The sequence below is a fragment of the Kribbella turkmenica genome (genome assembly GCF_004348725.1).
In the GTDB taxonomy this organism is placed as follows: domain Bacteria; phylum Actinomycetota; class Actinomycetes; order Propionibacteriales; family Kribbellaceae; genus Kribbella; species Kribbella turkmenica.
In genome coordinates this window covers 1-57,671 of sequence record NZ_SMKR01000009.1, presented here as the reverse complement: position 1 = coordinate 57,671, position 57,671 = coordinate 1, and the positions used below count along the sequence as shown (strand labels likewise).

The 57,671-nt window shown below is 70.6% G+C and carries 48 protein-coding genes (1 of these 48 running past the window's edge); 16 read left to right on the top strand and 32 right to left on the bottom strand.

Annotation, left to right across the window (positions count from 1 at the left end):
- Positions 1-6,894, bottom strand: the 5' portion of a protein-coding gene (locus E1218_RS03715; RefSeq protein ID WP_132316226.1) for a right-handed parallel beta-helix repeat-containing protein. Its footprint begins 2,346 nt before the window's first position; only the first 6,894 of its 9,240 coding nucleotides appear in the window; it begins with the start codon at positions 6,892-6,894; its stop codon lies off the left edge, out of view.
- Positions 6,895-7,194: 300 nt separating this feature from the next.
- On the opposite strand from E1218_RS03715, the gene E1218_RS03710 reads away from it, so the two are divergent.
- A complete protein-coding gene (locus tag E1218_RS03710) occupies positions 7,195-8,847 on the top strand; it encodes a bifunctional 3'-5' exonuclease/DNA polymerase (RefSeq protein ID WP_132316224.1) in 1,653 nt (550 codons plus the stop codon).
- Positions 8,848-8,981: 134 nt separating this feature from the next.
- Here E1218_RS03710 and E1218_RS36970 read toward each other — a convergent pair whose 3' ends face one another.
- From E1218_RS36970 to E1218_RS03690, 5 genes are read right to left on the bottom strand one after another with little or no spacing between them, the layout of a single operon-like run.
- Positions 8,982-9,383 (bottom strand): nuclear transport factor 2 family protein, encoded by a 402-nt coding sequence (locus E1218_RS36970; protein ID WP_233711983.1) that lies wholly within the window; start codon positions 9,381-9,383, stop codon positions 8,982-8,984.
- A complete protein-coding gene (locus tag E1218_RS36965; RefSeq protein ID WP_233711982.1) occupies positions 9,323-9,820 on the bottom strand; it encodes a sigma-70 family RNA polymerase sigma factor in 498 nt (165 codons plus the stop codon). Before E1218_RS36965 ends, E1218_RS36970 begins: the two co-directional genes overlap by 61 nt.
- The gene (locus E1218_RS03700) at positions 9,817-10,302 is read right to left on the bottom strand and encodes a hypothetical protein (RefSeq protein WP_233711981.1); all 486 of its coding nucleotides are present in this window, start codon (positions 10,300-10,302) and stop codon (positions 9,817-9,819) included. The genes E1218_RS36965 and E1218_RS03700 overlap by 4 nt, the downstream gene beginning before the upstream one ends.
- Positions 10,299-11,459: a sensor histidine kinase gene (locus E1218_RS03695; RefSeq protein WP_132316222.1), complete on the bottom strand. Its 1,161-nt coding sequence runs from the start codon at positions 11,457-11,459 to the stop codon at positions 10,299-10,301. The genes E1218_RS03700 and E1218_RS03695 overlap by 4 nt, the downstream gene beginning before the upstream one ends.
- Positions 11,456-12,154, bottom strand: coding sequence for a response regulator transcription factor (locus E1218_RS03690; RefSeq protein WP_132316220.1), 699 nt, complete (start codon positions 12,152-12,154; stop codon positions 11,456-11,458). Before E1218_RS03690 ends, E1218_RS03695 begins: the two co-directional genes overlap by 4 nt.
- Before the next feature lie 102 nt (positions 12,155-12,256).
- Between E1218_RS03690 and E1218_RS03685 the strand changes: the two genes are divergently transcribed.
- Both E1218_RS03685 and E1218_RS03680 read left to right on the top strand, forming a co-directional pair.
- Positions 12,257-13,105: an ATP-grasp domain-containing protein gene (locus tag E1218_RS03685; RefSeq protein WP_132316218.1), complete on the top strand. Its 849-nt coding sequence runs from the start codon at positions 12,257-12,259 to the stop codon at positions 13,103-13,105.
- Between the two features lie 21 nt (positions 13,106-13,126).
- Positions 13,127-14,056, top strand: coding sequence for a threonine ammonia-lyase (locus E1218_RS03680; RefSeq protein WP_132316216.1), 930 nt, complete (start codon positions 13,127-13,129; stop codon positions 14,054-14,056).
- A gap of 11 nt (positions 14,057-14,067) precedes the next feature.
- Here E1218_RS03680 and E1218_RS03675 read toward each other — a convergent pair whose 3' ends face one another.
- From E1218_RS03675 to E1218_RS03665, 3 genes are all read right to left on the bottom strand, one after another.
- A complete protein-coding gene (locus E1218_RS03675) occupies positions 14,068-15,519 on the bottom strand; it encodes a glycosyltransferase family 87 protein (protein ID WP_132316256.1) in 1,452 nt (483 codons plus the stop codon).
- Between the two features lie 124 nt (positions 15,520-15,643).
- The gene (locus E1218_RS03670) at positions 15,644-17,563 is read right to left on the bottom strand and encodes a glycosyltransferase family 4 protein (RefSeq protein WP_132316214.1); all 1,920 of its coding nucleotides are present in this window, start codon (positions 17,561-17,563) and stop codon (positions 15,644-15,646) included.
- A gap of 153 nt (positions 17,564-17,716) precedes the next feature.
- The gene (locus tag E1218_RS03665; RefSeq protein ID WP_202865752.1) at positions 17,717-18,226 is read right to left on the bottom strand and encodes a MarR family winged helix-turn-helix transcriptional regulator; all 510 of its coding nucleotides are present in this window, start codon (positions 18,224-18,226) and stop codon (positions 17,717-17,719) included.
- Positions 18,227-18,265: 39 nt separating this feature from the next.
- Here E1218_RS03665 and E1218_RS36530 point away from each other — a divergent pair, with 39 nt between their 5' ends.
- The 3 genes from E1218_RS36530 to E1218_RS03655 are packed head-to-tail and all read left to right on the top strand — an operon-like array spanning position 18,266 to position 21,155.
- Positions 18,266-18,907 carry a DMT family transporter gene (locus tag E1218_RS36530; RefSeq protein ID WP_202865751.1) on the top strand — a complete coding sequence of 214 codons (642 nt, stop codon included), beginning with the start codon at positions 18,266-18,268 and terminating at the stop codon, positions 18,905-18,907.
- Positions 18,796-19,158, top strand: a complete 363-nt coding sequence (locus E1218_RS36525) for an EamA family transporter (RefSeq protein WP_202865750.1) — start codon at positions 18,796-18,798, stop codon at positions 19,156-19,158. The genes E1218_RS36530 and E1218_RS36525 overlap by 112 nt, the downstream gene beginning before the upstream one ends.
- Positions 19,155-21,155 (top strand): glycoside hydrolase family 36 protein, encoded by a 2,001-nt coding sequence (locus E1218_RS03655; protein WP_132316212.1) that lies wholly within the window; start codon positions 19,155-19,157, stop codon positions 21,153-21,155. Before E1218_RS36525 ends, E1218_RS03655 begins: the two co-directional genes overlap by 4 nt.
- A gap of 45 nt (positions 21,156-21,200) precedes the next feature.
- On the opposite strand, the gene E1218_RS36960 is transcribed toward E1218_RS03655, so the two are convergent.
- Positions 21,201-21,482 (bottom strand): FAD-dependent oxidoreductase, encoded by a 282-nt coding sequence (locus tag E1218_RS36960; protein WP_233711980.1) that lies wholly within the window; start codon positions 21,480-21,482, stop codon positions 21,201-21,203.
- 146 nt (positions 21,483-21,628) lie between these two features.
- Between E1218_RS36960 and E1218_RS03645 the strand changes: the two genes are divergently transcribed.
- A complete protein-coding gene (locus E1218_RS03645) occupies positions 21,629-22,684 on the top strand; it encodes a LacI family DNA-binding transcriptional regulator (RefSeq protein WP_132316210.1) in 1,056 nt (351 codons plus the stop codon).
- Here E1218_RS03645 and E1218_RS03640 read toward each other — a convergent pair.
- The 4 genes from E1218_RS03640 to E1218_RS03625 are packed head-to-tail and all read right to left on the bottom strand — an operon-like array spanning position 22,616 to position 28,137.
- The gene (locus E1218_RS03640; protein WP_132316208.1) at positions 22,616-24,538 is read right to left on the bottom strand and encodes a beta-galactosidase; all 1,923 of its coding nucleotides are present in this window, start codon (positions 24,536-24,538) and stop codon (positions 22,616-22,618) included. The two genes, E1218_RS03645 and E1218_RS03640, sit on opposite strands and share 69 nt — an antisense overlap.
- Before the next feature lie 35 nt (positions 24,539-24,573).
- On the bottom strand, positions 24,574-25,485 hold the full coding sequence (locus E1218_RS03635; protein WP_132316206.1) for a carbohydrate ABC transporter permease: 912 nt from the start codon (positions 25,483-25,485) through the stop codon (positions 24,574-24,576).
- Positions 25,482-26,486, bottom strand: coding sequence for an ABC transporter permease (locus tag E1218_RS03630; RefSeq protein ID WP_233711979.1), 1,005 nt, complete (start codon positions 26,484-26,486; stop codon positions 25,482-25,484). Before E1218_RS03630 ends, E1218_RS03635 begins: the two co-directional genes overlap by 4 nt.
- Positions 26,470-28,137, bottom strand: a complete 1,668-nt coding sequence (locus tag E1218_RS03625) for a type 2 periplasmic-binding domain-containing protein (protein WP_132316204.1) — start codon at positions 28,135-28,137, stop codon at positions 26,470-26,472. Before E1218_RS03625 ends, E1218_RS03630 begins: the two co-directional genes overlap by 17 nt.
- Before the next feature lie 132 nt (positions 28,138-28,269).
- Here E1218_RS03625 and E1218_RS03620 point away from each other — a divergent pair, with 132 nt between their 5' ends.
- Complete coding sequence (locus tag E1218_RS03620; RefSeq protein ID WP_132316202.1) at positions 28,270-29,463, top strand: ROK family transcriptional regulator; 1,194 nt, start codon at positions 28,270-28,272, stop codon at positions 29,461-29,463.
- A 188-nt stretch (positions 29,464-29,651) separates the two neighbouring features.
- Positions 29,652-32,474, top strand: a complete 2,823-nt coding sequence (locus E1218_RS03615; RefSeq protein WP_132316200.1) for a glycoside hydrolase family 3 protein — start codon at positions 29,652-29,654, stop codon at positions 32,472-32,474.
- Here E1218_RS03615 and yicI read toward each other — a convergent pair.
- Positions 32,453-34,654 carry an alpha-xylosidase gene (gene yicI / locus E1218_RS03610; protein ID WP_132316198.1) on the bottom strand — a complete coding sequence of 734 codons (2,202 nt, stop codon included), beginning with the start codon at positions 34,652-34,654 and terminating at the stop codon, positions 32,453-32,455. The two genes, E1218_RS03615 and yicI, sit on opposite strands and share 22 nt — an antisense overlap.
- Before the next feature lie 105 nt (positions 34,655-34,759).
- Here yicI and E1218_RS03605 point away from each other — a divergent pair, with 105 nt between their 5' ends.
- Both E1218_RS03605 and E1218_RS03600 read left to right on the top strand, forming a co-directional pair.
- Positions 34,760-35,404, top strand: coding sequence for a LysE family translocator (locus E1218_RS03605; RefSeq protein WP_132316196.1), 645 nt, complete (start codon positions 34,760-34,762; stop codon positions 35,402-35,404).
- A gap of 70 nt (positions 35,405-35,474) precedes the next feature.
- Positions 35,475-35,663: a DUF1918 domain-containing protein gene (locus E1218_RS03600; protein WP_132316194.1), complete on the top strand. Its 189-nt coding sequence runs from the start codon at positions 35,475-35,477 to the stop codon at positions 35,661-35,663.
- A 103-nt stretch (positions 35,664-35,766) separates the two neighbouring features.
- Here E1218_RS03600 and E1218_RS03595 read toward each other — a convergent pair whose 3' ends face one another.
- The 5 genes from E1218_RS03595 to E1218_RS03575 all read right to left on the bottom strand — a co-directional run bounded on the left by E1218_RS03595 (position 35,767) and on the right by E1218_RS03575 (position 39,709).
- The gene (locus E1218_RS03595) at positions 35,767-36,426 is read right to left on the bottom strand and encodes a response regulator transcription factor (protein ID WP_132316192.1); all 660 of its coding nucleotides are present in this window, start codon (positions 36,424-36,426) and stop codon (positions 35,767-35,769) included.
- A complete protein-coding gene (locus E1218_RS03590; protein WP_233711978.1) occupies positions 36,423-37,868 on the bottom strand; it encodes a sensor histidine kinase in 1,446 nt (481 codons plus the stop codon). Before E1218_RS03590 ends, E1218_RS03595 begins: the two co-directional genes overlap by 4 nt.
- Positions 37,825-38,139, bottom strand: a complete 315-nt coding sequence (locus tag E1218_RS03585; protein ID WP_165949109.1) for a hypothetical protein — start codon at positions 38,137-38,139, stop codon at positions 37,825-37,827. Before E1218_RS03585 ends, E1218_RS03590 begins: the two co-directional genes overlap by 44 nt.
- Positions 38,140-38,209: 70 nt before the next feature.
- Positions 38,210-38,746 (bottom strand): superoxide dismutase family protein, encoded by a 537-nt coding sequence (locus E1218_RS03580; RefSeq protein WP_165949108.1) that lies wholly within the window; start codon positions 38,744-38,746, stop codon positions 38,210-38,212.
- Positions 38,747-38,803: 57 nt separating this feature from the next.
- Positions 38,804-39,709: a LysR family transcriptional regulator gene (locus tag E1218_RS03575; RefSeq protein WP_132316188.1), complete on the bottom strand. Its 906-nt coding sequence runs from the start codon at positions 39,707-39,709 to the stop codon at positions 38,804-38,806.
- Between the two features lie 59 nt (positions 39,710-39,768).
- Here E1218_RS03575 and E1218_RS03570 point away from each other — a divergent pair, with 59 nt between their 5' ends.
- Positions 39,769-40,674, top strand: coding sequence for a DMT family transporter (locus E1218_RS03570; protein WP_233711977.1), 906 nt, complete (start codon positions 39,769-39,771; stop codon positions 40,672-40,674).
- Positions 40,675-40,681: 7 nt separating this feature from the next.
- Here the strand turns inward: E1218_RS03570 and E1218_RS03565 are convergent, their stop codons facing one another.
- From E1218_RS03565 to E1218_RS03540, 6 genes are all read right to left on the bottom strand, one after another.
- Complete coding sequence (locus E1218_RS03565) at positions 40,682-42,124, bottom strand: ricin-type beta-trefoil lectin domain protein (protein ID WP_233711976.1); 1,443 nt, start codon at positions 42,122-42,124, stop codon at positions 40,682-40,684.
- Positions 42,125-42,268: 144 nt separating this feature from the next.
- Positions 42,269-43,210 (bottom strand): hypothetical protein, encoded by a 942-nt coding sequence (locus tag E1218_RS36520; protein WP_202865749.1) that lies wholly within the window; start codon positions 43,208-43,210, stop codon positions 42,269-42,271.
- 35 nt (positions 43,211-43,245) lie between these two features.
- A complete protein-coding gene (locus tag E1218_RS03555) occupies positions 43,246-43,497 on the bottom strand; it encodes a hypothetical protein (RefSeq protein WP_132316184.1) in 252 nt (83 codons plus the stop codon).
- A gap of 35 nt (positions 43,498-43,532) precedes the next feature.
- Positions 43,533-44,855: a hypothetical protein gene (locus tag E1218_RS03550; protein ID WP_132316182.1), complete on the bottom strand. Its 1,323-nt coding sequence runs from the start codon at positions 44,853-44,855 to the stop codon at positions 43,533-43,535.
- Positions 44,852-45,352 (bottom strand): hypothetical protein, encoded by a 501-nt coding sequence (locus E1218_RS35885; RefSeq protein ID WP_165949107.1) that lies wholly within the window; start codon positions 45,350-45,352, stop codon positions 44,852-44,854. The genes E1218_RS03550 and E1218_RS35885 overlap by 4 nt, the downstream gene beginning before the upstream one ends.
- Before the next feature lie 90 nt (positions 45,353-45,442).
- Complete coding sequence (locus E1218_RS03540) at positions 45,443-45,853, bottom strand: hypothetical protein (RefSeq protein ID WP_132316180.1); 411 nt, start codon at positions 45,851-45,853, stop codon at positions 45,443-45,445.
- Between the two features lie 55 nt (positions 45,854-45,908).
- Here E1218_RS03540 and E1218_RS03535 point away from each other — a divergent pair, with 55 nt between their 5' ends.
- On the top strand, positions 45,909-47,195 hold the full coding sequence (locus tag E1218_RS03535; protein WP_165949106.1) for an NTP transferase domain-containing protein: 1,287 nt from the start codon (positions 45,909-45,911) through the stop codon (positions 47,193-47,195).
- On the opposite strand, the gene E1218_RS03530 is transcribed toward E1218_RS03535, so the two are convergent.
- From E1218_RS03530 to E1218_RS03515, 4 genes are read right to left on the bottom strand one after another with little or no spacing between them, the layout of a single operon-like run.
- Complete coding sequence (locus E1218_RS03530) at positions 47,192-49,564, bottom strand: glycoside hydrolase family 65 protein (protein WP_132316176.1); 2,373 nt, start codon at positions 49,562-49,564, stop codon at positions 47,192-47,194. The genes E1218_RS03535 and E1218_RS03530 overlap by 4 nt on opposite strands.
- Positions 49,561-50,307: a beta-phosphoglucomutase family hydrolase gene (locus E1218_RS03525; RefSeq protein WP_132316174.1), complete on the bottom strand. Its 747-nt coding sequence runs from the start codon at positions 50,305-50,307 to the stop codon at positions 49,561-49,563. The genes E1218_RS03530 and E1218_RS03525 overlap by 4 nt, the downstream gene beginning before the upstream one ends.
- Before the next feature lie 30 nt (positions 50,308-50,337).
- Positions 50,338-51,306, bottom strand: a complete 969-nt coding sequence (locus E1218_RS03520) for an RNA polymerase subunit sigma-70 (protein ID WP_132316172.1) — start codon at positions 51,304-51,306, stop codon at positions 50,338-50,340.
- On the bottom strand, positions 51,303-51,728 hold the full coding sequence (locus E1218_RS03515) for a VOC family protein (RefSeq protein WP_132316170.1): 426 nt from the start codon (positions 51,726-51,728) through the stop codon (positions 51,303-51,305). Before E1218_RS03515 ends, E1218_RS03520 begins: the two co-directional genes overlap by 4 nt.
- A gap of 246 nt (positions 51,729-51,974) precedes the next feature.
- Between E1218_RS03515 and E1218_RS03510 the strand changes: the two genes are divergently transcribed.
- From E1218_RS03510 to E1218_RS03500, 3 genes are all read left to right on the top strand, one after another.
- Complete coding sequence (locus tag E1218_RS03510) at positions 51,975-53,486, top strand: sulfatase family protein (protein WP_233711975.1); 1,512 nt, start codon at positions 51,975-51,977, stop codon at positions 53,484-53,486.
- 328 nt (positions 53,487-53,814) lie between these two features.
- Positions 53,815-54,387: a GNAT family N-acetyltransferase gene (locus E1218_RS03505; RefSeq protein ID WP_132316166.1), complete on the top strand. Its 573-nt coding sequence runs from the start codon at positions 53,815-53,817 to the stop codon at positions 54,385-54,387.
- Between the two features lie 34 nt (positions 54,388-54,421).
- Complete coding sequence (locus E1218_RS03500) at positions 54,422-54,802, top strand: hypothetical protein (protein WP_132316164.1); 381 nt, start codon at positions 54,422-54,424, stop codon at positions 54,800-54,802.
- On the opposite strand, the gene E1218_RS03495 is transcribed toward E1218_RS03500, so the two are convergent.
- A complete protein-coding gene (locus tag E1218_RS03495) occupies positions 54,795-57,257 on the bottom strand; it encodes a beta-L-arabinofuranosidase domain-containing protein (protein ID WP_132316162.1) in 2,463 nt (820 codons plus the stop codon). The two genes, E1218_RS03500 and E1218_RS03495, sit on opposite strands and share 8 nt — an antisense overlap.
- A gap of 21 nt (positions 57,258-57,278) precedes the next feature.
- Positions 57,279-57,671, bottom strand: a 393-nt coding sequence (locus tag E1218_RS03490; protein ID WP_407657566.1) for an ABC transporter permease subunit, incomplete at its 5' end; no start/stop codon positions are given.

Here is a 57,671-nt window from a genome sequence, read left to right as displayed (position 1 = left end):
CGTCGTGTCCGGGGGGACGCCCGGAGGTGGCAGCTCGATCACCCACGCATAACTCGCCGGCGTCGGGTCGACCTTGCCGGCCAGGTCGACGGCCCGTACCTGGAACGTGTGCGTGCCCGGTGCCAGCCCGGAGTACAGCCGCGGGTTCTCGCAGTCGGTGAAGGCGCCGTTGTCGATCCGGCACTCGAAGGCGAGCTCGGTCAGCGGCGTGTTGTCGTCGATCCCGGTGAAGATGAACGCGGCGGACCTGCTGCCGCTCGGGTTGGCCGGGAATTCGAGCAGCTCGGTGTCCGGCGGTGCCAGCTCTGGCGGCACCGGTGGCCCGCCGTTGCACTCGATGGTGTAGCACTGCGCCGGCTCGGTGTTGCCGACCGCCCGGTTGCCGCCGCCGTCGACGTTGTCGATCTCGGCGTAGATGCCCCAGCCGTCGTTGCTGTTCGCGCTGTTCGCGGTGACGGTGTGCCCGGCCTTGTTGACCGTGATGCCGTCACCGGAGTTGTCGTGGGCGGTGTTCCGTTCCAGCAGGTTGCCGGGCAGGACCGACCCGGGCAGCACCTCGGCCTCGACCGAGATGCCGTCCGAGTCGTTGGCGCCGGCATCGTTGGTGAGGACAACGTTGCCGAGGGACAGGGCGCCGAGGGAGATGCCGGTGTCGGAGTTCTCACTGGCGTTGTTGGACTCGAGCCGGTTGTTGTTCGACTCCAGCAGCTCGATGCCGCCACCGTTGAACCGCACGTCGTTGCCGCGGACCACGGTGTCGTGCGCGCGCTCGAGCACGATGCCCGGCTTGTCCATCTGGTTGGCGATGTTGGCGACGACCTCCGTGCCGTCGGAGTCGGTCAGCTCGATCCCGGCCTCCCCCTCGCGCAGCGTGTTGCCCCGGATCAGGTTGGCGTGCGACCCGGCCTGGACCAGGATCGCGCTCTTCGCGCTGGCGGTGACCGAGTTGCTCACCACCGTGTTGTTGCCGGCCGCATCGAACAACATGCCGTTCTCGCTCGACCCGGTGACGGTGTTGCCTTCCAGCGTGTTGCCGGTGGCCCCGAGCACCCGGATGCCGTGCAGCGCGCTGCCGCCGATGGTGTTCCGGAGCACGGCCGCACCCTGCGTACCGCCCCCGAGGCTGAGCCCGGCACCGTTCCCGGCGATCGAGTTCTCCCGGACGATGTTGCCGTTGACGCCGTCGTCGGCGTCGACCAACTGGACGCCCGCCTCCTGGTTGAGCCGGATCGTCAGCGCCCCGACGATGCCCAGCGCCGTACCGGCGGTCAGCTGGACGCCGTAGTCGAACTCCTGCACGGTGCCACCGGTGATGGTGACCGAGTCGAAGCCCGGGTTCCGGATGCCGGTGCCCTGGCCGATGCCGTCGATCACCGAGCCGTCCAGGTCGATCGTGATGCCGCTCGCCCCGATCACCAGCCCGTCGTTCGGGCAGTTGGTCAGGTCGTTGGTGATCAGGCTGCTCCGGGTCAGCACCTGACCGCAGCCGACCGTCACCGGTACCGGAGCCGACTGGACCGTCCAGCTGTACGCCGCCGGGCTCTGGTCGGCGTTGCCCGCGGCGTCGGTCGCCCGCACGCGGAAGGTGTGGTCACCGACCGTCAGCCCGGACAGCGTCCGCGGCGACGTGCACGGCACATAGGTTGTCCCGTCGAGCGCGCACGCGAACGTCGAACCCGGCTCGGTGGACGTGAACGTGAACGTGGCCGTGGCTGCCACCGTGCTCGCGTCCGGACCGGAGGCGATCAGCGTGTCCGGCGCGGTGGTGTCCGGCGGCGGGGCCTCGATCGTCCAGATCCGGGTCGCCGGCGTCGGGTCGACGTTCCCGGCCAGGTCGATCGCGCGCACCTGGATGGTGTGCTCGCCGAGTGCGAGACCGGAGTACGTCCTGGGCGACACGCAGGCGGTGAAGGCCCCGCTGTCGAACTTGCACTCGTAGCGCAGGTTCGGGCCCGGGGTCGCGTTGTCACTGCCGCGGAAGCCGAAGGTCGCCTCGGTGCTGGAGCTGACCAGGTCAGGACCGGAGTAGATCGTAGTACTCGGCGGCACGTCGTCCGGACCGGGTGGGGCGGGGACCACGGTCCAGGTCACGGAGGCCGGGGTGAGGTCGACGTTGCCGGACGGGTCGATCGCCCGGACGTCGAAGGTGTGCTCGCCGGCCGGCAGGAACCCGTAGCTCGTCGGGTCCGGGCACTCGGCCCAGCCCTCGCCGCCGTCGGGGTCGTTCGGGTCGATCGGCGGACCGTCCAGCCTGCACTCGAACCGCAACGCGCTCGGTGGGGCGACGTCGTCGGTCCCGGTGAAGGAGAACACCGCGGTGCCCGAGCTGCTGCTCGGATCGGCCGGGGCGGCGGTGATCCTGGTGTCCGGCGCGACCAGGTCGGGAAGGACCGGCGGTACCGCCGCACCCGGTCCGCAGACCACGCCTGCGCACTGCTCCGGGTTGCCATTGCCGTTGGCGACGTTGCCGCCGCCGTCGACGTTCGGCTCGGCTGCCTGGATGCCGTAGGCCGCGTTGTTGTGCGTCAGGTTGCCGGTCAGGGTGTGCCCGGCGGCCGTGGAGACGCCGTCGCCGAGGTTGCTGTGCGCGGTGTTGCCCTGGACCAGGTTGCCGCCGGCGGGATCGCCGTTCGCGTCCAGCGCCTCACCGACGATGGAGATACCGTCGGCGCCGGTGGCGATCGCGGTGTTGGCCAGGATCCGGTTGCGGAACGAGTCGCCGCTCACCGAGATACCGCTGCCGGTGGACCGGCCGGCGTCGTTGTCCTCGATCAGGTTGTCGGACGAGTTGTCCAGCTCGACGCCGCCCGGGTTGAAGCGGACGTCGTTGCCGCGGACCACCGAGGAGTTCGCGCCGGTCAGGCTGACACCGCTGTCCGAGGCGAGGTACGCGGCGTTGCCGAGCACCTGGCTGCCGTCCGACTCCTCCACGGACACACCGGCGTCCCCGGTCCGGCTGAACGTGCCGTCCTCGACCCGGTTGCGGTGCGCGCCGGCCGTGATGATGACGCCGGCGTCCCCGGTGTCGCTCACGGTGTTCGCGACCAGCACGTTGTCGGTGGAGCCTTCCAGCCTGATCCCGCCGTCGCTGTCCAGCAGCGGGTCGGTCGTGACCCCGCTGATCCGGTTGCCGGTGACCTGGTGTCCGCTCCCGGACCAGGCGTGGATGGCGACCCCGAAGTTGCCGGTGAGCGTGTTGTTCTCGACCAGGCTGTTCTCGGAGTCGTCGTACAGCGCGATCCCGACCTCGTTGCCGGTCAGGGTGTTCCCGATGACCTTGTTGCCGTTGCGGCCGTCGTCGGCGTCCGACAACTCGATTCCGGCGGTCGCGTTCCCGCGCAGCGTCAGCCCCTGCACCGTGCCGAACCGCGATCCGGCCATCAGGTGGACGCCGTACCCGAACTCGGTGATCGTGCCGTTGCGGACCACCACACCGGCGTACCCGACGTTGCGAACCCCGGCCGGCAGGCCGTCCTCCGGCAACTCGATCGGCGAGCCGGGCTGGTCCGGGAAGTAGCCCGGTCCGTCGACGGTGTGACCGTTCAGGTCGACGGCGATGTTCGGCGCGCCGATGACCAGACCGTCGAGCGGGCAGTCGGTCAGGTCGTTCAGCAGCTTCGTGCTCTGGGTGAGCACCTGCCCACAGCTCACCGTCGCCGGGACCGGATCGGCCGGTGGCGGCGGTGGCGGCGTACCCGGACCGCCGAAGCGCAGGACGAGCTGCGGCTGGACCGGCGGCTGACTCGGGTCCGGCTCGACCTGCCTGCTGGCGAACGACTGCTCCGCCGCGGGGTCGGCCTCTTCCGCGGTGTCCCGGATCAGGAAGCCGTGGTTCGGCCCACCGGCGAGCATCGCGGTCACCGCCGCGATCAGGTTCCACTCCCGGAAGCCGGAGCCGGACGTCGCGTTGACGGCGGTGCCGGCGGCGGCCGGCTGGTTGTTCCAGGTGACGGCCGTCTCCGCCCACGCCGCGTCGATCGGCACGGCGGCCAGCGTCCGGCCGGGCTCTCCGCCCTCGGAGTGCAGGCGCAGCGTCGCGGAGGTGAGCTCGCAACCGGCCGGGATCGTCCCGGGCAGGCCGAACCGCACCAGCGCGCGGGCGTCCGCGCCCGGGCTGTCGGAGCGTACGGTCAGCTCCTCGAGACTGCCGAAGTTCTCCAGCGGGTTCGCCTCGTCCACCCAACTGTCGGCGACGGCAGGCAGAGTTACGTTCGCCTCGTCGCAGTCGACCGGTGAGGCGACTGTCCAGGTGTACGTCGCCGGCGTCGGGTCGATGTTGTCCATCTCGTCGATCGCCCGGACCTGGACGGTGTGCTGTCCCGGCGTGAGGTTGGAGAAGGTGGTGGGGTTGAAGCACTCGACCCAGGCCTCCTCGTCGGTGCTGTCCAGCCGGCACTCGAACTCGATCAGCAGCGGCGGGGTGATGTCGTCGGTCGCGGTGAACCCGAAGGTCGCCGTCCGGCCGTTGCTCGGGTTCGGCGGGGTCAGCGTGAAGATCGTCTGCGGCGGCGTACCGTCCTGGCCGGCGACGAACTCGTGGACGGCCGGCGTCTGGTCGGTGTTGCCGGCGCGGTCGACCGCCCGGACCTCGATCCGGTTCTGGCCCTCCTCGACGGCCTGGACCACGTACGGGTTCGGGCAGCCCACGAAGGCGAACTCGGGATCCGGCGGCTCGGTCGGATCGGTCGGGTCCGGCGGATCGGTCGGGTCGTTGTTGAGAATGCGGCACTCGAACAGCAGGTCACCGAGCGGGGTGACGTTGTCCGCGCCGCCGAACCGGAAGGTCGCGGTCTCGCCCACCGAGGCCGGCGGGTCGATCAGCGTCGTGGTCGGCGGCGTGGTGTCCGGCGGACCGAACGGGCCCTCGTGCTCGAACGCCCCGCTGTCGCAACGGCCGTTCTTCGGCCGGGTGACCCCGCGCTGGTCGGTCGGCGGGCACGGCGACACCCCGCCGTCCACGGCGAAGCTGTCCACCCGGAGCGCCTGCGTCATCGTCGGGCCGCCGTTGTCCGCGACCGCGTCGAGGCGCGGGTCGCCGACGTTGTTCCGGTCGCGCGGGCCACGGAAGTAGCAGGTGTCGGCCGAGTCCAGGTTGCCGCCCTCGGACCCGATCGCGAAGTTGCAGTCCGCCCCCAAGCGGTTGCCGGCGACAACGGAGTTGCGGAGGATGACCGACGGGCTGGGCACGACCGGAACGGCCGGCACGGTCACCTCGCCACCGACGCCACTGGCCACCGGGGAGCTGTTGTGCGAGATCGTCGTACTGTTCACGTGCACGGTGGAGTCGGAGTCGATGTACAACCCACCACCCCGCACCTGGGCGTAGTTGCCACTGATGGTGGTGTTCTCGTACGTCGCCTCGGCGTCACCCAGACCGTACACGCCGCCGCCCAGGCCGCTGTCCTCCTCGGCCCCGGAACGGGCGCTGTTGTTCCAGATGGTCGAGCGGACGACGCGCAGCGCGCCGTCCGCTTCGTTGGCAAGGCCACCGCCGCTGGCCGCGGTGTTTCCGCTGAGCGTGCTCTCCAGCAGGGTGAAGTCGCCGCTGCCGTCGTTCAGGATGCCGCCGCCCTCGGCCCCGGCGCGGTTGCCCGAGACGACCAGCCGCTCGAGGCTGGTGCGCATCCCGCTGTTCGCGATCGCTCCGCCGCCCGCGGTCGACGAGTTGTCCCGGAAGGTGCTGTCGCGAACCGTCACCGAGCCGTTGTTGGACGTCGCCAGCGCGCCTCCCTCGGCGATCGACGTGTTCGCGGCGAAGGTCGAGCCGGAGACGGTGATCGCGCCACTGCCGCCGGCCTCGATCCCGCCACCGCCACCGTCGCCCGACACGGGATCGCCGGCGATGTTGCCGGTCAGCGTGACGCCGGTGACGGAGACCGGCCGCTCGGTGTCGCTGAACAGGCCGCCGCCCGATCCGCCGGCGGTGTTGCCCTCCATCGCGCCGCGGCTGATCGTGACCGTCGTCTTCGCCACGGCCGCCACCGCACCGCCGTACTCGACGGCGGTGTTGTCCTTGAAGGTGCTGTCGGCAACGATCAGCTCGCCCTCGTGGCCGACGAAGACGCCACCGCCGGCCCCGAGTGCATCGTTGAATTCGACGGTGGCGCCGGAGATGGTGGCGAGGCTGGGCAGGCCGTCCGGACCGGGCTCGCCGCTGTTGAACAGGCCACCGCCGGTGCGCGCCTCGTTGTCCGCGATCCGGCTCGGGGCGGCCGACGTACCGGTGATCGTCAGCGTGCCCAGACCGGTCGAGATACCGCCGCCTTCACCGTCGGTCCGGTTGCCCTCGACGGTGACGCCGGTCAGGTCCAGCCGGCCGGTGCCCTCGTTGGCGATGCCGCCGCCGAAGGTGCTCGCCGAGCTGTCCCGTACGGCGACGTTCTGCAGCCGGACCGTTCCGGTGGAGCTGTTGAGCAGTCCGCCACCCCGTTCTTCGTGGGCGCCTTCGCGCAGGGCGAGGCCGGAGATGGTGACCGCGCCCGCTTCGGGATGGATCTCGACCAGGCGGTCGATGCCGTTCGCGTCGACGGTGACAGTGGTCGCGCCGGCACCGAGGACGTTCAGCGGTCTGGTGATGTCGAGGTCGCCGCTGTGGGCGAGGTTGTCGCCCTGCGGCGGCAGGGTCAAGGCATAGTTGCCGGCCGGGACCTGGACGGTGTCCGCGGCGGTGCTGGCGTTCGACTCCTGGATCGCGGCCCGCAGGCTGCAGGCACCGGCGCTGGTCGCGCAGATCCCGTCACCGACGGCGGCGTCCACGGCGTCCACCGTGGTGGTGACCGCGTAGACCGAACTGGCCGCGGCCGGCGTCACCGGGACCGCCACCAGGCCGATCAGAACGGTCAGGGCGGCGGTGACCGCGACCAACCGGCGCCGTGTCTGCTTCGAATCCGACATGACCCAAACCCCCTTCTCCGAGGGTCCGTCACAGGGCGTGCGGCAGCGCCGGGACCCGCGGCGCTGCGTCAGCGCCGACGGCCCTTCGCGGACCACGTCCGTGGATCAGCCGAATGGCTGGTGAACCCCACCCCAACTGCCCGAACCGGCCCCCACCGGTCTTGTCCGACGCTCGGATCGTAGGAGCGCGAACCGCTGCCCGGAGTCATCATGAGGAGACTCTCACCTAGATGAGAGGCTTTTCATCCGATGCGCGACGGCCGAACGATTCTGTCGGAGCGAGATGACAGGATCGGGGGTATGGACGAGCGGTGGGCGATCGCGCCGGAGGGTGGCGGGGCGGTTCTCGTCGCCCTGCGTCCGGACGGTCGGTCCGCCGGGCCGGTGCTGCACGAGCCTGATCTCGCGGCCGCCGTCGCGGCACGTCCGCAGGTGTCGCGGTGGGTGTGGCGGTCGACCTCGGAGCTCTACCCGCGGTTGCTGGACAGCGGCGTACGGGTGGAGCGGTGCTACGACATCGAGAACAGTGAGGGCCTGCTGCTCGGCCACGAAGGCCGGCTCGGTGAGCCCCGGTCGGCGGCGGCCGCGTGGGCCCGGTTGACCGGGCGACCGGTGCCGCCGGATCCGCCGCTGCGCGCCGCCGTTCCCGGTGAGCAGTCGTCGCTGTTCGAGATCCAGGAGGAGCCGGTTCCCTTCGAAGGCCTGCTGCAGGTGTACGCCGACCAGCTGCGGCGCCACGGGTCGGCGGAGCATCCGGACCGGATGCGGTTGCTCACGGCCTCGGAGTCGTCCGGGATGCTGATCGCGGCCGAGATGGACCGGGCCGGGTTGCCGTGGAGTGCCTCGGCGCATCGGTCGTTGCTGACGGAGTTGCTGGGTGAGCGGTTCGGCGGAACGGGTCAGCCCCGGCGGTTGACCGAGCTGGCGGACGAGGTGTCCGCGGCGTTCGGCCGGCGGGTGCGGCCCGATCTGCCGGCCGACGTGCTGAAGGCGTTCAAGGCCGCCGGGTACCAGCTGAAGTCGACGCGGCGGTGGGAGCTGGAGACGATCGACCATCCGGCGGTCGCGCCGCTGGTCGAGTACAAGAAGCTCTACCGCATCTACACCGCGAACGGGTGGTCCTGGCTGCAGGACTGGGTTCACGACGGCCGCTTCCGGCCCGGCTTCCTGCCGGGCGGGACGGTCTCCGGCCGGTGGGTCACCAACGGTGGCGGAGGTCTGCAGATCCCGAAGGTGATCCGGCGCGCGGTCGTCGCCGACCCGGGCTGGCGGCTCGTGGTCGCGGACGCCTCCCAGCTGGAGCCGCGCATTCTGGCCGCGATCTCCCGCGACCCCGCGCTGATGGAGGTCGCGAGCTCCCCCGGCGATCTTTACCAGGCGGTGTCCGACGCGGCGTTCGCCGGCGACCGGGCGATGGCGAAACTCGCCGTCCTCGGCGCGATCTACGGGCAGACGTCCGGCGACGGCCTGAAGAACCTCGCCATGCTTCGCAAGCGATTCCCGGCCGCGGTCCAGTACGTCGACGACGCCGCCCGCGCGGGCGAGGAAGGCCGGCTCGTCCGCACCTGGCTCGGCCGCACCTGCCCACCCGCCGGCGCACCCCTGGACGCCGCCCTGCTCGAAGGCCCGCCCGCCGACGAACCGCTCACCGACGCCCGCCACGCCCGCGCCCGCGGCCGCTTCACCCGGAACTTCGTCGTCCAGGGCTCGGCCGCCGACTGGGCCTTGCTGATGCTCGCCGCCCTCCGCCAGTCCCTCGCCGACCTCAAGGCGGAGCTGGTCTTCTTCCAGCACGACGAGGTCATCGTCCACTGCCCCACCGACGAAGCCGAAGTCGTCAGCCGAGCCGTCCAGTCCGCCGGGAACCTCGCCGGCACCCTCACCTTCGGACCGACCCCGACCAACTTCGCGTTCACCACCGCAACCGTCGAGAGCTACGCCGACGCGAAGTAGCCGAGGTCCTACGACGCGGGCGGGTGATCCGGCAGCCCGAAGCGCTCGAAGTCCGTGGCTTCGTAGGCGGTGATCTCGGCGATCCGGCCCTGTTCGATGCGGAACATGTCGACGGCGAACGGGCGGTACGTGGGCTAGCCGGTGGGTTGGAGGTAGGCGGCGAGGGTGGGTTGGCGGTTGAGCGTGGTGGGGCGGAAGCGCCAGCTGCCTCGGTAGACGGGATGGGTGGGGTCGAGGTTGGCGGTGAGGGAGCGGATGGCGTCGGCGCCCTCGAACCAGAACGGGTACGGCGGCATGGTGATGCGGATGTCCTCGTGCATGAGGGCGGCCAACGCCTCGGCGTCGGCGGCGTCCCAGGCGGCCACGTACTTGCGCAGGAGGGCTTGCTCCTGCGCGGTCGACGCCGCGGACCACTCGCAGCGGTGCGGCGGGAGGTGTTCGCGCAGGACCGGGCGCGCTCGTTGCAGGGCGGAGTTCACGGCCGGGACCGACAGGGAGACGGCTTCCGCGGTCTCGCGCGCGGTCCAGCCGAGCACGTCGCGGAAGATGAGGACCGCGCGCGCTGGCGCGGCGGGAGGTGCTGGATCGCCACCAGGAAGGCGAGCTCGATGGTTTCTCGGCGGACCACGACCGCGTCCGGCTCCTCGACGCGGTCGAGCAGCACGTCCGGGAACGGCTGCAGCCACGGCACGTCGTCGCGTGCGGGCAAGGCCTCCGACGGGAACGAGGCGGGCTCGAGCTGGTACGGGAGGACGCGCCGCGGACGGCGTACGTCGTCGATGCACACGTTGGTGGCGATCCGGTAGAGCCAGGCGCGCAGTGACGAACGGCCCTCGAACGTGTCGCGGGCCTTCCACGCGCGCAGGTAGGTCTCCTGGACGATCTCCTCGGCGTCGTCGTACGAGCCGAGGAGCCGGTAGCAGTGCACCAGCAACTCGTGCCGATGGCGTTCGGCGTCGTCGGCGAAACTCAACTCCCGTCCTCCAGCTCGATCGTGGTGGGCATCGGGGCGTGGCCGGCCAGCCGCAGCCAGGTGACGAGGCGCCGGTGCCGCAGATCGCGGGTGGACACCACGATGTCGTTGTGGAACCGCCGGGCGAGCTGGACCCGTCGCGTCGCCAGGCTCAGTTCACCACGCCACGGTTCGACCTCGGCGCCGGTGGCATTGATCGCCCGCGTCAGCGCGGATTCCCGTTGCTCGCGGTCCTCCGGCGACGCGGTGCGGGCGCGATGGGCCGCGTCCATCAACAGAAGTGACGACGCCGGGTCGAGGATGCCGGTCCCGGCCAGCTCCACGACCAGCGCCGCCCGGCGGGCCAGCTCCGTCTCCAGCGACGCCCGGGCGCTCTCGACCCGGTGGTGCAGTCGGTCCAGCCGGCCGGCGGTCCAGCTCGAGTACGCGCCGAGCAGCAGCACCCCGGCCGCGACCAGCACCAGCACCCAGGTCAGGCTCACGGCTGCGCGGCGGGTGGGTCGGCAGCGGGTCGCTCCGCCGGAAGGTCGATGCGGAAGCTGCATCCGCCCGGAACGTTGCTGACGGCAATGGTTCCGTGGTGGGACTCGACGATCCCGCGGGCGATCGCCAGTCCCAGACCGGCCCCGCCGTGAGCCGGCGTCCGTCCCGCGTCGCCGCGCCAGCCGACATCGAAGACCCGCTCCAGGTCCTCCGCGGGGATCCCCCCGCACGCGTCCGTCACCGCCAGGCTCACGCCACCGCCGGCCGACCGGTCGACCGACACCGTGACGGTCTCCTCGGGCTTCGTGTGCCGGATCGCGTTGTCGACCAGGTTGGTCACGGCCCGGGTCAGCTCGTCCGGATCCCCCTGGACGGCGAGCCGGTCGTCGGCCGGTGTCGCGACGGACAGCCGGACGGCTTTGGAACGCGCGTGTTCGGAGTTCTCGCCGACGACGTCGTCCGCCAGCTCCCGCAACGACACCGCCATCCGCCGCCGCGGTGCGGGCGCCGACGACAGCCGCGACAGCTCGAACAGGTCCTCCACCAGCCCGGTCATCCGGTCGACCGTCGCCCGCATCTGCCGCAACGCCCCGGGTACGTCGTCGATCACGCCGTCCTCGAGCCCTTCGGACACCGCCCGCAACCCGGCCAGCGGCGTCCGCAGGTCGTGGGACATGAAGGCAACCAGCTCGCGCCGGCTGTCCTCCAGCGTTCTCTCCCGTTCGTGCGAGGCGGCGAGCTTCATCCGCGTCTGCTCCAACTCGTCGGTCAACGCCGCCAGCTCCGCCGGCACCGTCCCGGTCGAGGCCTCCGCCGGGGCGTCGTACGACGTACCGAGCTGACGCAGCCGCCGGCCGACATCGCGGGAGCCCGCGGTCACCCAGTGCCCGATCAGCACCGACAACCCGACCCCGAGCAGCGCCGAGAACGCCAGCGTCCACAGCACCACCCACGAGTCGTGCGCCGAGATGAACATCGCCCGCACGCTCTGCAGGACGGCGGCCAGCGCGGCCGCCATCGGGACCAGCGCCGCCACGATCATCGCCGTCCGCAACGATCTCCGCCGGAACTGCCACAGCACCAGGGCGCCCACGGCAGCGACCACCAGCGTCCACAGGGTCGTCAACGCGAGGATCGTGGCGGTGTCGCGGTTCATCCCGACTCTCCCGCGAAGCGGTAGCCGGTCCGCGGCACGGTCAGCACGAGCCGGGGATCCGACGGGTCAGCCTCGATCTTCTCCCGCAACCGCCGGATGTGGACGGTCACCGTGGACGAGTCACCGAAGTCCCAGCCCCAGACCCGGCGGAGCAACTCGGCCTTCGTGTACGCCTTGCCCGGGTGGGACACGAGATAGGTCAGCAGGTCGAACTCGCGATGCGTCAGCGAGAGCTCCCGGCCGTCGAGGGTCGCCACCCGCGCGGCCGTGTCGATGCCGACCGGCCCGGCACTCAGCTTCGTCGGTGTCAGGTCGAGCCCGGCCAGCCGCTCCTCGCGCCGCAGCAACGCCTGCACCCGCAGGGTGAGCTCACGCGGGCTGAACGGCTTCACCACGTAGTCGTCCGCCCCGACCTCCAGCCCGACGACCCGGTCCTCCTCCTCGCCGCGGGCGGACAGCATGATCACGGCGGCGCCGTCGTCGGCGGCGCGCATCCGGCGCAGCACCTCCAGCCCGGACAGGCCGGGGAGCATCACGTCCAGGACGACGACGGACGGCTTCCACTGCTGCCAGACCTCGACCGCCGCGACGCCGTCGGCGACCACGCGGGCGTCGTACCCGGACTTGGTCAGGTACGCCGAGACCACGGTCGAAACGGTCGGGTCGTCGTCCACCACGAGCACACGAGTAGCCACAGGACGAGCGTAGATCGTCGGGCCGTGACTGACCGTGCGTCACCGCCCGGACGCCGAGCAACAGTTTGACGAGCCGCCGAGTCCCAGCCAACACTGTCGGGCGTGACCAAACGCATCGCCCTCGCGACCTCGGCCGACCATCCCGGGTTGCATGAACACGACCTCCCCCTCGTCGACGCGGTCCGCGCCAAGGGCCTGGACCCGGTGGCCGTGGTGTGGACGGACCCGTCGGTCGACTGGTCGGCGTACGACGCCGTCCTGCTGCGCTCGGTCTGGGACTACCACCGCCGGTACGACGAGTTCTGCGAGTGGCTGAACGTGGTCGACAAGGCCGGCGTCCCGGTGTTCAACGACAGCGGCCTGGTCCGGTGGAACGGCGATAAGCGGTACCTGGTCGAACTGCGGGAGCGCGGAGTCGCGATCGTGCCGTCACAGATCGCGGCCGGCGCGTGCCTGCGCGAGGTGGTCGCCGGGCTCGACGGCCAGGAGATCGTGACGAAGCCCACGGTCGGCGCCTCCGCCCGGCACACCGTCCGCGGCGTCGCCGGCTCGGCGGAGCTGAGCCTGGCGATGGACGACCTGCCGGATCTGGTCTACCTGGTCCAGCCGTTCGTACCCGAGATCGTGACCGACGGGGAGTGGTCGCTGATGTTCGTCGACGGCGAGTTCACCCACGCCGTCGTCAAGCGGCCGGCCGAGGGTGACTACCGGGTCCAGGTGATGTTCGGCGGCGTCGCCACGCTGACCGACCCGCCGGCCGCCGTCCTGGAAAGCGCTCGGGAGACGCTGGCCGCGGCCGGTCCGGCGCCGCTGTACGCCCGCGTCGACGGCGTCGTCGTCAACGGCCGCTTCCTGTTGATGGAGCTGGAGCTGATCGAGCCGTACCTGTTCCTGCCGGAGTTCCCGGAGGCGACCGAGAAGCTGGCCACGGCGGTCGCGAACCGTCTGTAGCGGCCGAATAGAGTCAGTGGCATGCCGACGCTCGAGGAGATCCAGCAGGCCGCCGACCAGCTCGACGGCCGCATCCACCGCACCCCGGTCCTGACCTCGAGCGCCCTCGACGAGCGGTTCGGCGGCACGCTCCTGCTGAAGGCCGAGTTGTTCCAGAAGACCGGCAGCTTCAAGGTCCGCGGCCTGCTCACCAAGCTGCTCCGGCTGAGTTCCGAGGAGCGCGAGCGCGGCGTCGTCACCGTGTCGGCCGGGAACGCGGCCGGCGCGCTCGCCTGGGCGGCCCGGAATGCCGGCGTCCCGGCGACCGTGGTGATGGCGACCACCGCCGTCCAGGCGAAGATCGACGCGGCCCGCGGGTACGGCGCCACCGTCGAACTGGTCGACGGTGACCTGATGGCCCAGTACGAGCGGATCCGGGACGAGCGCAAGCTGACCGGCGTCCACCCGTTCGACGACGACGATGTGATCACCGGCCACGCCGGCCTCGGCCTGGAACTCCTGCAGGACCGCCCGGACGTCGACACCGTGCTGGTCCCGATGGGCGGCGGCGGCCTCATCTCCGGCGTCGCGCTCGCGGTGAAGCTGGCCAAGCCGGAGATCCGGGTGATCGGCATCGAGCCCGAGCAGGCCGACGTGGTCAGCCGCAGCCTCGCGGCCGGCGAACCGCGGAAGCTGCCGACCGCCCGGTCGATCGCCGACGGCCTGGCCGCCCCGGTCTGCGGCACCCGCAACTTCCCGATCATCCAGCAGTACGTCGACGACGTGGTCCGGGTGAGCGAGGAGTCGCTGCTGGCGGCGACCCGCCTGGTGATGTCACGCACGAAGCTGGCCCTGGAGCCGGCCGCGGCCGCGCCGTTCGCCGCACTTCTCGAGGGCAGCATCCAACTGGCCGGCACGACCGCCTCCGTGGTCAGCGGCGGCAACCTCGACGTGTCGAAGCTGAATCTCTAGGCCGGGTCCCTCTAGGCGGGCGCGAGCGCGCGGACGTCGGACTTGACCCCGTCACCCGGGTCGTCGACGACATCACCCTGGCGGACCGGATCATTCTCCGGCAGCAGGATGTCGCGTGCCACCACGAGCATCAGCCAGAGGGTGCCGGCCATCCGCAGGATCACCGACAGCCAGTAGATCCGGTCCGGCTGGTCCGGGTTCCCGGGCGCCAGGAACTGGGCCAGGTGCATCCAGACCAGCATCCAGTAGAAGCACTCGCACGCCTGCCAGATCAGCCAGTCCCGCAGTCGCGGCCGGGCCAGCGCCACCAGCGGGAGCAGCCAGAGCACGTACTGCGGCGAGTAGACCTTGTTGATCAGCAGGAACGCCGCCACCACCAGGAATGCCAACTGTGCGAAGCGAGGTGGTCGCGGCGCCATCAGGCCGAGGATCGCGATCGACAGGCACAGGCCGGCGAAGATCACGATGTTCAGCTGATTCACGTCGGCGACCTCGTGCTTGGCCAGCTTCAGCACGTACCAGATCGAGCCGTAGTCGCTCGCCCGCTGGTCGTTGAACGTCCAGAACGACATCCACTCGTTCTTCGCCAGCAGGTAGACCGGCGCGTTCACCAGGCCCCAGGCGAAGATCGCGGCCACCGTCGCCTGGAACCACGGCCACAGCTTGCGGCCGCGGAGACAGACGATCAGCAGCGGCCCGAGCAGCAGGAACGGGTAGAACTTCGCCGCCGTCCCGAGCCCGAGCAGGATGCCGAACCAGATCGGCCGGCCGCGTGACCAGGCGAACATCGCGCCGGCGGTCAGCGCGACCGCGAACAGGTCCCAGTTGATCGTCGCGGTCAGCGCGAGCACCGGCGCGGCGGCGACGTACAGCGCGTCCAGCGGCTGCCCACGGGCCGCGCCGGGCCGTTTCTCCACCCCGCGCGCGGTGGCGACGGTCAACCCGACGATCACCAGCGCGCACAGGAACAGCATCACCAGGTTGACCACGAAGAAGACGCCCGCGGTGTCGCGCTTCTCCTCGACGGTCAGGTCCTTCTTCGGGTCGCCGGTGATCACCCAGGTGACCCGGGCCGCGACCTCCATGAACCCGCCGGTCAGCACCGGGTACTCCAGCACCGGGTAGTTGCCGGTGTCGAGGAACGGCCGGTTGCCCTCGGCGAACCCGCGTTCCTGGTACAGGAAGCCGATGTCGGAGTAGCACAGCGCCTTGAACGGCCGCCAGCTCTGCCGGTCCCAGCCGGCCTCCATGCACGGCGCCTTCTGCAGCACACCGAGCGCGAACGTGACCGTGCACACCGCGAGGGCGATCCGCAGCGGCGTCCACCAGGACGAGCCCAGCCGGGCCAACCGCCCGGCTGGCCCACCGAGACCCACCGTCAGGCCGGCGACGGACGGGTCGGCCTCCGACGGGGTCAGCCGGTCCTGCGCGTCCTGGCTACGTGGTCCGGTCACGGGGGGCATCATCTCCTATCCGCTCGACCGACGACCAGGGAAGGTTACCCACCCCTTCCCGGCGCCGCCAGCAAGCCCGCCGCGCGCCCCGGGTCGGACGTGTCCTGGGGGAAGCGGCCCAGGGTGCGTCTCCCTAGTCGGCCATGAACTTGCGGAGCACCTCGACGCCCTCCTCGCCGGGAGGCAGCAGCACGGTGCCGGCGACCTGCTCGGCGACCAGCGGATCGGTGACGAACACCGTGCCGTTGTAGGCCCGGATCCGCCGGCGCAACTCGGTGCGGTCCGGCTTGGCGTAGACGATCACGCCATGCTTCACCCGGGCCGCCGCGAGCAGCGGGAGGTCGTCGATGAGCGTCTCGCTGCCGAGGACGGAGTTCCAGTCCTCCATCAGCAGGTGCGTGATCCCGTTCAGGTCGGCCGGGCTCAGCCGGCGGCGCGTCACCTCGGCCTCGTCGATGGAGGCGGCCCACCCGCTCGGCACCCGGCTGCCGTCCAGCGGCCCGATGACCAGGCGGGTCGGGACCGGGCCCGGCGGCTCGACCGGCCCGAGCAGGTCGTCGTACAGCGCCCGGAGGCGATCGGCCTGCGTCTCCCAGGACGACTCCTGGCGCAGCTCCGGCGACGCACAGGCCTCCCGGTACGGCGCGGGGCCGGCGAGGATCCGGGAGACCGCGGCGGCCAGGCCGGCCGGGTTCGCGGTCTCGAACACCTCACCGATCCTGGTCCGGCCGACGAACTCCTCCAGGGTCGGCATGTCACTCGTCACCACCGGCAGCCCGGCGAAGATGTACTCGAACACCTTGTTCGGCAACGCCATCTCGTGGCTCGGGTAGCGCAGGATCGGGATCAGCCCGATGTCGGCCGTCCGCAGGAACGCCGTCACGTCGAGCGGCGCCACCGGGTCGAGATAGTGCACCCGCTCGGTCACGCCGAGCTCGGCCGCCAGTGCCTGCAACTCCTCGACCGGCTTCATCTTCGTCCGCGGTACGCACACGACCGCCAGGTGCACGCCCGGCAACTGCGGGAGGGCGGCGACCGCGGTCTCGACGCCGCGGGCGCGCGTGACGGCGCCGCTGTAGACGATCAGCGGCACCTCGGGAGCCAGCCCGATCACCGTGCGGATGTCGGTCACCCCGCTGTTCAGCTCGACCGGCGCCGGGCTGTTCATCACCACGGTGGGTTCGCGATCCAGTTTGTGGCGCTCCCGCAGGGTCCGCGCGATCGCCGGGCTCACCGTGATGACCCGGTCGACGGTGCGGATGTACTCACGCTCGTGCTGCGCCCAGGCGGCGACGATGCGCGGGGTGCGGGGCGGGTACGTCGACAGACCGGGGACGTACTCGTGGGCGTCGTACACGACCTTCACGTCCCGCTTCCGCAGGGCCGCCCGGCCGGAGGCCCGGGAGGCCACGCCGATCACGTGCATATCGTGCGCGTGCAGGACGTCGGGCAGCAGGTCGTCCAGGACCTTGGCGAAGATCGCCTCGAAGTCGTCCGCCTCCGGGATGACCTTGCGCCAGTCGACCGGCCACCGCCACTGTGACGTCGAGCCGTCCCACCACTGCCAGAAGTCCGTCGCCTTCCGCCCCTCCCAGTCGGCCAGCCACTCGCGCGCCGCGGTCCCCTTCCCGGACCGCAGCCAGCGTTGCCGTTGGACCGCACGCCGCACCCTCCCGGCCTGGAACGCGACCGGTCCGACCGCGCCGGCCCGGCGAAGGGCGAGCGCGTGCCCGGTCTCCGCGGTCAGGTCGGCCAGGCGTGCGGCGACCTTCGCCGCCTGCAGGGACTCCGACTGCGCCGGCGTCAGCAGGCGCCGTCCGCGCCGCGCGCGCCGGCGCCGGATCCGCTCGTCGCGCAGGACGAACCGGCCTGGCAACTGGATCAGAACCACCCCGGCGTCGATCGTGTCGATCACCGGCCGGTCCGACGTCGCCGACACCCCGAGCAACGTGACCCGGCGGCCGGCCTGGCCGAGCGCGAACGCTTCCTTCAGGACGCGGGTGTCCTTGACGACGTCGTTGCCGACGAGCATGACGACGTGTGGGCCGTTCACGCGTTCTCCTTCATGAGTAGCGGCACTGGCGAAACGTGCCGGGCTCGGGAAGCGTTGCACGATTTCACGGGAATAATAGAAACAACTCGTGATCCGTTACGGTCTCGTACACTTGTGGCCGGATAGCAACCCGGACGTGACCGCAGGGCTACCTCAGGTGGCCGGCGGCTCCAGGACGGCCAGCCAGGTGGTCAGCAGCCTCTCCAACTGGGCTGCCTCGTCCGGAGCCAGGGCTTCGAGCAGGCGTCGTTCGTTGGCCATGTGAGCGGTGAACGCCTGGTCGAACAGGCGGCGACCGGCCGGGGTCAGCCGGACGGCCCGCCCGCGGCCGTCGGCGTCGCTGCGCCGCCGCTGCACCAGGCCGGCCTGCTCCAGTCGGTCCACCCGCTTGGTGACCGCGCCGGTCGTCACCATCGTGTGCAGCGCGATCTCCCCGGGCGCCCGTTCGTACGGCGCACCCGCCCTGCGCAGCGCGGCGAGGACGTCGAATTCTCCCTCGGTCAGCCCGTATTTCGCGTAAAGGGTGGTCAGCTCACCGGTCATCCGGTTGGCGATCCGGTGCAGCCGGCCGATCACACCCTGTGGTCCGGTGTCGACATCCGGACGCTCGATCCGCCACTCGGCCTGGATCCGCGCCACGTGGTCCAGTTGGTCCTCGGTCACCGGCCCAGCATAGCTTCCACGGAAGATATAGTAATTTCCATGGAAAATACTTTCCGGTGGGTGCTCGTCACCGCGATCGCCCCGATCGCCTGGGGCACGAACTACTTCGTCACCCACGAGTACCTGCCGGCCGGCTATCCCTTGTACGGCGCCGTCCTCCGCGCACTGCCCGCCGGCCTGTTGGTGCTGGGCATCGCCCGGCGTCTCCCCCGGGGTGCGTGGTGGTGGCGGTCGCTCGTCCTCGGCATCTGCACCATGGCAGCGTTCTTCGCCCTCGTCTACCTCGCCTCGCAACTCCTGCCGGTCAGCCTCGCGTCGACGATCATGTCGGCCAGTCCGCTGACGATGGCGCTGTTCGCCTGGGCGCTGCTGGCCGAGCGTCCGACCGCGGCGGTGCTCGTCGGCGCGGCGGCCGGGATCGTCGGCGTTTGCCTACTTCTGGGCGCCGGCGCCACCTCGGTCAACGTCCGCGGGGTGGCGGCCTCGGTCGCTGCCCTGTTGATGTCGTCGTGCGGCTACATCCTCACGAAGAAGTGGGGCCGTTCCGCGAGCCCGCTGGCCACCACGGCGTGGCAACTCCTCGCCGGCGGCCTGGTGCTGGTTCCTTCGCGGTCGCCGTCGAAGGACGACCGCCCGTCCTGGACCTTGCCGCGGTCGCGGGCTTCGCGTACGTCGGCCTGATCGCCACCGCCCTCGCCTTCACCGCCTGGTTCACCGGCCTCCGTCAGCTCCCGGCCGCAACCGTGGGTCTGATCGGGCTGCTGAACCCGGTCACCGGCGTACTGCTCGGGACGACCCTGTCCGGCGAACTGCTCACCCTGCCCCAACTCCTCGGGCTGGCACTCGTGCTCGGCGGCATCACCCTCGCGCGCCCGCGCCGCGAGACGCCCATTGCGCCGGCGGTGACCGATCCACCTAAGGTTTATCGATGAACCTGCGCTGGAGCACGCCCGACCTGTCCTTGACCTTCACTCTCGACGACGGTCCGGTGCGGGTGACCGCCGGGGCCGCCGCTGAGCTGAGCCAGCCGTTGGTCGAGGTGTCGGCGCTCGGGTACGGGCGCTTCCCCGGGACCAGCCGGCACGTCGACACGATCCTGGGTCAGCGGCTGCGGTACGTGCGCCATGACGACGACGGGTCGACGCTGCGCATCGTGCAGGAGGATGTCGAGACCGGGCTGCGGGTGACCAGCGTGTTCGAGGCCAGGGCCGGCGTCCGCACCTGGTCCGAGGCGTCGATGTCCGGACCGGGATCGCTGGAACTGGACTTCCTCTCCTCCCTCGTCGTCGGCCTCGAGTCGGTCGACGCCGACCTGTACTCGGCGGCCAACGACTGGATGGCCGAGAACCGCTGGTCGGTCGAGCCACTGCGGTCCGGCCGGGTCCCGGAGATCGTCCGGGATCCGCACCACCCGGTCTCGAAGAGCCGGCACGCGGTGACGAGCACCGGGTCGTGGTCGAGCGGTGAGCGCCTGCCCGTCGGCGTACTGGTCGATCGGGGTACGCCGTCCGCGCTCGGCTGGCAGATCGAGCACAACGGGCCGTGGCACTTCGAGCTCGGTGAGAACCGGCGGGGCGGCTACCTCCTGCTCAGCGGACCGACCGACCAGGAACACCAGTGGACCGTCCGGATCACGGTGGACGAGCCGTTCACCAGCGTGCCGGTCTCACTCGTCGCCGGCACCGACCGGGACAGTGTGTTCGCGGCCCTCACCCGGCAGCGCCGTACGCTCCGGCGGCGGCGCCGGGTCGACGACCGGATGCCGGTGGTCTTCAACGACTACATGAACACACTGATGGGCGATCCGACGACCGAGAAGCTGCTGCCGCTGATCGACGCCGCGGCCGAGGCCGGCGCGGACTACTTCTGCATCGACGCCGGCTGGTACGCCGAAGGCCACTGGTGGAGCACCGTCGGCGCGTGGCAGCCGTCGGCCACCCGCTTCCCGAAGGGTCTCGGCGAGGTGATCGACCGGATCCACGACCGCGGGCTGGTGCCGGGCCTGTGGCTGGAGCCCGAGGTGATCGGCGTGCACGCGCCGATCGCGTCGGCACTGCCCGACGAGGCCTTCCTCACCCGGCGCGGGATCCGGGTCGCCGAGCACGGCCGCTACCTGCTCGACCTCCGCAACCCGCTCGCCCGCCGGCACCTCGACGACACGGTCGACCGGCTGGTGAGCGACTTCGGCATCGGGTTCTTCAAGTTCGACAACAACACGATGACCGGGCCCGGCACCGACAAGGGCGGTACGTCGCTCGGCCAGGGACTGCTCGAGCACAACCGGGCCGTGCTCAGCTGGCTGGACGCGCTGCAGGCCCGCCACCCGGAGCTGCTGATCGAGAACTGCGCCTCCGGAGCCATGCGGATGGACTACGCGATGCTGTCCCGGCTTCATCTGCAGTCGACCTCCGACCAGCAGCACCCGCTGCTCTACGCACCGATCACCGCGGCGGCCCCGGCCGGCGTACTGCCCGAACAGGCCGGGCACTGGGCCTATCCGATCACCGGGACCACGCGCGAGGAGTTCACGCTCGCGCTGGTCAACGGCATCCCGGGCCGGCTCTACCTGTCCGGACACCTCAACCACATGACCGGCGCCGAGCTGGAGCTGGTCCGGTCCGCGATCGCCGCTCATCGCGTCGTCCTGAAGGACGTGGAGACCCTGGTCCCGAGCTGGCCGCTGGGTCTCCCGAACTGGGACGACGACTGGATCGCGCTGGCCCTGGGCAACGACACCGTCACCTACCTGGCCCTGTGGCACCGCGTCGCCGGCCCGTCCGAACTGACCCTTTCGTTGCCTCCGGCCACAATCGACCACCTCTTCCCGGCCGCTCCCGGCGGCTGGAGCTACTCCTGGTCGGGCGACGACCTCACCGTCACGACGGACGTCGCCGAGCCGTCGGCCCGGATCCTGCGCCTCACCCGCTGAACCAGGTCGAGAGCGCGTCCCGGCAGCGCGGGACCAGCCGGCTCGTCACCGGCCCAGGCGACGACGGCGTCCGGCCGGATCAGCATCACGTCGGCCGGCCGGTCCGCGCAGCAGCTCCAGGATCTGCCCGGCCAGGCCGTTCGCCTTCGCCGTCTCCCGCGGCCGCGGTGCCCGCTCGAGCACCGCCACCCGCACGCCTGCCAACCGCAACTCACCCGCCAGCATCAACCCCGCCGGTCCACCGCCGACGACCAGGACGTCGACGTCCGTCACCCCGCGGCCGCCACGTCGTCCGGCCGCCGGCTGAGCCGGCTGATATCCAGTCACGAGCGGCGATTCTCCGGCGCACCCCGGGCCTTGCGGCAAGCCTCCACCTGCGCTATAAGTTGAAACAGGCAAGGAGATCCACTCTCCTTGCTTTTGTTTGTCCAGCGGGTCGAAGCGCTTCGACCGGGACGAGGGAGCGCGCCACAGTGGTCACGATCGCGGACGTCGCCCGGCACGCCGGGGTTGCGGCCAGCACGGTCTCCTACGTGCTCAGCGGAAAGCGGTCGATCTCGTCCGACACCCGTGAGCGCGTGCAGCGCAGCGTCCGCGCGCTCGGCTACCGCCCGAACGCGAGTGCCCGGGCGCTCGCCAGCCAGCGCTCCAACGTGCTCGCGCTGGTGATCCCGCTGCGCACCGGCATGCACGTCCCGGTGATGATGCAGTTCGCCGCCGCGGTGGTGACCACCGCCCGCCGGTACGACCATGACGTCCTGCTGCTGACCGCCGACGAGGGCCCGGAGGGGCTGCAGCGGGTCGCGCAGAGCTCGCTGGTGGACGCGCTGGTCGTGATGGACGTCGAGCTCGACGACGAACGGGTTCCGGTCCTGCGTGAGCTGCCGATGCCGTCGGTGCTCATCGGCTACCCGGCCGACTCCGAGGGCCTGACCTGCATCGACCTCGACTTCGTTGCCGCGGGCGCCCGTTGCGTCGACCACCTGGCCGACCTCGGCCACCGCTCGATGGCCCTGCTGGGTACGCCGTCCGCCGTGTACGAACGTCAGACCGGCTTCGCCCAGCGCACCCTGACCGGATTCGCCGAAGCCGCCGGACAACGGGGCGTCGTCGGGGTCGAGACCCCGTGCGAGCACACGTTCGCCGCCGTCCTCGGCACCGTCGAGCGTCTGCTGCACGATCACCCGGACCTCACCGGGCTCGTCGTGCAGAACGAGCCGATCATCGGCCCGCTGCTCGACGTCCTGCGGCGACTCGGACGACGCGTTCCCGAGGACATGTCGCTGGTGGCGATCTGCGCGGACGACGTCGCCGAGCGGCAGGTGCCGCAGTTGTCGTCCGTCACCATCCCGGCCGAACGGATCGGCGCACTGGCGGTCGAGTCCCTGATCACCAAGCTGTCCGGCGCAGAGGCACCCGAGTTGACGCTGCTGCCGCCGGAGTTCACCGCCCGCGGCTCGTCAGGGCGAGCGGACGACAGCGACACCACCACCGGCCAAGGCGAGCGAACCGTCGACCGCCGAGCCTGAGATCAGCTCGACGCCGGCGATCGGCACGACGACCTCGGACGCACCATGGTTGACCAGGAACGTCCAGGTCGTGTCGCCGGAGCGACGCCGAACCGTCTCCACCGCCGATCCGGTCAGGCCGAACAACCCGGCAGCCGTGTCGACGTCGACCGACGTCGACACGTACCACGCGATCCCGGCCCCGACCCGGCGGCGGGTGATCGCCGGCTTCCCGTCGAGCACTCCCCCGACGTACCGGTCGACGACCTCGGCCGAGACCGCCTCGACGTCCTCGCTCCACACCCGCCCACGCCCGCCGGACGACAACTGGACCTCACCGTCCTCGGTGAGCGGGTGGAACTCCTCCACCCGAACACCCAGCAAGGCTGTGAAGGCGCCCGGATAGCCACCGAGCCGGACCCGCGCGTCGGGGTCGACGATTCCGCTGAAGTACCCGACCACCAACTGGCCGCCGCGCTCGACATAGGCGGCCAGCGATGCGGCCGCCTCGTCGCTGATCAGGTACAAGGACGGCACCACGACGAGCCGGTACGACGACAGGTCCGCCGACGGCTCCGCGAAGTCGACAGTCACTCCCGCACGCCAGAAGTGCCGATGCGCGTCCTGCACCGCCGACAGGTAGTCGAGCGAGGACGACGGCAGATGCGTCCCCTGCATCGCCCACCAGCACTCGACGTCCCACAGTACGGCGACATCGGCGACGACCTCGGCGTCCGCGACCTCCGCCAGCGACGGCAGCAGCGAACCCAGCGCGACCACCTCACGGAAGATCCGCGAGGACGGACCGGCGTGCGGCACCAGCGCCGAGTGGTACACCTCGGAACCGCCACGCGACGCCCGCCACTGGAAGAACAACGCTCCGGCGGACCCGCGGGCGATGTGCGACAGGCTGTGCCGCGCCATCCGTCCGGGCTCCTTGGTGTGCAGGCGTTTCCCGTCGTCGAGCGTTCCCGCCGCCTGCTCCATCAACAGCCACGGTCTCCCGCCGGCCCACGACCGGGCGAGGTCGGCACCGAAGGCGGTCTGCTCCTCGGCGCCGGCATCGGTCCGGGTCGGATAGTGGTCGATGGCAACGACATCCACCTCCGCGGCCCAGCGGGCATGGTTCACCGGCACCCAGCCGCCGAACACGAAGTTCGTGGTCACCGGCAACGACGACCGCTCCCGGATGACCGCCTTCTGCTCCAGGTACGCCGCCAGCAACTCGTCCGACCAGAACCGCCGGTAGTCCAGGAACTGCGTCGGATTCACCAGGTATTGCGTCCGGCGCGGCGGCTGCACGTCCTGCCAGCCGGAGTACCCCTGACTCCAGAACGCCGTCGTCCACGCGGCGTTCAGCCGATCGAGCGAGCCGTAGCGCTCCCGCAGCCACTCACGGAACCGCTCAGCCGCCAACGGGCAGTAGCAGACGGTTCCGTACTCGTTGTGGACGTGCCACATCGCCAGTGACGGATGATCGCCGTACCGATCGACAAGCGCACGCGCTATCCCCGTGGCCGCTGAGCGGTAGGCCGGCGCACAGGCGCAGTACGTGTCCCTGCTGCCGTGCGTCAGCCGGACGCCGTCGGCGGTCACGGGCAACGCCTCCGGGTGCAGCCGGCTGAACCACGGCGGCGGCGACGCGGTCGGCGTGGCCAGGTCGACACTCACGCCGGCGGCGTGCAGCAGGTCCAGAACCTGGTCCAGCCAGCCGAACCGGTACTCCCCTGGTGACGGCTCGAGACTCGACCAGGAGAAGACGCCGACTGTGACCAGGTTGACGCCGGCCTGACGCATCAGGTCGGCGTCCTCCTTCCACACCTGCGGATCCCACTGCTCCGGGTTGTAGTCGCCGCCGTACCACAGTCGCGTCATGCCGGCCCTTCCCGTCCGCCGGACCCATCCTGGCATCATCCCTTGACCGCGCCGATGATGACGCCCTTGGTGAAATGGCGCTGGATGAACGGGTAGACCAGCAGGACCGGGACGATCGCGATCACCACGATCGCCATCTTGATCGCCAGACTCGGCGCGGGCGCCATCCCCAGCCCGGTCCCGGAAGCCACCCCGCCGGCACCGGTCGGCAGCACCTGGGCCTGCACGATGTACGTCCGCAGCACCATCTGCAGCGGCCACTTGTTGTTGTCGTTGATGTACAGCAACGCGTTGAAGAACGCGTTCCAGTAGCCGACCGCGTAGAACAGCCCGACCACCGCCACCACCGCCTTCGACAGCGGCAGCACGATCCGGCGCAGGATCGCGAACTCCCCGGCGCCGTCGATCCGCGCGCTGTCGATCAGCTCCCCCGGGATGCCCATGAAGAACGACCGCATCACGATCAGGTTGAACGCGGACACCGCGGTCGGCAGGACGAGCGACGCGTAGCTGTCGATCAGCCCGAGCGCGTTCACCACCAGGTAGCTCGGGATGATGCCCGGGCCGAACAGGAACGTGAGCAGGACGACGAACAGCAACGGCCGGTGGAACAGCGAGCCCGGCCGCGAGAGCCCGTACGCCGCCAGGACGGTGATTCCCAGACTGAACGCCGTACCGACCACGGTGATCAGCACGCTGATCACGAGGGCCCGGGTGACCACCCCACCCGACAGCAGTTGCGCGTACGCCGCCACCGTCAGTTCCCGGGGTACGACGACCAACCCGCCGGCCCGCGTCACGGCCTCGGTGGTGGACAGGCTGGTCACCACGACGACGTACAACGGGAACGTCACCGCGAGCGCGACCAGGGCCAGCACGAGCGGCCTCGACAGCCGGGCGATCCCGCTCGGCTCCTCTTCCCAGATCGGTCGTGACAAGGTCGTCATGAGCGCGAGTACACCCCCTGCTCGCCCACGAGATGGGCGAATCGGTTGGCCACCAGGACGAGGACGAGTCCGACGACACCCTTGAACAGGCCGGCCGCGGCGCCGTACCCGAAGTCGCCGACGAGCAGCCCCTGGTAGTAGACGTAGGTGTCGAGCACCTCGGCCGCGTCGCCACCGACCGCGCTGCGCTGCAGGATGAACTGCTCGAAACCGACCGTCAGCGCGTCACCGAGCCGCAGGATGAGCAGCAGCACGATCACCGGCCGCAGTCCCGGCAGGGTGATGTGCCAGAGGCGACGGCGACGGTTCGCGCCGTCGGCGGCGGCGGCCTCGTACAGCGCCGGGTTGATCGTGGACAGCGCGGCCAGGAACACGATCATGCCCCAGCCGGCGTCCTTCCAGATCGACTGTGCGGTGACCAGCAGGATGAAGGTGTCCGGTCTGGTCATCAGGTCGACGGCCTCGTACCCGTTCGCCCGCAGCGACTGGGCGAGCAGGCCGGCACCGCCGATCATCTGCTGGAACAACGAGACCACGAGCACCCAGGAGAAGAAGTGCGGGAGGTAGACGACTCCTTGGATCAGGGTCCGCAGCCGCACCGACAGCACGCTGTTCAGCAGCAGCGCGAGCCCGATCGGGACCGGGAAGAAGAACACCAACTGGACGGCGGTGATCGTCAGCGTGTTCGTGACCGCCTGCCAGAACGCCGGCTCGGAGAACAGCCGGCCGAAGTTGCCGAATCCGACGAACTCGCTGCCCCGGATGCCGACGTACGGCGAGTAGTCCTGGAACGCGATCACGTTGCCCAGCGTCGGGACGTAGTGGAACACACCGAGCAGCACGATCACCGGCAGGACCATCAGCAGCAGCGGCCAGTCCCGCCGGAGCCGGTGGCGCCATCCTGCCCCGCCACGTGCCCGCCGGCGTCCGGTCCGCGGCGCCGGCGGACGCTTCGTGCCGGCCGGCGCGGTCCGCGCGGAGTCCTCAGCGACCGTTGTCACTGAGCACCTTCGCGTAGAAGTCGCGACCCTCGTTGCCGCCGTTGGTCTGCCACTGCTTGACCGCGGTCTTCAGCTCGCCGACCGGGCGCCGGCCCCGGAAGATGTCCTGCAGCGCGTCGTCGAACGGCTGCGCCAGCCCGGCCATCTTCGCCGGCTGCTCGACCCGGATCCCGTCGAACAGGCTCTTCTGCTGGACCTTGGCCGCGGCGTTCTGCCAGGCACTCATCGACTCCACGTACCCCGGGTACTCGCTCTGGGTGATGGCCGCCGGCCGGCCGCCGAGGAAGACGTAGGTCTGCGAGACCTCCTTCTGTCCCAGGGCGGTGAGCTTCGGTGCACCGGACGGCTGCCTGGTGTAGTGCTTGCCCTCCTGGCCGTAGCTGTACAGCTGGTACTCCTCGGTGCCGAAGGGCGCGGACGTGTAGTTCAGGACGCCGAGCAGCTCCTTCACCCGGGCCTCGCCGAGGCCCTTCTTGACGAAGGTGAAGATGTTGGCCGGGTCGCCGCCCCAGGTGATCGGTGTGCCGCCGTCGTGCGCGAACGGCAGCACCGCCTGCGGCTCGAACTGCGGGTTCACCGGCAGCTGTCGCTGCAACGACTCGTGCCAGCCGCCGAGCCCGTTCTGCCGGATCAGCAGCCGGCCGCCCTCGAACAGCGGGTTCTGGTCGGCGCCGGCGTTGCCGACGACCTCGGGATGCACGTAACCCGCCTGGAACAGCTTCCGGACGAAGGCCACCGCCTCCTCGAACTCCGGGGTCTCGATCTTGTTCACCAGCTTGCCGTCGGACTCCTTGCGCCAGTCCGCCGGCGCCCCGAACGCCCGGATCACCTCGTCGGCGACCGAACCGTAGGCCCACCGGTTCGCCTTGGCGTCGGTGAGCTCCTTGCCCAGCATGAGCAGGTCGTCGGCGTTCTTCGGCGGCTCGGCACCGAACTGGTCGAACAGGTCCTTGCGGTAGTACAGCGCCCACGGGAAGCCGTCCGACGGGAACGGCACGGCCTTCAGCTGCGAGTTCCAGACGCCGTAGGCCCAGGCACGCGTCGGCAGATTGGCCAGCATCGGGTACGCCGCCGCCTTGTCACCGGCCAGGTACGGTGTCAGATCCTCGAACAGCTTGTCCGCCGCCTGCCCGAACCGGGTCAGTCCCGAGATGTTCCAGCCCGGCACGCAGAGCAGTTCGGGGACGTTGCCGGCAGCAAGAATCGGGCCGAGCTTGTCGCCGTAGTCGTTGCCGTTCAGGATGTTGAACCGGACCGGGGCGCCGATCCGCTCGTTGTTGACGTCGTAGTACGAGTTGTGGCCGAGACCGGGTGGCGCCGGGCTCCACAGCGGGGTCATCGCGGACACCTCCTTGCCGCTGGCGACCGCCTTGTCCGGCACGGCCCGCTTCAGTTCGGCCGGGTACTTCGTGAATCCCGGCGCCGCACCGTTTCCCCCCGGCAGGTCCGGCTGGACCGACTCGTACGGGATGTGCTTCGGCAGCAGACCGGACAGCTTGTCCTCGGTCTCCGCGCGACCGGCCGTCGACGACCCGGACCCGCCGTCCGAGCAGCCGGTCAGCGTGACGCCGCCGGTGGCCGCCGCGGCGCCCGCGCCGAGCAGGGAGATGAACGTCCGGCGGCTGGTCCCGCCGCCCACTGGTCCGGTCACGATGGCTCTCCTGGAGTTCTTGGCCTAGAATTAGTTGGGCTGGTAGCCAAACAAATTAACGTAAGCGCGCGAGCACGACAAGGTGTAGAACTGAGCCATCGCCGAACCACTGGCCACCCGAACGGACGGACCTTGACCTCACAGACCGCGGACCACACGGACATCCGCGCCACCAATCTGGCTGCCGTGCTGGGCTACCTGCGCCGCCAGGCGCCGTGCTCGCGGGCCGCGATCGCGTCCGGGACCGGACTCAACAAGGCGACCGTGACCAGCATCGTCGCCGACCTGCTCGACCGCCGGCTGGTCCGCGAGACCCGGCAGACCCAGCATCACGTCGGCCGGCCCGCGACCCTGCTCGTCCTGGACGGTTCGGCGTACGCCGCCATCGGGCTCGAGGTGAGCGCCCGGGGCCTGACCGCGCTCGCCTACGACACCGCCGGCGGGCAGGTGCTGCGCTGGCACCGGGCGGGGCCGGGCGCCGGCGCCGGACCGGCGAAGACCGTCGCCGCGGTCGCGGCGCTGGCCCGGCGGGCGATCTCGACCGTGCAGACGTCGGGCCGGCGGGTCCTCGGGATCACGGTGGGCGTGCCCGGCCTGGTGAACCGTGACGGTTCGGTCGTGCTCGCGGCCGGCCTCGGCTGGCGCGACGTTCCGCTACGGACCGATCTCACCGCCGCGCTCGGCCGGCCGGACATCCCGGTGACCGTGGACAACGACGCCTCACTCGCGGTGCTGGCGGAGCATCTCTACGGCCCACTGGCCGGCTCGGAGAACCTGATCCACCTGGCCGGTGACACCGGAGTCGGCGCGGGCATCATCGTCGACGGCCGCCCGCTGCGAGGCCATCTCGGGTACATCGGGGAGATCGGCCATCTTCGCGTGGTCGCGGACGGGCCGCTGTGCGGCTGCGGGCGTCGCGGCTGTCTGGAGGCACTCGCCGGTCTGCCGGCGATCCTGTCCCGCGTCGACGGCCTGACCGATCCCGATCCGCAGATCCAGCTCGAGCACCTGATCCGCCGGGCCGACGACGGCGAGGCGGCGGTCACCAAGGTTCTCGCCGAAGCCGGGACCCACCTGGGCCACGGCATCGCGGCCCTCGTCAACGTCCTCAACCCGGAGTACGTCGTCCTGGGCGGCGCCTACGCCCTGCTGGCCGCGCACCTGTCCTCCGCCGTCACCAAGGCGTTGCACGAGTCCGCCATCGCCCCGCAGGCCGGCGCTTGCACCGTCGTCGCGTCGACGTTCCCCGACACCGCAACTCCCCTCGGCGCCACCGCCCGAGCGCTCACGTCCTTGACGACCGGTCACCTGCCCAGTCCCGGGTGAACTCCGGAAAGCGTCTACCAGGCCTTGACCAGCCCGGCCTGGGATGCCAACCTCTGATCACTCCGTCGTCACAGGGTCGTCACTGACCGAGACGGATTTTTTCGCCCAGCCCGTCGAAGCGCTTCGATACTGCGCCGGGAGGACAGTCGAAGCGCTTCGACTCACAGCCGCAGTGGAGTCGATCGCCGATGAGTGCGCCCCAGGACCCACCGTTCCGAGACCCGGCCCGGCCGCTGCGCGCACGCGTCGACGACCTGCTCGGCCGGCTGACCACCGACGAGAAGCTGGCCCTGCTGCACCAGCACCAAGCGCCGGTCCATCGCCTCGGCCTGGAAGCGTTCCGGACCGGCACCGAGGCGCTGCACGGCGTTGCCTGGCACGGCCCGGCGACCGTCTTTCCGCAGGCCGTCGGACTGGCCACCACCTGGAATCCCGAGCTGGTCCGGGCCGTCGGTGCCGCGGTCGGCGACGAGGTCCGGGTCTTCCACCACAAGGACCCGGCCGGGGTCGGCCTGAATGTGTGGGCGCCGGTCGTCAACCCGCTCCGCGATCCCCGCTGGGGCCGCAACGAGGAGGGGTACGCCGAGGACCCTTGGCTGACCGGCGTGATCGCCACCGCGTACGGGCAGGGCCTGGCCGGCGATCACCCCACGCATCTGCGGACCGCCCCGACGCTCAAGCACTTCCTCGCCTACAACAACGAGACCGACCGCTGCACGACCTCCAGCAACCTCCCACCGCGCGTGCTGCATGACTACGAACTGCCCGCGTTCCGGGCCCCGATCGAAGCCGGCGCGGCGGTCGCGGTGATGCCGTCGTACAACCTGGTGAACGGGCGGCCCGCGCACCTGAGCCCGCTCATCAACGACGTGCTCCGTGGCTGGACCGGCGACGAACTGCTCGTGGTCAGCGACGCCTACGCGCCCGCGAACCTGTACGGGTTGCAGCGGTACCACCCTGACGGCGCGACCGCGTACGCCGCCGCTCTCAAGGCCGGAGTGGACAGCTTCACCCAGGACGGCACGGACGCGGGGCCGTCGATCGCGAACCTCGCGGACGCGATCGACCGCGGCCTCATCACCCTCGACGACGTCGACACCGCGGTCCGGCACGCGCTGGCGATCCGTTTCCGGCTCGGCGAGTTCGACCCGGCCGAGCTCGATCCGTACCGCGGCCTCGAACCCGGCCTGGTCAACTGTCCCGGCCACCGCCGGCTCGCCCAGGAAGCCGCCCGGCAGTCGATCGTGCTGCTCAAGCACGAGTGCGGGGTGCTTCCGCTGGACGCCTCGACGATCGAACGGATCGCGGTCATCGGCCCGCTCGGCAACACACTCTCCGCGGACTGGTACGCCGGCACACTGCCCTACCAGATCACCGCGTACGACGGTCTGGTCGAACGACTGGGTGACGGCCGGGTCGAGTACTGCGAGGGTGTGGACCGAATCGCGTTGCGGGTCGCCGGTTCGGCGTCGTACCTGACGATCGGGGCCGACGGCGTCCTCCGCGCCGGCGAGGACGAGCACAAAGCGTTCGACCTGTTCGACTGGGGTGGTGGCGCATGTGCACTGCGCTCGGTCCGGAACGGGCAGCATCTGACTGTCAACCACGACGGCTCGCTCGTGGCCGACCAGCCTGGTCCGAACGGCTGGGAGGTGAAGCAGACCTTCCGCCTGGTCGAGACCGGCGGCCGGGTCCGGGTGCTCCACCTGAACAGCGGCCGCTACCTGCGGGTGGACGGCACGGTCGGGCTCGGCGAGTCCGGGACCGATTTCGAGCTCGAGCTCCTGGTCGACGGCGCGGCGGCCGCCGCCGGACTCGCCGCACCCGCCGGCGTCGCGATCGTTGTCCTCGGCAATCATCCGATGGTGAACGGCCGGGAGACCGAGGACCGGACCGACCTGGACCTGCCGAGGGCGCAGGAGCGTCTGCTGCGGGCCGTGCACGCGGCGAACCCGCGGACAGTCCTGGTGATGACGAGCAGCTACCCGTTCGCGGCCGGGTGGGCCCAGCAGAATCTTCCGGCCGTGCTCTGGTCGGCCCACGGTGGGCAGGAGTACGGTCGCGCTCTGGCCGACGTACTGTTCGGCGACGCCGACCCTGCCGGCCGGTTGACGCAGACGTGGTACCACTCGGCCGCCGAGCTGCCCGACCTGCACGACTACGACATCATCGCGGCCGACGCCACGTACCTGTACTACCGCGGACTGCCGCTGTACTCGTTCGGCCATGGGCTGAGCTACACCACCTTCTCGTACGGCGACCTGCGGCTCAGCCCGGCGTCCATCCCGGCGGACGGCGAGGTCCGGGTCACCTTCACCGTGACGAACACCGGCACCCGGGAAGGTTGCGAGGTCGCGCAGCTCTACACCCACCAGCAGCGTTCACGGGTCAAACAACCGCTGCGGCAACTTCGTGGTTTCCGGCGGCTGTCGCTGCTTCCCGGTGAGAGCACCGAGGTCGAGCTGACGATCGCCGCGGCGGACCTGGGGTTCTGGGACGTGACCCGGGACCGCCGCTGCGTGGAGACCGCCCGGCACAGCGTGATGGTCGGCCGCTCCAGCACGGACATCCGGCTCGCCGCGACCCTCGACGTCCACGGCGAGCGCATCCCGCCGCGCTCGATCAGCCGGCTCGCCGCCACCAGCTTCGACGATTACTCCGCGTTGACCCTGACCACCGCGACCCCGGAGCAGGGCGACGCGGTTCTCTCCCTGGAGGCCGGCGCCTGGGTGTGCTACGACGACGTCGAGCTCACTCCGGCGCCGTACCAGGCAACCGTCGCCAACCGCGGAGCCGCACCGGCCTCGATCGAGCTACGCCTGGACGACCCGCTCCACGGCGACCTGCTGGACACCCTCCGGATTCCGCCGAACCACCGGCCGGCCGCCCTGTCCGGTGAGCTCACGCAGACCGGCGTACACACCGTCTACGTCGTCTTCTCCTCACCCGACGTGGTGTTGGCCGGGCTGACGGCCGACGTCCCACACCGTCAGGCGAGTTCGACGGTGTAGCGCTCGCAACTGCCGTCGATCAGGCGGGATCCCACCTGGCCGTCCCGGAACGTCAGCTCGACCGCCGCGTCCGGGAGCTTGGCGACGGTCGTCCGTCCTTCGGTGGGGGCGAACCAGCGGAGCTGGACGTTGTCCGACCAGTCGTACTCCGGACGGTCGTCGACGGCACCGATCGGGATGACGGCGCCCTCGCGGACCAGGACCGGCACAGAGCCGAACCCGTGGGTCTGCTGGACCCAGCGTGGTCCGGCGAACCGCTCGCCGCTGAGCAGGTCGGTCCAGATGCCCGCGGGCAGGTAGAACGACACCTCGCCGGTCCAGCTCATCACGGGTGCGACCAGGAGGTCCGGGCCGAGCATGTACTGGCGGTCCAGGTACGCGGCGCCCGGGTCGTCGGGGAACTCCAGGATCATCGGCCGCATCATCGGTACGCCGTCGCGGTGCGCCTCGGCCGCCGCGGTCATCAGGTACGGCATCAGCGACATCTTCAGCTTGGTGAACTTCCGCAGCACGTCGACGGCCTCGTCGTCGAACGCCCACGGCACCCGGTACGACGACGAGCCGTGCAGCCGCGAGTGCGACGAGAGCAACCCGAACGGCACCCAGCGTTTGAAGATGGCGGGATCAGGCGTGCCCTCGAACCCGCCGATGTCGTGACTCCAATAGCCGAATCCGGACGCCGCCAGCGACAACCCGCCGCGCAACGACTCCGCCATCGCCTCGAACGTCGACTCGCAGTCGCCACCCCAGTGCACCGGGAACTGCTGACCGCCGGCGGTCGCGGAGCGGGCGAACAGCACGGCCTCGCCCTCGCCGTGGTTCTCCTCGAGCAGCCCGAAGACCGCCTCGTTGTAGAGGTGCGCGTAGTAGTTGTGCATCCGCCGCGGGTCCGAACCGTCGAACCAGACGACATCGGTCGGGATCCGCTCGCCGAAGTCGGTCTTGAAGCAGTCGACGCCGAGGTCGATGAGCGTCTGCAGCTTCGAGCGGTACCACGCGGTGGCGTCCGGGTTGGTGAAGTCGACGATCGCCATGCCCGCCTGCCACATGTCCCACTGCCAGACCGAGCCGTCCGGCCGCTTCAGCAGGTAGCCGAGCCGGCGGCCCTCCTCGAACAGGACCGACCGCTGCGCGATGTACGGGTTGATCCACACACTGACCCGCAGGCCGCGGTCCTTCAGCCGGCGCAGCATCCCGGCCGGGTCGGGGAACGCGACCGGGTCCCAGCCGAAGTCGCACCAGTGGAACTGCCGCATCCAGAAGCAGTCGAAGTGAAAGACGCTCAACGGCAGGTCGCGCTCGGCCATGCCGTCGACGAACGCGCTCGTCGTCTCCTCGCTGTAGTCGGTGGTGAACGACGTCGACAGCCACAGCCCCATCGACCACGCCGGCACCCGGGCGGGCCGGCCGGTGAGCGCGGTGTAGCGCCGGAGCACGTCCTTCGCGGTCGGTCCGGCGAAGACGTGGTACGACAGTTCCTGGCCCTCGACGCTGAACTGGTTGCGGGACGTGACCTCGGACCCGACCTCGAACGACACCTCGGCAGGGGTGTCGACCAGGACGCCGTACCCCCGGCTGCTCAGGAAGAACGGGACGTTCTTGTACGCCTGCTCGCTGGACGTGCCGCCGTCGGCGTTCCAGATGTCGACGACCTGGCCGTTCTTCACCAGCGGGCCGAACCGCTCGCCGAGGCCGTAGATCGTCTCGCCGACGCCGAGCGCGAGCTGCTCGTGCAGGAACTGCCGGCCGTCCTGGTCGGTGATCAGCCCGAGGCTGCGCGCCCCCGAATTCGTCACCGGCCGCCCGTCCTGCTCGAACCGCACGTCCCACGGTCCGTCCAGACCGACGGCCACGCTGAGTTCACCCGACGTCAGCCGCGCCTCGGCCGGACCGATCTCCACCTTGACCGGGTGGCCGTCTCCGGTGTTCAGCCGGTACGACGGCCGGGCGGGCAGCCCGCCGAGATGATGCGCGATCCGGACCCCGATCACACCGCGGGCCGGTGAGGTGAAGGTGACCGTGAACACCGGCTGGTTGAGGGTGTCCCCGCGGCGTTCGATCCGCTTGGCCGGCGCGAACACGGTGAGCTCCCGATCCCCTGGCTGCACGCTCTCGACCTCGGCCGGCCGCAGCCGCGTCAGCCCGTCCCGCAGCTGCCAGTAACCGTCGGTGAACTTCATCGGGCGGGCCCTCCCTGCAGCGGATGTCGAAGCGCTTCGACGAAGCCTAGACCACGGGCTGGAAACGGGTCGTGAGCCGTCCACGCTCCGGGCAGGATGGACGGCATGGAGCTCTCGATCGTGATCGGATTCATGGTGGCGGCCCTGGTGGTGAGCATCGTGCCGGGGCCGGACATGCTGTTCATCGCCGCGAACGCGGCCGCGGGCGGACGGCGCGCCGGCGTCGTCGCGGCGGCCGGGGTGTCGACGGGGCTGGTGGTGCACACCGCCGCCGCGGCCCTCGGGCTCGGCGCGCTGATCCAGGCGGCGCCGCAGGTCCTCGACGGGGTGCGGATCGCCGGGGCGGCGTTCCTGATCTACCTCGCCTACCTCACCTGGCGAGCGAGCCGGCGGGAGGTCGGTGAGACCGACGAGGCCGTCGACCTGCCGCGGCGGACGCTGCCCCGGACCTACCTGATGGCGGTTCTGACCAACGTCGCCAACCCGAAGGTCATCCTGTTCTACCTGGCCTTCGTCCCACAGTTCATCAGCACCGGTCCGGGCAGCTGGCCGGCCGGCCCGCAGATCCTGGCCCTCGGCCTGATCCTGATGGTCATCGGTTTCGCCGTGGACGGGTCGGTCGGCCTGCTCGCAGGCAGCCTGACCGACCGGTTCCTGCGCGCCGGCAGCACCGTCCGCCGGCGGCTCGAACGCGTCTGCGCCGGCATCTTCGCCGCCCTGGCCGCCCGGCTCGCGACCGACATCCGCTGACGTCTGGTGCCGACCGGGGGTCTGGGGTCAAGCTGGGAGGGAGTAGTCACCGAGTTATGGAGGCGGTCCGATGAAGGCGGCGGCGGGTGACACAGTGATCGTCGAGGGCACGCACGTGATGGCCCACCGGCGGCAGGGCGAGATCGTCGAGGTCCACGATCCCGACGGCGCCCCGCCGTACCTGGTGCACTGGACCGACACCGACAGCGAGACCCTCTTCTTCCCCGGTCCGGACGCGCACATCATCCACTCCGAGTGAGCCGACGCAGCACCAGGACACGGTTCCTCCAGGTGGAGGTCGGGGTGAACCTCACCCCTCCGGCCCGGAGTGAGAGCCTGTTGAGGGGGTGGTGAGAAACCTCTCACGGAAGCAGGCGGTAGCCCATGCCGCGGACGGTCTGGATGCGGTCCTGGCCGAGTTTTCGGCGCAGGTAGCGGATGTAGACGTCGACCACGTTGGACCCGGGATCGAAGTCGAACCCCCAGACCTGGGACAGCAGTTGCTCCCGCGACAGCACCTGGTCGGGATGACGGCAGAACACCTCGGCCAGCAGGAACTCCCGCGCGGTCAGCTCGACCGTCTCGCCGCCGACCAGGGCACGCCGGGTGCGCAGGTCCAGGCTCAGGTCGCCGATCTGCAGGATGTTGGCGTCCGGCGTGCCCTCGCTGCGCAGCCGCAGCCGGACGCGGGCCAGGAGCTCCTCGAAGGCGAACGGCTTGGCGATGTAGTCATCCGCACCGCCCTCCAGCCCGGCGACCGTGTCGCGCACGCTGTCGCGCGCGGTCAGGATCACCACCGGCATCGTGACCCTTGCCTCGCGCAACCGCCGGAGCACGGTGAAGCCGTCGACCCGCGGCAGGCCGATGTCCAGGATCAACAGGTCGTAGGCGCCGCCGGCCCCTTCCTGGTACGCCGTCTCGCCGTCGCCGACCACGGTCGTCACGAACCCGTTGCTGCGCAGGCCGCGTTCGACGAAGGACGCGATCCGCTCCTCGTCCTCGGCGATCAGGATCCGGTTCATCGCGCCATCGCCTCCTCGGCCGCGGGCAGCGTCATCTCGAAGCGGGCGCCGGGACCGGGCGCCAGCCGTACCTCACCGTCATGCGCCTGCGCGATCGAGCGGACGATCGCCAGCCCGAGGCCGGCGCCATCGGTCCGGCGCTGGTCGTTGCCCCGGGCAAATCGCTCGAAGATCCGCTCCCGGTCCGCCGGCGGCACCCCCGGCCCGGTGTCGGCGACCCACAGCAGCACGCTCCCGCCGGCGTCCAGGTGCGAGCCGACCTCGATCCGGTCGCCGGGCCCGGTGTGCCGGACCGCGTTGGACACGAGTTGCATCAGGGCCTGGGTCAGTCGCTGACCGTCGGCGACGATCGTCGCGTCGGCCGTCCCGGCCACCCGCCAGGCGCGGTCCGCCAACGGCCGCGCCTTCGCGACCACCTCGACCACGAGCTCGGTCAGGTTCACCGCGCCCAGCTCGAGGAAGTCCGGCCGCCCGCTCTTCGCCAGCACCAACAGGTCGTCGACCATCCGGTTCATCCGGGCCAGCTCGTCCAGCAGCAGCGCCTTGGTCTCCGCCTGGTCGCGCGGATCCGCGCCCATGAGCTCCAGGTGACCGCGGATCACCGTGATCGGCGTCCGCAGCTCGTGCCCGGCGTTGTCGACGAAGTCCCGCTGCGCGGTGAACGCGTCCTCCAACCGGTCCAGCATGGTGTTGAACGTGCCGGCCAGCTGGGCGACGTCGTCCTTGCCGACGACATCGATCCGGCGGCGCAGGTCGGTGTCGCTGATCCGCTCCGCGGTCGTTCGCAGCTGCCGGATCGGTGCGAGCACGCGCCCGGTCACGAGCCAGCACGCGCCCCCGGCCAGCACCAGCGTGATCGCGCCGATGAGCACCAGCGCCCGGGCCGCGTCCATCGACGGCTGGGCGATGACGTCGCGGAACTCGAGCACCACCAGGTGCGCCCGGACCGGCGCTGACCCCAGTCGCACCGGGATGACGCCGTACCGGACCTTGCCCGCCGCGCTGTCGGCCCAGCCGTACGACGGCTCGGTCGCGCCGCCGACCCGCCGGACGAAGGCGGCGTCGGTGTCGAGCCGGGCGGGCGGGGTGCCCTGGCTGCGGTGGTACTCGCGGCCGTCGACGATGGAGAAGAGCGCCTCCGAGTCGTCCGGCAGGTTGCCCTGCAGCCAGCGGTCGAGCAGCGCCTCCGGGCGGGAGAACGACGCTGCTTCCGCGGAGGTGGCGAACGCGCGGAACTTGTTCGCCTCGTGGGTCAGTTCGTCGTCCGCGGCCGCGTCGGCACGCGCTGCCAGCACCTGCCAGGTGAGGAGGACCAGCGCGGACAGTGCGAGGGCGAGCACCCCGTACATCCAGCCGATGATCCGCACCCGGGCGCTGACCACCGGCCGCCGCCGGGCATCACCCATCGTCGTCGTCCGGGTCGTCCGCGCCGTCGTCGTCATCGTCGTCCCCCGCGGTCGGGGCCGGCGGGGGCGACACCGGGTCGGCACCGGTGGTTCCCGTCACCGTGGGCTTCGCCGGCGTCGGCGTCGGCGTCACGGTGGGCGAGGGCGACGGGGCCGGCGTGGGTGCCGCCGACGTGGACGAGGCGGGGACGACGACGGTCTCGCCGAGCTCGGGTGACGACCGGTCGGCCAGGAACCGGGGCAGCAGGAACCCGGCCACCACCAGCACGCCGGCGACAACCCCGTAGATCAGGCGTGGAGACCGCATCCTCACATCCTGCGAGGCCTCCTGGAGAACCGCATGAGCGGAAGATTACAGAATTCTCATCGCCGGCCGGTCACCACGACAGCGGCAGGCAGGCCAGGCGGGCACCGGCGGCGCCGTGGTGGTCGGTCGGCTTCTCGTGGATGACGATCGAGCGGTTGCCCGGCAGGGGTGTGAAGGGTACGACGGCCATCGCGTTGGCGGCCCCGGACGGGCCGACGGTGAAGTCGAGCCACACCTCGGTGCTGCGGTTCACCCGGGGCGGGACCTTCCCGGCGACGGTGTCGGTGTTGTAGTGCGGACCGGCCGCCGCGCCGTCGCCGGCGACACAGGGCCCGGAGTGCAGATGGGCACCGAACGACCGGCCGGCGGCCGACCGCTCGATCCCGCGCACCCGCAGGATCGCCGACGTCGACTCACCACGCGACACCAGGACCGCCAGCCCATGCGCCCGGTCGAAGGCCCCGCTCAGGTCCGGCTCCAGGTCGCGGAGGCCGTCGTGCGCGGTGACCACCTTCGAATTCGGCGATGCCGCGGCGCCGACGGGCGCGGCCGCTCCGGTCAGGAGAACGATCGATGCCGCGAGTGTGCGGCGAAGAATTGCTGCCATGACTCCCTCGAGATCCGTACGGACAAAGACCATCGCGGGCGGGTGACAGGTCAGCACTCAGAGTAGCGGTCCGTCGGTCCGGCGGGTGTGGGTGGCGGACCGGCGGAGGGTGGTGAGGACGGTGCGGACCGCCTGGCGGGCGGTGCGCTCGGGGCGGTGGAGGGCGTCGATGTGCCGGCGGGCGTGGACTCCGCGGAGGGGACGCAGTACGACGTCCGGGTGGCGGCGGGCGGTCCAGCGGGGCATGAGCGCGATGCCGGCGCCCGCGGCCACCACCTCCGCGACGACCGCGAACTCGTTGATGCGGTGCACGAGGTCGAGCCGGCGGTTGGCGGCGGCGCCGATCGCCTCGATGGTGGCCATCAGCGGGAAGCCGTCGTGGACCGTGACCCAGGGCTCGCCGGCGACGTCGCGTGGGGTCAGGTGCCGCTTGGCGGCGAGCGGGTGATCGACTGGCAGCGCCACGTCGAGGGGTTCGTGGAGCAACGGGGTGACGGCGACCGTGCCCGGCCAGGCGGCACCGTGGTCGAGGCGGTGAGCGAGGACGACGTCGTACTCGCGGGTGAGCAGGGGGAACTCGTCCTGTGGGACGTCCTCGTCGTGCAGGCTGAGCCGAGGTGGCGTGCCGGCGCGCAGCAGCAACGGGAAGAAAGTGGCCGCCGCACTGTGGAACGCGGCGACCGACACGATCCCGTCGGGCTGCTCGACGAACTCGTCGACCGTGTGCCGGGCGTGGGCCAGCGCGCGCTCCACGCCGACGGCCGCGGCCGCGAGCGCGCGACCGGCGTCGGTGAGGACGACGCGTCGGCCGTCGCGTTCGGTCAAAGGCACCGGGATCGAGCGCTGGAGCAGCCGCAACTGCTGGGAGATCGCCGACGGCGTCACCAGCAGCGCCTCCGCAGCGGCGGTGACGCTGCCCAGTTCACCGACTTCCCGAAGCACTCGCAACTGTCGCTCGTCCATACGGACACTGTAGGCCTGCTACAAAATCGCTTAAGAAGCTGGTACTTGGCTTCAGCATCGTGACCGGCCACCGTTGTGCCGTGCTCGCCTCCCGCCGTACCGACATGGTGTTGTTGCTGGTCGCGATCGTGTGGGGCTCGAGCTATCTCGCCGCCAAGACCGCGACCGGGTCCACGCCGGTGCTCACGGTGCTGTTCCTGCGGTACGGCATCTCCGCGCTGGCGCTGGTGTTGTTCGTACGGCGCGTCAGCCGGCGCGAGCTCAGGGTCGGCGGCGTGCTCGGACTGAGCCAGGCCGCGGTCCTCGTCCTCGAGACGTACGGCGTCACGCACACGAGCGCGGCCAACGCCGGGCTGATCATCAGCCTGACCCTTGTCCTCACGCCCTTGCTGGACCGCCGCCGGATGCCGCCGAGGTTCTTCCTCGCAGCCGGAGTGTGCATCGTCGGCGTCGGCCTGCTGATGTCCGGCGACGGACTGCACGCCCCCGGCCTCGGTGACCTGCTCATGCTCGCGGCAGCCGTCGTCCGCGCCGCCCACGTCGCCCTCGTCGGCCGGCTCGCGACCGACCTCCGGCCGCTGCAGGTGACCACCGTCCAGACCGTGGTCGGTACGGCGCTGTTCGCCGGACCGGCCGTCGGACACCTGCCCACCGACGCCGGCGCGGCCACCTGGCTGCAACTGGTCTACCTCGCGCTGTTCTGCAGCGTCTTCGCCTTCCTCGCCCAGACCTGGGCAGTCCAGCGCACCTCCGCGAGCCGGGCCAGCCTCCTCCTCGGCACCGAGCCTCTCTGGGCCGTTGCCATCGGCATCATCCTTGCCGGGGACCGCTTCACCGTCCCCGCCGCCGCCGGCGCCACCCTCATCCTCCTCGGCACCACCTGGGGCCAGTCCATCGAACGCAGGCGCCGCCTGCTCGGGACGGCCCAGGTCCACCAGGTTCTCGGTGAAGCCCGGGCCGGCTAGGAGCAAGCTAGGAGCGGGTCCACTTCTGGTTGTCGGCGTTGTTGCAGTACCAGAGATCGACGGCCGTGCCGTTGCCCGTTCCGCCGCCGGCGGCGTCGAGGCAGAGGTCGGGGCTTGCGACGCTGGTGATGGTGAGGTCGGCGTTCACGTTCCAGGCCTGGCTGGGCGCGCCTGTGCAGTTCTCGATGGTGACCGGACTGCCAGCGGCCCCGGCGGTCATGCACTTGTCGGCGTAGACGGTGAGTTGCTTGTCGGCGGTGTAGTTCCACGACTGGTTGCCACCGTTGTTGCAGTCCCACAGGTTGAGTGCCGTACCGGGGGCGGTGGAGAAGCCCGGGACGTCGACGCACCGGTTGCTGGCGACGCCGCGGATCGGCTCACCCGGAGGTGCCGGCGGCAGGTCGTTCGTCGGCTCCTGACGCAGCAGACCCCAGCCCCACCACAGCTGTGCCAGACCGCTCTGACTGTTGACCTGCAAGTCCTTCGGCCCGACCTGGGTCGTCATCGAGTACGAGTCGCCGGTGCGCAGCCCGGGCCAGTAGACGATGCCCATCTTCTGCTCGCGCGCTACCTGCGTGAGCGCCGCGAGGTACGACGTGTAGACGTTGCCCTCGTGGTTGCCGTAGTTCAGCCCGATCGTCATCGGCGAGCCGGCCTCGTCGATGATCGTCCGCCAGCCGTAGTCGCCGATCCGCGGCCGCAGGTTCGCCAGCCAGGCGGCCTTGTTCTCGTCCGACGCCCAGAAGCCGTAGAAGTGCAGGGACAGCAGGGTGCCCTCGAGCTGCGGTGCCGCGCCGACGCCGGTGACGTTGTCGTTGTAGCCGGTGCCCGAGATGACGATCCGCCCGCGCGGCACGTTCTGGTGCCGGGCGATCCAGGACGAGGTGAGCGACACCCACTCGTCGAGCGAGTAGCCGAACGGCTCGTTCATCGGCTCGAAGTACACCCGGGGGTTCTTGCCGTACGCCGTCACCACGGCGTCCCACATCGCCGCGTACTTCACCGGGTCGTCGACCCGGCCGTCCTTGGCGTTGTCGGCCTCCCAATAGCTGAGGATGACCTTGAACCCGCCGGCCACCGACGCGTCGATCGCGGCCCGGTAGGACTGCCACCAGTCGGTGCCGGCGCTCGACGGGTTGATCGGCAGCCGGACCGTGTTCGCCTTCAGCTCTTTGCGGAACTCGCCGACGATCCCGGTCGCCTTCCGGTACGTCGTCGCGTACGAGTCCGCCGTACTCAGACCGGACGGGACCACCTCGTCGTCGGCGTAGTTGTCCCTCGGGTCCGCCCAGTTCACCCCGCGGAACTCGCCGGTGCCAGTGGGCCCGGTGTGGCCGGCGGTGCCGGTCGTGCTCGGTGTGGCCGACGCCCCGGCCGGCACGGTGACGGCCGCGACGACCGCGGTCGCGGCGAGCGCCGCCGCGGCGATGCGCCCAACAGTTGATCTCACGCGCTCTCCGATCCTCACGAGCGGCGGTCCGGCGCCGCGGGTTTGCGTGTCGCGGCGATGTTCACGTAAACACGGGGCCGCGTCAATGCCCGATGTTTGCGTCAACATCAACTGTGACCGGCGTCACACATCAACAGGCGCGGGTCAGCCGACGCGGACACCGGTGATCGCGAAGCGCTCGACGTCCTGCACGTGACCGCCGGTGGAGGCGACGATCACGACCGCACCGGCGTCGGCACCGCGGAAGCTCACCCGCGTCGACCAGGGCTGCCGCTGACCGCCGCCCGGGACGCAGCACGCCGTGCCGAGCGGCCGCTCGGAGCCGGCCTGGCGGACGTCGATCTGGATCGACTCGTCGACCCCGGTGATCCGGCCGCCGGCGGTGATCGGTGAGCTCACGCGCGCGCCGTACCGCGGCCGCTCGAGGGTGAGCGTGGAGTCGGCCGTCCCGACGACCTCCCACGGCGCGTCGGGGCCCTGGCCGATGCGAACCAGGTGGATCACCGCGGCGACGCTCGCCGGCCCTTCGCCGGACTCGTACCCGACGGAGATCCGGGCGTCGTCACCCCTGATCGAGCGGGCGACCACCCGGTCGATCTCGGTGAAGCCGAGGAAGCCGGTGGTGAAGGACAACGCCGTCTGCTCCGCGTCCAGGTGCCATGGCTGGTCACCGCCGTCCCGGTACCTACGTTGCCACTCGGCCGCGTCCGCGACCGAGGCGAACGGCCACAACGGCTGGAACCGGAACGTCGGGGATGCACTCGGCGGCGTTTGCCTGGTCGGGGATGCACTCGGCGGCGTTTGCCTGGTCGGGGATGCACTCGGCGGCGCTTGCCTGGTCGGCGAGGGCGTTGGCGGCTCAGCGGAGGAGGTGGTCCCGGAAGACGTCCTGGATGCGGTCGCCGTGGCCGCGGCCCCGGGCAGGGGTACGGCGCCCTGCCCGGTCGACGCGGGATCGCCGCCGAAGTACAGCACGCCCAGGCCGGCCAGGAGAGCCGACAGCAAGGTGACCACCACGGCGGCCGCGATCGCCGCAGCCGGCCGCATCCGTTGCCGCTGCTCCTGTCCCGGGCCGCCCGTCGCCATCTGACCAGCCTCCCCCAACTACCTCCATTAGACCGCTACATGGCCCGGACCCACGTGTCGGGCAGCTCGCGCATCACCAGCGGGCCGTCCTGCCGGAGCCGCTCGAGGATGTCGAGCCGGCATCCCTCGTTCGCCTTCACCCAGTCCCGGCGGTACTCCTGCCAGTCGAGCAGCGGCCCGCTCCCCGGCCACTCCGCCATCTCCGCCAGGTCCTCTGGCCGGTCCCGGCCCAGCAGCTGGGCCCGCACGGCGATCCGCCGAGCGTCCGGCCGCGAAACCTCAGGCACAGATCGAGGCTGAGGCACACCCCGGACAGAACGACTCAGGTGGAGAACAGCAGCAGGAGCCCGCCGACGGTATAGGCCACCATGACCACCAGCAGTGGGACCTGGCCGGCCAGCGCCCGGCCCCTGGCATACAGGGCGACGGCCCGATCGTGGGCGGAGATGACCCCGAGGAGGTGACCGACGACCACAGCACTCACCTGGACGGTCGCGATCGCACCGGGATGGTTGGTCAGTCCGGCGTTGACTCCGAGCAAGCCGGTACCGAACACGTTCCAGCCGTTGCTGAGCGGATCGCTGAGCAGGATCAGCGTGCGTTGGCCTTCGAGCACGAGCAGGCTGAAGTAGTGCGCGACGACGTACCCGAGGACGATCGGCACGACCGAGTGGGCGAACATCCCCGGCAGTGCGGCCCGCGAGGACATCCGCCCGGCCAGTACGGTCGCCGCCGAGTACGTCACCAGCACGAACGCGATGAACCCGGCCAGGGCGACCGTTCCCAGCAGTGTCTGCGAGTACCCCGGGTTCTGCGCCCAGGCGATCCACAGTGTGCTCCGGGAGAAGCCGTCGTACGCCGTGGATCCGAGGAGCGCGGCGACCAGGCCGACCAGGCCTGGGCGAGGCGTGAGGCTGTCCAGGTTCTCCAGCGGACGTCGTACGACGATCACTGCGTCGGCTCGACGGCCCCACGGTGAGAGCTTGGCCATCAGCGTCGCGTACGCCTCGAACGGGTCCGCAGCGGCGAACCACCGGTCTCCGAACAGCACCGCACCGAACAGGACGGCCACCACGTACACGGCCAGCCACGTCTGCAGCACGGGCAGGGTCGCTCGGTCCGGCGCGACCAGCTCCAACCATGCGAACGCGAAGATCCCGGCGGACGCCGGCCACAGCCCGACGCGCGGTGACAGCTCCAACAACCCGTCCCGTGGGTTGTGACGCAACAGGCGGCACACCAGCAGGTGCAGGGTCCGCAGCGGGTTCAGAGTCCGCCACACCGGCCCAAGGAACAGGGACACCGGCACCAGCCCGACCCACACCAGGATGTAGACGACTCCGAAGATCGGATTCGTCAGCCGATCCGCTCCGGCCAGCAACGCCATCCCCGCGTAGAGGAACGCCGCCAGGCCGAACAACCGCACCGTCCACCGCAACCAGAAGGAGTCCAGGACTGCGGCGAGCCCAGAGGGCAGCGCCGTACCGGAGGCGGCGCCCCGGTAGCGAGGCGTCCGCCAGGCGACGGCCAGGATCACGAACGACAACGTGATCGCGACCGCCGCCCCGGTGACGGCGAACTCCAGCGGTATCGGCAGGTCCTGACGGCCGCCGATCCCGTGCAGTGGCACGACCACAGCCCTCACGACACTTGCAGCTTGAACAGGAGCTTGCCGGTCTCGTGCGTCTCGACCTCGAACGTCCCCTTGGTGGAGGTTTCGAACTCGACCGACGCCGGCATTCCCGGCTTCAGGTCCAGGGCCTTGTCGTAGCCGTGCACGTGTAGTTGGTCGGCCACGTCGCTGACCGCGGTGATCCGGACCGTCTGGCCGGGCCTCGCCTTCACCACCGGCTTCGCGGTGGACACCTTCCCGTCGGCGATCGAGACGTCGACGGTGACGTCCGCCGTACTCGTCGGAGTTTTGGTCGGTACGGCGGGCGGTGTGGCGGACGGTGGAGTCGTCGGGGTCGGCGTGGGCGTGGTGGTCGGCATGGTGGTCGGCATGGTGGTCGGCATGGTGGTCGGCATGGTGGTCGGCATGGTGGTCGGCGTCGTGTCGGCGGCCGGAGTCTCGGCCGCACCGCAACCGGTCAGGGCAACGACAGCAAGGCAGGCGGCAGCGCCGCGAGGTGAGAGCCGCATGGCGGCGTCCTTTCAGGAAGGCACGCGCACAGGGGCGACCCCTGCACGAACGCGGAGATTGGTGAGATCAGCTGTGAGGGCAGCCGACCGTCACGTCCGCAGAATGCAGAGCCTTGCCAGATCCGGTGGTTCCGGGACCACGCGGCGAGGTGCGGGCGCAAGCGTCATGATCGCCTCGCGTGGCGCTTCACCGAAACGTTCGCGGCGCAGGAACAAGCCGACGCAGAGCAGCAACAGCAACCCGGCCGACGCGAAGGTGACGCCCGGCAGCAGCGTGTACCGATGATCGGATGCGTCGACGGCGAACGCGCCGGGCGCCAGCATCGCGACCTGTTCGAGCCGTTCGACCACGCCGTGCGGATCCACCTGCAGAACGCTGGTGGTCTGGGCCGGGATCGCGACGGGCGGCTCCGACGAGACGTTCGCCCCGGACAGCGCGAGCACACCGAACAGCGCTCCCAGCAACACCAGGGAGCGCGCCAGACGATGCGCCGCGTTCATCACCGCACAGGTTAGCGGGTAAGGCATCCTGGGGATGGGCGAGGGGAGGTCGACGGTGGTCAAGGAGAATGCGGTCCGGGTGGCCCTGCTGCTGGCGGCCGGACGGGGACTCCGGATGCGGTCGACCCGGCCGAAGGTGCTGCGCCGTGTCGGCGGCACCACTCTGCTGGAGCGCTCGGTCCGGGTGCTGCGGCAAGCCGGCGTCGAGCGAATCATCGTCGTCCTGGGCTACCGTGCCGACGACGTCGTCGCCACGATCAAGGACCGCAAGCTGCCGGTGGAGGTGGTGGTCAATCCTGACTGGGAGAGCGGTACGGCGTCCTCGGTGCTCGCCGGGCTGAGCCAGATCGGCGAGCGCCGCTGCCTGGTGGTGATGGGTGACCACGTCTTCGAGGCGGACGACGTACGGCGGCTGATCCAGACGCCGGCCGGGAACGTCGCGGCCGTGGGGCGTTCGGAGCAGCCCGTCGCGGAGAGCAGCACACGGCCGAACCGGATCCGCCTGCGCGACGACGGATCGGTGGCCGGTCTCGGACCCGACCTCGACGAGTACGACGGGGTGGACGCGGGCCTGTCGGTCGTCGACGTGCAGGACGTCCTGTTGGTGACCTATCGGGAGCGGGAGTCGTGGCTGGAGGTCCGGCAGCAACTGCTCGCGCACGGGTGCGAGATGCAGTCGCGGGAGGTGCGGGGTCTTTGGGCCGACGTGGACACGCCGGAGACCGTGCGCGCGCTCGAACGGTCCATGTGGCGCCGGTACGGCCCGAAGCCGACGGACGGCGTGATCGCGCGAGTGCTCAACCGGCGCATCTCCGGACCGCTCACCCGCCTGTTGCTGCGCACTCGCCTCTCCCCCGATGTGGCGACCGCACTGGCGTTCGCAGTCACGCTCATCGCAGCGGCCCTGGTCGCGACCGGCGACACCTGGCTGATGGTTGCGGGCGGTCTGGGCGTCGTTCTCGGGTCCGCGCTCGACGGCGTCGACGGTGAGCTCGCCCGCGTCAGTGCGCGAGCGTCCCGCCGCGGTGCCACGCTCGACACGCTCCTCGATCGGTACGCCGACCTGGCCGTCGTACTGGCGCTGGTTCTGGCGACCGGGGCGACGCGCACCGCGTGGGCCTGGGGCTTCGCCGCGGCCGTCGGGTGCCTGCTCATCTCCTACGTCCACGCGGTCGGGCGGGACACCGACGTACGGCTGCTGTTCCGGCGCGAGTTCCGGCTGCTGATCTTTGCGCTGGCGGCGATCTCCGGCTTCCCGCTGTGGGGCCTGATCGCCGTCGCGATCGCCGCGAACGTCGACGCCGTCCGGGGTGTCGCCCTGCTCCTGCGGGCCCTGCGCTAGCCGCCGAGTCCGTTCTGGGCGAGGGCCGAGCGAGGCTCCCGGCCCGGCGGCTGGCTGGGACGCGGGAGCAGCGGGGTGCGTTTGCCGAGCGGGCGCCTCAGCGGGCTCTCGGGAGTCACGCTGACCTGCTCGCCCGCATGCATGAAGGAGACGCTGCAATCGGTACCGTCGTGCACCGTGTAGTTGACCTCGAGCTCGGTGATGTCCACCTTCAGCCGCGCGCCCCGCCAGCGGATCGAGAACACCAGCCGGGACATGCCCTGCGGCAGCGCCGGGTCGAAGCACAGGCCGCCGTCGCGCTCCCGCAGACCGCCGAAACCGGCGACGAGCGCGGTCCAGGCTCCGGCGAGTGAAGCCATGTGCAGGCCGTCGCCGGTGTTGTGGTGCAGGTTCCGCATGTCGATCAGCGCCGCCTCGTAGGCGTAGTCGTAGGCGAGGTCGAGGTGCCCGACCTCGGCCGCCATCACCGCCTGGACGCAGGCCGACAGGGAGGAGTCGCGGACCGTCAGCCGCTCGTAGTAGTCGAAGTTGCGGGCCTTCTCCTCGGCCGTGAACGCGTCCCCGCACCAGTACGTCGCCAGCATCAGGTCGGCCTGCTTGATCACCTGCTTGCGGTACAGCTGGAAGTACGGCGCGTGCAGCATCAACGGGTACTTGCCCTTGTACGCCTCGAAGTCCCACTCGGCGTACCCGGTGAACCCCTCCGACTGCGGGTGGACGCCGAGCTCCTCGTCGTACGGGATGTGGACGGCGGCGGCCGCGTCCCGCCAGCCGGCCTCCTCCTCGCGGTCGACACCGAGCTCGCGCGCCTTCGCCGGGTGCGCGACCGCGACCGCGGCCGCGGCGCGCAGGTTCCGGGCAGCCATCAGGTTCGTGAAGACGTTGTCGTCGGCAACCGCGCTGTACTCGTCCGGGCCGGTCACGCCGGGCAGGTGCCAGCGCCCGTGCCGGTCGTGGTGGCCGAGCGACATCCACAGCCGGGCGGTCTCCACCAGCAGTTCCAGTCCGATTTCCTCGAGGAACTCGTCGTCCCCGGTCGAGATGTGGTACCGCATCACCGCCTCGGCGATGTCGGCGTTGATGTGAAATGCCGCCGTACCGGCCGGCCAGTAGCCGGAGCACTCCTGACCGCGGATCGTCCGCCACGGGAACGCGGCACCGCGCAGTCCGAGCACGCCGGCCCGCTCCTTGGCCTGCTCGAGGATCGAGTGCCGCCAGCGCAGGGCGTCCGCGGCAGCGCCGGGCATGGTGTAGTTCAGCACGGGCAGGACGAAGCCCTCGGTGTCCCAGAAGGTGTGACCGTCGTACCCGGCACCGGTCAGGCCCTTCGACGGGATCGCCCGGCGCTCGGCCCGGGCACCGGCCTGCAGCACGTGGAAGAGCGCGAACCGGACCGCCTGCTGCAGCTCGGGGTGGCCGTGCACCTCCACGTCGGCGCCGTCCCAGAAGTCGTCCAGGAACTCGGTCTGCTGCTTCGTCAGCCCGTCCCAGCCGGAGAAGCGTGCGCTGGCCAGCGCGGCCGCGACCTGGTCCCGGATGGCCGTCTCGGTCCGCAGGCTCGACCAGCCGTAGGCGAGGTACTTCACCACCCGCAGGGTCTCGCCCGGCTGCAACTGGCAGATCACCGTCGAGCGGGCCCAGTTCTCCCGGACGTCGCGGTCCAGGGCGTAGCGGGCCGACGTGTCGACCTCGTGCACCATCGCCGCCGCCATCAACTGCCGGCTGCGGGTGGTCCGGTGGATCAGGACGATGCCGTTCTCGCCGCCGTCGTGACTGACCGGCTTGAGCGGGTTGTCCAGCACCGCGGCGACCCGGGGGTCGTCGGACAGCTTCGGCTGGGTCTCGTTCGCGACCAGCTCGGACTGGATCACGAACCGGGCCGGCTGGTCGATCGGCTCGACGATGTACTCGATCGCGGCGACCGCGCGCTGGGTCAGCGACACCATCCGGCGGCTGCGGACCCGGATCCGCTTGCCGCCCGGCGAGGTCCAGTCCACGTCGCGCTCGAGCAGGCCGGTGCGGAAGTCGAGCGTCCGCTCGTGGTGGCTCAGGTACCCGTACCGGATGTCGAACGGCGAGTCGTCCACCAGCAGCCGGATCAGCTTGCCGTTGGTCACGTCGACCAGCGTCTGGCCGGACTCCGGGTAGCCGTAGCCGGCCTCGGCGTACGGCAGCGGGCGCTGCTCGTAGAACGAGTTCAGGTAGGTGCCCGGGATCGCGTAGGGCTCGCCCTCGTCGAGGTTGCCGCGCAGCCCGATGTGCCCGTTCGACAGCGCGAACAGCGACTCCGACTGGGCCAGCTTGTCGAGTTGCAGCCGGGTCTCCCGCAACCGCCACGGCTCGATCGGATGGTGCCCGCGGTCGATCATCGGTCCTCCCCCAGCAGTTCGGCCAGATCCTTGACGACGACGTCCGCGCCGTGGGCCTTCAGGTCCTCGGCCTGGCCGACGCGGTCGACGCCGACCACAAGGCCGAAGGCCCCGGCGCGTCCCGCGGCCACTCCGGCCAGCGCGTCCTCGAAGACGACCGCCTCGGCCGGGTCGACCCCGAACAGCCGCGCCGCCCGCAGGAACGTGTCCGGCGCCGGCTTGCCGAGCAGCCCCTCGGCCCGGATCGTCACCCCGTCGACCACCTCCTCGACGTACGCCGCCAGTCCGGTGACGCCGAGGACCTCGCGGGTGTTGGCGCTCGACGACACCACGGCCCGCCGGAGACCGGCCTTCTCGGCGGCCTGCAGGTACCGCCGGGAGCCCTCGAACACCTCGACACCCTGCGTCCGGATCCGCCGCTGAACGGCCTCGTTCTTCCGGTTGCCGAGACCGTTGACCGTCAGCGTGGCCGGTGGGTCGTCCGGGCTCCCGTCCGGCAGGTGGATCCCGCGGGACGCCAGGAAGTCCCGGACGCCGTCGATCCGCGGCTTGCCGTCGACGTGCTCGTCGTACTCCGCCCGCGCGTCGAACGGCCGGTACGGGATGCCGTGCTGGTCGGAGTACGTCCGGAGGAACTCGTCGAGCATCTCCTTCCACGCGGCGGCGTGCACCGCCGCGGTGTTCGTCAGCACACCGTCCAGATCGAACAGGCAGGCCGTGATCCCCGTCGGGAGTCCCAACATGGGTCCAGACTAGTGCTCCGCGCGGAGCACTCAGGCGGTCATCGTCCCCGGGAGGCCGAAGGCGGGGAAACGGGAGTAGCCGAAGGTGGTGATCTCGGCGATCCGGCCCTCGCTGATCCGCAGGACGTCGAGCTTGAACGCCCGGAACACCGAGTCGCCCGGGCGGCGCAGGTAGCTGGCCGCGGCCGGCAGCCGGTTCGCCGACGTCGGCACCAGCCGCCAGTCCCCGTCCCGGTCCGGACCGAAGGCCCGCTCCAGCAGCGGCCGCAACCCGTCGAGACCGGCGAAGGCGAGCTGGTCCGGCGGCATCGAGATCCGGATGTCCTCGGCCGCGATCGCGATCGCCCCGGCCGCGTCGCACCGCTCGTGCGCGTCGATGAACCTGTCCAGCAACTCCCGCTCCGGCGCGGTCGGCCGCGGCGCACTCCAGTCGTTCCGCCGGGCCGGCAGGCGTTGCTGCATCGTCGCCCGGGCGCGCTGCAGCGCACTGTTGGCCGCCGGCACACTGGTTCCCAGCAGCTCGGCCGTGTCGTGCGCGGACCAGCCGAGTACGTCGCGGGCGATCAGGGCCGCCCGCTGCCGCGGTGGCAGAGCCTGCATGGCCACCAGGAAGGCCAGCTCGATCGTCTCCCGGTCCACGGCCACCGCGTCGGGCTGGTCGTCAGGCGGGGCGATCTCGTCGAGCAACTGGTCCGGGTACGGCTGCAGCCACACCATCTCGCCCGGTGACGCGGCCTGCCGGCGCGCGTGCCGGCGGGCCACGTCCAGGCAGACGTTGGTGGCGATCCGGTACAGCCAGGCGCGGAAGTACGTCCGGCCGTCGTACCCGTCCCGTCCGCGCCAGGCGCGCAGCAGGGTTTCCTGGACGGCGTCCTCCGCGTCGTCGAAAGACGCGAGCATCCGGTAGCAGTGCACGTGCAGCTCACGCCGGTGCCGGCCGGCGAGGTCGGCGAACGCGGCCTCGTCACCCGCGAACGCCGCCTCCTCGAGCGTCCTCACAGCCGGTCGCGATTCGTCGTGCGGACCTCCTGGACCGTCCAGCCGTTGCCGTCGGGGTCCTGGAAGTTCAGGAACGTGCCGTAGTCGGGCCGGTCCGGGTGCACACCCGGCTGCCGGCCCTCGGCGGCGAAGTGGAACGGTTCGCTCACGTCGACGCCGCGCTCGACCAGCTCGGCGCGGGCCGCCTCGATGTCGTTCACCACCAGGTGCGTGCCCTGGTAGGCGCCGGGCGCCGCCGTGGTCAGGCCGGTGCCGATCGTGATCGAGCAGGCCGATCCCGACGGGGTCAGCTGTACCACCCGGAACGACTCGCCCGCGCTGTGGTCGACGTCCTCACGGAAGCCGAGCTGCTCGGTGTAGAACTTCTTCGCCCGGTCCACGTCCGACACCGGGACGATGACGAGTTCGAGTTTCCAGTCCATCTGCGGCCTCCCGCGGTTCGGGTCGGTCACAGTCTGACCGACGCTCTCGTCAGGTGAAACGACAGCGCCGCGCGGAACTCATCGGTATATCGATGACTCTCCAGGACGCCGCTTCGAAGGTGCCGCCGGGGTCGCCGCTGCCGACGTGCCGCCGAACCCCTCGTCATCCCACCTCGAACCTGGCCATCAGCAACAAACCTGACCGAGGTACGGCGGCGGCCGGTCCGATGTCCGATGCTGGACACCATGACCTCATCGCCCAACCTCGTTCTCATCCTGTCCGACGACCACGCCGCGCACGCGATCTCGGCGTACGGGAGCAAGGTCAACCGGACCCCGCACCTGGACCGGCTGGCCGCCGAGGGGGTCCGGATGGACGCGGCGTACTGCACGAACTCGATCTGCTCGCCGTCGCGGGCGTCGATCCTGACCGGGACCTACAGCCACGTCAACGGGGTGGCGTCGATCTTCACCGAGATCGACTACCGGGTGCCGACGTTCACCGAGGTGCTGCACGAGGCCGGCTACCAGACCGCGCTGTTCGGCAAGTGGCACCTCGGCGAGCGGCCCGAGGCGGCGCCGCGGCACTTCGACGCGTGGAAGGTCTTCCCCGGTCAGGGCGCGTACGTCGACCCGGTGATGATCGGGCCGGACGCGACGGAGACCGTGCCCGGGTACGCCACCGACATCGTCACCGACCAGAGCATCGACTGGCTCCGCGACCGCGACCCGGACCGGCCGTTCCTGCTGCTCGTGCACCACAAGGCGCCGCACCGGCCGTGGGTGCCGGACGAAAAGCACAAGGAGCTGTACCCGCTCGGGTCGATCCCGGAGCCGAGCACGCTGTTCGACGACCACGGCACCCGGAGTCAGGCCGTTCGCGGTGTGCGGATGTCCGTCGCCGACGATCTGAGCTCGGACGAGCTCGGCGAGGACCTGCCCGCCGGGCTGCGCGGGCCGGAGAACCGGGTCGGGCGAATGCGCTGGAAGTACCAGCGCTACCTGCGCGACTACCTGCAGTGCGTGCAATCGGTCGACGACAACGTCGGCCGGTTGCTCGACGTCCTCGACGCGGAGGGCCTGACCGGCTCGACCATGGTCGTCTACACCTCCGACCAGGGGTTCTTCCTCGGCGACCACGGGTGGTTTGACAAGCGGCTGATGTTCGACGAGTCGTTGCAGATGCCGCTGCTGATCCGCTGGCCGTCCTCGATCCCGGTCGGCGGCACCTGCGACGCGATGGTCACGAACGTCGACTTCGCGGCCACGTTCCTCGACCTGGCCGGGATGGACGCGGCCACGGTGCTGCCGACCTCCCAGGGCCGCAGCTTCCTGCCGCTGCTGCGCGGCGAGGAGGTCGACGACTGGCCCGACGCCGTGTACTACCGCTACTGGGAGCACGACGACCCGATCCACCACGCGCCGGCGCACTACGGCGTACGGACTGCAGAGTTCAAACTCATCCACTACTACGGTGCCGGGCTCGGCGTACCCGGGTCGTCGGAGCGCCTGTTCGCGGCGGAGTGGGAGCTGTACGACCTGCGCACCGATCCGGAGGAACTCGTCAACGTCGCCGACGACCCGGCGTACGCCGGCATCCGTGCGCGCCTGACCACCAGGCTCGCCGAGTTGCAGCACCAGTACGCCGACGAGCCCTACGCCGGCCCGGACACGCCCCGACCCGAATGGTCGTGGGCCGACGAGAAGTCCTTGCAGGACGTCGCGCGGTACACCGAGACCCTCCGCTCGGACGCCTGATCGCCGGGTCCGGGTCCCGGCGGGGACGGGACCCTCGGCCCTGCCGGGGGCTGTTCGCGGAGTGGTTCAGCCGGTGCGAGAAGCCTGGCGGTCTGCGGACCGGACACGTCGCAGCGTCGGCGGCCGTTCGCGTCCGAATGTCAGGTGGTGCTCCGCCTCAGTGCCGGCGGGTCCGCCGCCTGAGCTCACCGGCCGCACTGGCCATCCACCAACGCCACGCCGCGACTACGAGAACCATCCCGGCGATCCAGTACAACGCGTCCACAGTTCCTCCCCAGCACTCGAGTCGCCTACTGGTACCCACCTCCTAACCTGACATGGTGGTGCCATGGCCATCGAAGTCCGTCCGGCGTCCGTGTTCGAGGATCTTCGCGCCGTGTTGGGCCCCAAGTCGCCCGGCGCGAATGTCTGCTGGTGTTTGAGCTACCGGATCCCGTCCAAGCTCAACAACGAGCTGCGCGGCCCGGCCCGCGGTGAGTACGTCGCCGAGCTGTGCCGTGCGGACCTGGCTCCCGGCGTGCTCGCGTACGACGGTGACGAGCCGGTCGGCTGGGCGGCGATCGCACCCCGCGCGGACACGTCGTTCGCGCGCAACCGCAAGATCCCGCACGTCGACGACCTGCCGGTCTGGTCGCTGTGGTGCGTCCGCATCCGGCCCGGTCACCGCAAGCAGGGGATCTCGCACGCGCTGATCGCCGGCGCGGTCGCGTTCGCCCGCGAGCACGGTGCGGCCGCGGTCGAGGCGTACCCGCTGGACAACGGCGACGCCAAGGTCGACCTGACGATGGCGTACGCCGGTCTCCGGAAGAACTTCGAACGCGCCGGCTTCACCAAGTCAGCCGACACCACCTCGGTCCTGGCCGGCCACCCGCGCATACTGATGCGCCTCGACCTACGCTGACCGCCGCGGCAGGAATCCGTGGCAAGGTGGCGGGGTGGAAATCGCAGACGTGGGTGGCATCGCGCTGGCACTCGACGGGGTGAAGGAGTCGAGGGCGGGCGGCCTGCTGCGGTGGACGCTAAACGGACGGCTCGTCGCGCGGCAGCACGACGAGCCGTCGATCGTCGTCCGGGTCGGGTCGTACGCACCCCGGGTCGGGCTGACCACCCGCATGCCGCTCAGTTGGACGGCGCGGTGGGCAGGTGCAGATCGACAGGACGTATACACCCACTGCCGGCTGGTGCAGGCTGGGCACCCCGTGGACGCGCGCTCGATCGCCGCAGACATCCTGTCGAGCCGCACCCTGTCCTCGATCTGCAGCCGCCGGCACACACCAAACGCCAAACGTTGCTCGACGAGGTTCTCAGCTACTTGAAGCGGAGCTCCAGGATGCCGCCGGAGACGTCCGGTCGCAGTTGGACCTCCACCCGGAAGACCTGAGCCCTCACCCGGTCGAACCGAACGGTGTTGAACCTGTCGAGGTCGGTCGGGTAAGCATCCGCGCCGGTGACCGGACGCCAGGTCGAGCCGTCGAGCCACAGCACGCGCCAGGATGCCGGGACCCGGCACTGGCCGAAACCGGTGTCGTCGAACCAGTACGCCGACGCCTCGCTGACGGCTCGTGGTTCCCGCAGGTCGAGCTGGACCCACTCGATGCTGCCGCGCCGGTCCCACCAGGTGAAGCGCGGGATCGAGGTGTCCGCCGAACTGGCCGGCACCCGATCATCTGACAGCGCTTCATAGGAGTCACCGTCCCAGACGTGAGATGCGGACGCGATCGGCCGCAGGCCCCAGCGGTGGCCGCCGGATCGGGGCAGGGTGGTCGGGAACGACGTGATCCGCAGCCGAGCCGCGCCCATGGGAATCAGGTCGACGGTCTCGACGGCTGCCTGTGACGCGGCGGGACTCGCCTGCAGCAGGCCTACCACGTCCTCGGCGTCGGCCTCCCATTCCGCAAGCTGCTTGGCTCGCGCCCGCAACTGGATCGGCGCACCCTCGCTGGTGAACGGGTTCGATCCGGCCGGGACCGAGCGCGTGACGACATCGAACCGGTCCGCGCGGGGATCGACGAGCGCGTAGTTCCAGGACGATTCCGGGTAGACGGCCAGTTCCGGCCAGGCCTCGGTGCCGCCGAAACGCTCGTAGCGTTCGGCGATCTGCAGGGAGTAGGTGAGCGGGCCGCGATCGACAGACACCGAGTCGTGGTTGTCCTTCCAGCGCCGAACAGACACCCGCATCGGCAAGTGCAGGCTGAGATGCTCACCCGAGCTCCACGCTCGGTCGACCTTCACCCAGCCGCCAGGCTCGCAGCGGATCGGCAGCGGCTTCCCGCCGACGCGGACGGTCGCGTCGTCGGCCCAACCGGGGATCCGCAGGTACAGCGGGAACCGGGTCGGCCGTGGCGCGGTGACCGTCAGCTTCACCTGATCGCCGAACGGGTACTCGGTGTCCTGCCGGATCTCCACCTCCGCGCCTTCACCGCTGCCGACCCGCGCCCGGACGTCGCTGGCGCCGTACAGCGATGCGGCCAGACCGCCGTCGGAGGTGGCGAGCCACATCTCCTGCGCGTAGTACGGCCACCCCATGCCGTAGTTGTGCGGACAGCACCGGTACTGCCGGATCCCTGGCTTGTACGCCAGCATCGGGAACCCGTTCTGGAACTGCCCGTGCTTGTGGCCGTCGTCGAGCTGGACGACGTTCGCCGGGGTGATGTAGTGACACGCCTTCTGCTCCGGGTCGAAGGCCGCCGGCAGCAGGTTGAAGGCCAGTTCCTCGCACCGGTCGGCCCAGGCGATGTCGGCGGTGAACCTGGTCAGCATCTCGAAGCTGTGCATGAACTCGACGATTCCGCACGTCTCGAATCCCTGCCGCGGATCGCCGAACCCCGGCCGGCTGTTCTCGTCCCCGGCGAACCCGCCGCCGGCGAACCGGCCGTACGTGTCCATGATCGTGCGGTAGTTCCGGTACGTCGCCTCACGATGCAACGGCTCGCCGGAGAGCAGGCCGAACTGGAGCGGCTCGCGGAAACCCTGCGCAAGGTTGACGTTGTGCCAGTTGGGGATCCCGCTGGTGTAGTCGGCGGATCCGGCATGCATCGTGCGGACCAGGTCGAGAAGCCAGGTCTCACCGGTGCGGTTGTACAACCAGTACGCGCTGTCGATGTTGTCGCCCCAGCGGAACGCACCCCAGGAGCGGTTGAACACCTCGGCCGGCTGACGATCCTGGAAGGCGAAGTACCTGGTCAGGAACGGCAGGACGGCCTCGTCACCGGTGTACTCGTGCCACGACCGCAGTGCACCCAGCAACGGCATACCCGGCCAGAAGTCGGGGCCGCCCTCGAGCGATGTCCGCAGACCTTCGGGGCCGAACCAGCCGTCTCGCGCCTGAGTCGCCATGATCCCGGTGATCCAGCGCTCCGCGTTGCCGAGGATGCGCTCGTCCCCGGTCACATAGCCGAGATCGCCGAGGCCACGCAACCAGTACGGGAGCTCTTCCCAGGCCCACTTGGCCGGGTCCACCCAGCCGTTCTCCTCGTACACCAGGTACTCCGAGACGTCGTCGTACCGACCGCACAAACCGTTCACTTGCAAGACGAGTTGCTGTGCCAGCCAACCGCGCGGACGCACCGCACCCGGCGGCAGTTTCTGGAAGGGCACGGCGGCCAGCGGCGCCCGGTTCGGGACGTAGTGACCACTACGCCCGGCGACCGGTCCGCCCGCGGTCGCGGCAGCCGCGGTCGAGGGTGCCAGGCCGTCTGCGAACCATGCGGCGCCGGCGCCCGCGGCGAACCCGCCGAGAACCTTCCGGCGGTTGAGATAGGGGTCGGTCATGGTCAGAACCTCCGGAATCTGTCAGGAGATCAGTCGAGCTCTGTGGAGCAGGCGCTGCGCGACGACGACCACGGCTAGGAACGCGCCGCTGACGACTTGCTGGAACGCCGACGTCAGCACGCCGACCTGGTTGATCAGCCCCTGGATGACGCCGAGGAGCAGCACACCTGCCATCGTGCCGGTCACGCCGCCGGCCCCACCCGTCAGCAGCGTGCCGCCGATGACGACCGCCGCGATCACGTCGAGCTCCAGACCGGCGCCGAGGATCGTCACACCCGACGACAGCCGGGCGGCGTTCAGCGCACCGGCCAGGCCGGCCAGCAGACCGGACATCAGGTACACGAGCACCTTCACCCGTGCCGCCGGCGCACCCATCAACGTGGCTGCCTCCTCGTTGCCCCCGATGGCGTACAC

Excerpts from the sequence above, each read along its gene's own strand:
- E1218_RS03710 (WP_132316224.1), top strand. The coding sequence starts at position 7,195 with ATGGACGAGCGGTGGGCGATCGCGCCGGAGGGTGGCGGGGCGGTTCTC.
- E1218_RS03695 (WP_132316222.1), bottom strand. The coding sequence starts at position 11,459 with ATGAACCGCGACACCGCCACGATCCTCGCGTTGACGACCCTGTGGACG.
- E1218_RS03680 (WP_132316216.1), top strand. The coding sequence starts at position 13,127 with ATGCCGACGCTCGAGGAGATCCAGCAGGCCGCCGACCAGCTCGACGGC.
- E1218_RS03675 (WP_132316256.1), bottom strand. The coding sequence starts at position 15,519 with ATGCCCCCCGTGACCGGACCACGTAGCCAGGACGCGCAGGACCGGCTG.
- E1218_RS36530 (WP_202865751.1), top strand. The coding sequence starts at position 18,266 with ATGGAAAATACTTTCCGGTGGGTGCTCGTCACCGCGATCGCCCCGATC.
- E1218_RS03655 (WP_132316212.1), top strand. The coding sequence starts at position 19,155 with ATGAACCTGCGCTGGAGCACGCCCGACCTGTCCTTGACCTTCACTCTC.
- E1218_RS03640 (WP_132316208.1), bottom strand. The coding sequence starts at position 24,538 with ATGACGCGACTGTGGTACGGCGGCGACTACAACCCGGAGCAGTGGGAT.
- E1218_RS03635 (WP_132316206.1), bottom strand. The coding sequence starts at position 25,485 with ATGACGACCTTGTCACGACCGATCTGGGAAGAGGAGCCGAGCGGGATC.
- E1218_RS03615 (WP_132316200.1), top strand. The coding sequence starts at position 29,652 with ATGAGTGCGCCCCAGGACCCACCGTTCCGAGACCCGGCCCGGCCGCTG.
- yicI (WP_132316198.1), bottom strand. The coding sequence starts at position 34,654 with ATGAAGTTCACCGACGGTTACTGGCAGCTGCGGGACGGGCTGACGCGG.
- E1218_RS03605 (WP_132316196.1), top strand. The coding sequence starts at position 34,760 with ATGGAGCTCTCGATCGTGATCGGATTCATGGTGGCGGCCCTGGTGGTG.
- E1218_RS03600 (WP_132316194.1), top strand. The coding sequence starts at position 35,475 with ATGAAGGCGGCGGCGGGTGACACAGTGATCGTCGAGGGCACGCACGTG.
- E1218_RS03595 (WP_132316192.1), bottom strand. The coding sequence starts at position 36,426 with ATGAACCGGATCCTGATCGCCGAGGACGAGGAGCGGATCGCGTCCTTC.
- E1218_RS03590 (WP_233711978.1), bottom strand. The coding sequence starts at position 37,868 with ATGACGACGACGGCGCGGACGACCCGGACGACGACGATGGGTGATGCC.
- E1218_RS03585 (WP_165949109.1), bottom strand. The coding sequence starts at position 38,139 with ATGCGGTCTCCACGCCTGATCTACGGGGTTGTCGCCGGCGTGCTGGTG.
- E1218_RS03580 (WP_165949108.1), bottom strand. The coding sequence starts at position 38,746 with ATGGCAGCAATTCTTCGCCGCACACTCGCGGCATCGATCGTTCTCCTG.
- E1218_RS03575 (WP_132316188.1), bottom strand. The coding sequence starts at position 39,709 with ATGGACGAGCGACAGTTGCGAGTGCTTCGGGAAGTCGGTGAACTGGGC.
- E1218_RS36520 (WP_202865749.1), bottom strand. The coding sequence starts at position 43,210 with ATGGCGACGGGCGGCCCGGGACAGGAGCAGCGGCAACGGATGCGGCCG.
- E1218_RS35885 (WP_165949107.1), bottom strand. The coding sequence starts at position 45,352 with ATGCGGCTCTCACCTCGCGGCGCTGCCGCCTGCCTTGCTGTCGTTGCC.
- E1218_RS03540 (WP_132316180.1), bottom strand. The coding sequence starts at position 45,853 with ATGAACGCGGCGCATCGTCTGGCGCGCTCCCTGGTGTTGCTGGGAGCG.
- E1218_RS03530 (WP_132316176.1), bottom strand. The coding sequence starts at position 49,564 with ATGATCGACCGCGGGCACCATCCGATCGAGCCGTGGCGGTTGCGGGAG.
- E1218_RS03525 (WP_132316174.1), bottom strand. The coding sequence starts at position 50,307 with ATGTTGGGACTCCCGACGGGGATCACGGCCTGCCTGTTCGATCTGGAC.
- E1218_RS03515 (WP_132316170.1), bottom strand. The coding sequence starts at position 51,728 with ATGGACTGGAAACTCGAACTCGTCATCGTCCCGGTGTCGGACGTGGAC.
- E1218_RS03510 (WP_233711975.1), top strand. The coding sequence starts at position 51,975 with ATGACCTCATCGCCCAACCTCGTTCTCATCCTGTCCGACGACCACGCC.
- E1218_RS03505 (WP_132316166.1), top strand. The coding sequence starts at position 53,815 with ATGGCCATCGAAGTCCGTCCGGCGTCCGTGTTCGAGGATCTTCGCGCC.
- E1218_RS03495 (WP_132316162.1), bottom strand. The coding sequence starts at position 57,257 with ATGACCGACCCCTATCTCAACCGCCGGAAGGTTCTCGGCGGGTTCGCC.